Below are 57,671 nucleotides of genomic sequence, written 5' to 3' on the forward strand. Positions count from 1 at the left end.
AGCCGATCCTGATCGAGAACTTCAGCGGCGACGCGGTGCAGATCCAGTCCGGCCTGCTGCAGGTCGTCCCGCGCAGCGTGATCGTGCTGCCGGTGCTGTTCGAGGACCAGATCAAGGCGGTCATCGAACTGGCCTCGCTCGGCGACTTCAGCACCTCGCAGAAGGCGCTGCTCGAGCAGCTGTCCGGCAGCATCGGCATCGTGCTCAACACGATCGAATCGACGATGCGCACCGAGCGCCTGCTGGCCCAGTCGCAGCAGCTCGCCGGCGAGCTGCAGGCGCAGCAGAACGAGCTGCAGCAGACCAACGAGGAGATCGCGCTGAAGGCGTCGCTGCTGGCGGCGCAGAAGGCCGAGGTCGAGCAGAAGAACCTGCAGATCGAACACGCGCGGCGGGCGCTCGAGGAGAAGGCGGCCGAGCTGGCGCAGACCTCGCGCTACAAGTCCGAGTTCCTCGCCAACATGTCGCACGAGCTGCGTACGCCGCTCAACTCGATCCTGATCCTCGGCCAGCAGCTGGCCGAGAACCCGGACGAGAACCTGACCAACCGCCAGGTCGAGTACGCGCACACGATCCATGCCGCCGGCACCGACCTGCTGCACCTGATCAGCGACATCCTCGACCTGTCGAAGATCGAGTCCGGCACGGTCACCGTCGACATCGAGAAGATCGCGTTCTCGCACCTGCGCGAAAACCTCGAGCGCGGCTTCCGCCACGAGGCCGAGCGTCGCAACCTCGATTTCCGCATCGACATCGCGCCGGAACTCGGTCGCGAGCTGTCGACCGACCCCAAGCGCCTGCAGCAGATCCTCAAGAACCTGCTGTCGAACGCGTTCAAGTTCACCGAGCGCGGCAGCGTGCACCTGCGCGCGGCCGTCGCCGAGGGCGGCTGGGCGCCGGACCACCCGGTGCTGTCGCGCGCGCCGCGCGTGGTCGGCATCGAAGTCACCGACACCGGCATCGGCATCTCGCCGGAGAAGCAGAAGCTGGTCTTCGAAGCCTTCCAGCAGGCCGACGCCGGCACGTCGCGCAAGTACGGCGGCACCGGTTTGGGCCTTGCGATCAGCCGCGAAATCGCCGGCCTGCTCGGCGGCGAGCTGAAGCTGCACAGCGCCGAAGGCGAGGGCAGCACGTTCACGCTGTACCTGCCGCTGGAGTACGTCGGCGGCGTCGACGGCCGCGTCAACGACCAGCGCGCGGCGCCGAAGAGCGAGCCGCCGGCCGCGCTGCACGCGCCGATGCAGGCCGGTGCGCTGGAGGAAGTGCCGGACGACCGCTACGTGCTGTCGTCCGAGATGCCGACTCTGCTGGTGGTCGAGGACGACCCGCACTTCGCCTCGGTGATGCGCGACCTGGCGCGCTCGCGCGGCTTCCAGGTGCTCGTCGCCAACCGCGGCGCGGAGGCGCTGCGGCTGGTGCGCGAGTACCGGCCGACCGCGATCACGCTCGACATCTTCCTGCCCGACATGCTCGGCTGGACGGTGCTGGCGCGGCTGAAGCAGGACGCATCGACCCGCCACATCCCGGTGCAGATCCTCACCGTCGAGGAGGGCCGCCACCACAGCATGGAGCGCGGCGCGTTCGCCTACCTCGCCAAGCCCGGCTCGTCGGAAACAATCAGCGAGGCGCTGCAGCGGATCAAGGATTACGCGACGCCGCGGGTCAAGAAGCTGCTGGTGGTCGAGGACGACGCCAACGAGCGCATGTCGATCGTCGAGCTGCTGCGCCACGACGACGTCGAGATCGACACCGTCGAAACGGGCAAGGAGGCGATCGCCGCCCTCAATGCCGGGACGTACGACTGCGCGGTGCTCGACTTGCGCCTGCCGGACATGACCGGCTTCGAGCTGCTCGACCGGATCCACGACGAGCCCGGCCTCAAGGACGTGCCGATCGTGGTGTTCACCGGCAAGGACCTCAGCGCCGACGAGGACGAGCGCCTGCGCAGGGTCGCCAAGAGCGTCGTGCTCAAGGGCGTCGAGTCGCCCGAGCGCCTGCTCGACGAGACGGCGCTGTTCCTGCACCGCGTGATCGGCGACCTGCCGCCTGGCAAGCAGAAGATGGTGCGGAACCTGCACGAGTCCGACGATGCGCTGAAGGGCAAGCGGGTGCTGGTCGTCGACGACGACGTGCGCAACATCTTCGCGCTGTCGAGCGTGCTCGAGCGCCACGGCATGGACGTGCTGACCGCCAGCAACGGCCAGGAGGCCATCGACCGCGTCACCGACGACGCCGGCATCGACCTGGTGCTGATGGACATCATGATGCCGGGCATGGACGGCTACGACACGATGCGCGCGATCCGCGCCAATCCGGAGCGCCGCATGCTGCCGATGATCGCGCTGACCGCGAAGGCGATGAAGGGCGACCGCGAGCGCTGCCTGGAAGCCGGCGCGTCCGACTACGTGGCCAAGCCCGTCGTCACCGACCAGCTGTTGGGAGTGCTTCGGCAATGGCTTCAGCGCTGACCAGCGAGCCCGGCCCCGTGCCGGGCACCTGCCCGGTCAAGATCCTGCTGGTCGACGATCAGCCGAGCCGGCTGCTGACCTACCGGACCATCCTCGAGCCGTTGGGCGAGGAGCTGGTGGAAGCGCACTCGGGCGTGGACGCGCTCAAGCGGCTGATGGAAAGCGAGTTCGCGGTGATCCTGCTCGACGTCAACATGCCGGGCATGGACGGGTTCGAGACCGCGACCATGATCCACCAGCACCCGCGGTTCGAGAACACGCCGATCATCTTCGTGTCGGCGGTCAACGTCAGCGACTTCGACCGCCTGCGCGGCTACAAGCTCGGCGCGGTCGACTACATCATGGTGCCGGTGATCCCCGAGATCATGCGCACCAAGGTCGCGGTGCTGGCCGAGCTGTACCGCAAGCGGCGCGAACTGCAGGCGATCAACGCCGGGCTGTCGGCCGAGAACCAGGCGCTGCAGCTGGAGAAGGCGCGCGAGCTCGAGGCGCTGAACCAGTCGCTGATCGAGGCCAATGCCGAGCTGGCCGCGCGCAACCGCGAACTGATCGAGGAGAACCGCGAGCGCACCCGCGCCGAGCAGCGCCTGCGCATCGCCGACCAGCGCAAGGACGAGTTCCTCGCCACGCTGGCGCACGAGCTGCGCAACCCGCTGGCGCCGCTGCAGAACGCGCTGCAGGTGCGGCGGCTTTCGCTGTCGGGCGAAGAGGACCCGCTGCAGGCCCTGATGGAGCGCCAGTTGGCGCTGCTGGTGCGCATGATCGACGACCTGCTCGACGTGGCCCGCATCAGCCGCGGCAAGCTCGAGCTGCGGCCCGCGCCGACGCTGCTGCAGGACATCATCGCCGCCGCGGTCGACACCGCCACGCCTCTGATAGAGGCCCGCCAGCACCGGCTGTCGGTGACGATACCGGACCAGCCGGTCCGGCTGATCGCCGACGCCGTGCGGCTCGGCCAGGTGGTGTCGAACCTGCTGAACAACGCCGCGAAGTATTCCGATCCCGGCGGCCGCATCGAGCTGGACGCGAGCGTCGCCGGCAGCGAGCTGCACATCACCGTGCGCGACGAAGGCATCGGCCTGGCGGCCGACCAGCTCGAGGCGGTGTTCGAACTCTTCCACCAGGTCGACACCGCGATCGAGCGCTCGCACGGCGGCCTCGGCATCGGCCTGACGCTGGTCCAGCGGCTGAGCGAGATGCACGAGGGCCGCGTCGAAGTGCTCAGCGAGGGCCCCGGCCGCGGCTGCACGTTCCGCGTGGTCGTGCCGTGCCGCGACCCCGACGACCCGCGGGCCGAGGGCGCGCTGCTGTGCGGTCCCGCGGCGGCCGCGCTGGGCGTCGACGTCGAGGCGCCGGCGGGGCAGGCCGTCGAGACCGTGCCGGAGACGCGGCGCCACAGAGTGCTGGTCGTCGACGACAACCGCGATGCCGCCGACACGCTGGCGATGATGATCCGCCTGCTCGGCAACGACGTGCACGCGCTGTACGACCCGGGCGCTGTCGAAGCCGAGGTGCTCGAGTGGCAGCCGTCGCTGATCTTCCTCGACGTCGGCATGCCCGGACGCAGCGGCTACGACGTCGCGCGCGCGCTGCGCGCGATGCCTGGCGGCGACGCACTGCGCATCGTCGCCGTCACCGGCTGGGGCCAGGTCGAGGACCGTGCGCGCACGCGTGAGGCCGGTTTCGACGAACACCTGGTCAAGCCGCCGGCGCCGGACGTGATCCGCCGGCTGTGCCAGCAGGACGTGGCCGCATGAGCGCCCAGCGCGACACGCTGTGGCTGGAGCGGCTGGCCCACGACCTGCGCGGCCCGCTGTCGCCGATCAAATCCGCGGTGTTCCTGCTGCGACGGCCGGACGTCGGCGCGGTCGAGCGCGGCGAACTGCTCGACATGGTCGATCGCCAGTCGGACCGGTTGCTGGACATGGTCGCCGAGCTCAGCGCGTGGGTGCGCTGCCAGCAGGGCGCGATCGTCAAGCGCCGCGACCGCATCGAACTGGCGCTGGCGATCGAGGGCTGCATCGCCAGCCTGCCGCCGGCGCGCCCGGCGCGCGCGGAGTTCGACCCTGCCGCGCTCGACGCCTGCGTCGACGGCGACGTGCTCCGGCTCGGCGACGTCCTGCGCACGATGCTGCTGGTCGGGTCTGCGCCGTCCGGCGGCGAGGCCGTACTGGCGGTGGCGTGCGACGGGACGGACCACGTGCGGGTCGAGCGCCGCGTGCCGACCGATTCGCTGCACGTCGACGACGTCGCGGCGCTGTTCGACAGCGTCGACCCGGCGCCGGCCGACGAAGGCCTGGGCCTGCGGCCGCTGATCGCCAAGGCGATCGCCGCGGCCCTCGGCGGCGAGCTCTCCGCGGCCGCGGACGGGGCCGGCCTCGCGCGGCTGACGCTGCGCTTGCCGCTGTCTCCCGCCGCCTGACCCGCGGCCACGGTCCGCGCCGGCGGGCGCGGCGGTGCTGACGAGGACGTCGGCGCCGGCGCGCCGCAAAGCGTCGCTACTGCTGGCCCCATTTGCCGCTGCGGCGCATCACGCCCCAGTTGTGCTTGCGCCCGGTGATCCACTGCCACAGGCCGCGGCACCGCCACAGCGTGTTGAGCTGGCGGTAGCCGAAGTTCTCCAGCACCGCCATGGCGAACAGCAGCAGCATGTCGCGCTTGCGCGAGTAGACGCGGAACGACATCGCCTCCAGCAGCAGGCCGTTGACCGACAGCAGGATGCCCATGCCGATCGCGACCAGCAGGAACACGCACAGCGCGGTGTACGAGATCAGGCCGAGCATCGATCCTACGATCATGAAGACGTAGCCGAACAGTTCGATCAGCGGCCCCAGCCATTCGAACAGCGCCATGAACGGCCACGCGACCAGCCCCGCGGCGCCGGCGCGCGGGCTCATCGCCAGGCGGGTGTGGCGCACCAGGCTTTCGGACAGGCCGCGCTGCCAGCGGCTGCGCTGCCGGCCCAGCGTGCCCAGGTCCTCGGGCGCCTCGGTCCAGCAGATCGGGTCGGGCACATAGCGGATCCGGTACGGAATGCGCCGCTCGCGGTGGTGGCGGTGCAGGCGCACGACCAGCTCCATGTCCTCGCCGACGGTGTCGGTGCTGTAGCCGCCGACCGCCATCACGCGGTCGCGGTTGAACAGGCCGAACGCGCCGGAAATGATCAGCACCGCGTTCAGCGGCGACCAGCCCAGGCGCCCGAACAGGAACGCCCGCAGGTACTCGACGATCTGGAAGCGCGCGACCCAGTTCTGTGGCAGGCCGGCGCGCACCAGGAAGCCGCCGCGCACTTCCGAGCCGTTGGCGATGCGCACCGTGCCGCCGGCAGCGATCGTCCGGTCGTCCTCGAGGAACGGCTGGACCACGCGCAGCAGGCTGTCGCGCTGCAGGATCGAGTCGGCGTCGACGGCGCAGAACAGCGGATGGCGCGCGGCGTTGATGCCGGCGTTGAGCGCGTCGGCCTTGCCGCCGTTCTCCTTGTCGATCACCCGCAGGTTCGAGTAGCGCAGCGAGCGGTAGACGCCGCGGATCGGCTTGTGCGCGACCTGGCGACGGATCGGCTCCGGGTGCAGCTGCAGCTCGAATTCCTCCTTCAACACGTCGAGCGTGCCGTCCCTGGAGCCGTCGTTGACGACGACCACCTCGAAGTCCGGGTACTGCAGCTGCAGCATCGAGCGCACCGAGGTGCGGATCGTCGCCTCTTCGTTGTAGCCGGGCACCAGCAGCGAGATCGCCGGCTCGATGCCGAGGTAGGGCACGTCCTCGCCGAGGTCGACGCGCAGGCGCATGTAGCGGCGCAGGCTGACCATCGACAGCAGGTTGAGCACCAGGTAGCCGCCGTTGAGCGCGACGAAGTAGCCGATGAAGAACACCTGCGACCACCACAGCACCTGCGCGCTCACGCCGGGCGCTCCGCCAGGGCGCGCTGCAGCGCGTCGCGGCCGTAGCGGTCGGCGACGCGGTCGATCAGCGCGAGCATCCGGTCGCGCGTGCTGCCGGGCAGGGCCACCAGCCCGTTCGCGGCTTCCTGGCGCACCCACCAGCTGCGGTCGGCGAGCAGCCGCACCAGCACCTCGTCGTCGCCCGCGGTCGCCTGCCGCCGCAGCGCCTGCAGCGCGCACAGCCGCACGTCGGGGTCCTCATCCGACAGCGCCTGCAGCAGGCGCGGGCGGTCGTGGGGGTCGCGCAGCTCGCCCAGCGACTGCAGCGCCGCCTGGCGCTGGCGCGTGTCGCCACCGGTGTCGAGCGCGGTGCGCGACCAGCGCGCGACTTGCGCCGGATCTGCCCAGCGCACCAGCTCGGTCAGCCGGTTGCCGCCGAGGTGGCCGCTGCGGTCGAGCTCCTTCAGCAGCGGCACGGTGACCGCCTCCGGTCCGGCCTGCAGGCACAGCGTGGCGACGCGCTGCATCGTCCAGTCGGGGCGCTGTCGGGCGAGCGGGAGCAGCAGCGCCATCGCGCGGCCCGGATCGATCGCAACCAGCGCTTCGGCGGCGGCGAACGACAAGAACGGCGACGGGTCGCGCACCAGCGGCTGGATCGCGGCCCAGTGCGCGTGGTCGCCGAGGTTGCGCAGCGTGCCCAGCGCGACCAGCCGCGCGCGCACGTCGCTGCGCTGGAGCAGCGAAAGGGCGAACCGCTCGAGGCCAAACTCCAGCAGCATCCGGTTGAGCCGCGCCCGCGCGGCGCCGCGCAGCTGCCGCTGCGTCCGGTTCCACAGCAGCAGGAACCACAGCTGCTCGGCTGCGGCGGGCGCGTCGCGGCGGGCGACCGGATGGTCGGCGACGCTGGCCAGCGCGAGGCGCGGGCGCCAGACCGCGTCGAACTCGCGGCGCAGGCGCTGCTGCCGGTTCGACAGTTCCGACAGCACCAGCACCTGGAACAGCACCGCGACCGTCAGCGCGCCGAGCGCGAGGGCGACCCACACCGCGAGCGCAAGCGCCGCATTCTCCGGCGCGAACAGGTTGGCCGGGATCACGCTGCCCCTCGCCCTGCGCGAGACGACCGCGCCATCACCAGCCCCGCCACAGGCCGAGCTGCACCCAGCGGCGTTCGTACAGGTCGCCTTGGCGCAGCGCGCCGGCGCTCCACTGCAGCGCCCACGTCGGGCCGAGCTCGTGCCGGCCCTGCAGCCACAGCGCATCGACGTCGCTGGTGATCACCTCGACGCCCTGCAGGCCGGTGTCCTCGCCGGTGCTGGCGTGCACGCCGATGACGCTGCGCTCGCCGTAGTAGCGGTCCAGCGCCACGCCGTGGCCGACGAGGCGCTCCCCGTCGGCGTCGGTCAGTCCCAGCGTGTACGCGGCGCGCCAGTTGCCGAGGTACTTCTCGGCGGACAGCGCGAGCCGGTCCACGTCGGTGTCGCGGTAGGCGGTGTGGCGCACGCTGGCGCCGAGCACCCAGCCGCCGTCGAGTGCGCGCTGCAGGCGCAGGTCGCCGTAGCCGCGCGGCAGGAACTCCGCGCCTGGCGCGCCGCCGATCTCGGCCTGCAGCGTCCAGCCGTCGCCGAACGGCGCGACCAGCCCGATCTCGACGCCGGTGTCGGACAGGCCGAAGCGTCGTTCGTGGTTCAGCGCGCCGTACCAGCCCAGCGCGTCGCGCGGCACCGATGCGACGTCGACCCGGACCGCGCGCCAGTGGTCGAGGTCGCGGTCGAGCCACTCGTTGCGCGCGGACAGTCCGACGCCACGATTGATTGGGAGGCGCGCCTCGCCGTCGGGCCCCGCGCCGCTAGGCACCGTCACTGGAGCCCTCGCCCGGGGCGGTGCCGCGTCGGGCGAGGGGGACGCGTCCGCGGCGGCGCGTGCCTGCGCCAGCGCTGCGTTCAGTTCGGGGTCGTCGGGCGTGCGTTGCCGCGCGCGTTCGAGCGGGACGATCGCGTCCGCGGGCCGCCCGGCCCACAGCAGCGCCTGGCCCTGGCCGAACAGGTAGTCCGCGCTGTCGGGCTGGCGCGCGAGCAGCGCGTCGTACAGCGGCAGCGCCCGCTCGGGCTGGTCCCGCCACGCGAGCACGCGCGCCAGCAGGAAGCGCGATTCGTCGTCGTCCGGCGCGGTCGCGAGGTGCTGTTCGAGCAGCCGCTGCGCCTGCGCGTAGTCGCGCTCGGCGACCGCGGCCCGCGCCGCCTCGGGCGGCTGGGCGGCGGCGAACGTCGGCGCCAGCAGCAGCGCAAGCGCTGCGGCGAGCCGCCGGTTCAAGCGGCCCTCCGCAGCAGGCGGCGCAGGCGCGCCAGCACTTCCTCAGGCTGGAACGGCTTGGTGACGTAGTCGTCGGCGCCCAGTTCGAGCGCGCGCACGATGTCGGCCTCGCGCGCCTTCGCGGTCAGCATCAGCACCGGCACGCTTCGCCACGCGTCCACCGCGCGCATCCGCTCGACGATCTCGAGCCCGTCGTGGTACGGCAGCATGATGTCGAGCAGCACCGCGTCGGGCGGATCGCCGCGGAGCCGGTCGAGCGCCTGGCGCCCGTCGCCGGCGTGGTCGACCTGGTAGCCGTTGCGCTCGAGCAGGAAGCGCAGGATGAACGCGATGTCTTCCTCGTCCTCGACCATCAGGATGCGGGAGCCGGGCGTGCCGGTCATGGGGGACCTCCATCGGATGGCACCGGCCGCGCCGGCCAGTGCTTCAGGTAATCGGCGATCAGCGCGGCCAGTTCTCGGCCGCCGTGCCGCGACTTGACCAGCCGCTGCAGCACGATCGCGCTGTCGTGGGCCGGCGAGTCGAGCGCGGAGTAGATGATCGCCATCGTCGGCGGCTGGGTCGCCGCCAGTTCGGCCAGCAGCTCCGACCCGTCGCCATCGGGCAGCATCAGGTCGAGGATCGCCAGCCGGTGCTGGCGCAGTGCCAGCTGCTCGCGCGCTTCGGCGATGCTGCCGGCCACGTGCACGGTGATGTCGTCGTGGGCCAGCAGCTGCACCATCAGCCGCTGCTGGTCGGGATCGTCCTCGACGTGCAGCACGTCGGCGCGAACGCCGGGCGTCGGCAGGCACGCGCGCACGGCGCCGAGCAGGCGGGCGGGGTCGAGTGGCTTGCGCAGCCAGTCGACGACGCCGATCGCGCCGCCGCGCAGTGGCTCGCTGGCGTCGTCGGCCGCCTGCGCGCCGATCGCGAAGATCGGCACGTCGCGGTGGTCGGGGTGTTCGCGCAGCCAGTGCAGCAGCGCCAGCCCGCCGCCGTCGCGCTGGTCGAGCCCGAGCGCGATCGCGTCGAAGCCGCCGCCGCGGGTCTCGGAAAGCTCGGTGCGCGCGGCGTCGTCACCGATCGCGACAGTCGTGTCGAACCCCTCGGCCTGCAGCACGTCGGCCAGCCGCGCCGCGGCCAACGCATCGGAATCGACGATCAGGATGCAGGGCCGGCGTTCGCCTGCGCCGTGGCCGGGCGCGTCGCTGCTGATCGGGAAGGCGACGTGGAAGCGCGTGCCGTGGTCGATCTCGGTGTCGAAGCCGATCGTGCCGCGCATCTGCTCGACCAGCGAGCGCGTGATCGCGAGCCCGAGGCCGGTGCCGCCGCGGCGGCGCACGTCGGACGAATCGGCCTGTGCGAAGCGCTCGAACACCCGCGCGCGGAACGCCTCGGGAATGCCGGAGCCGTGGTCCTCAACGCTTGCCTCGATCCGGCTGCCGAGCACGCGCGTCGACACGGTCACGGTGCCGTCGGGCGGTGAGTGCTTGATCGCATTGGACAGCAGGTTGGCCATCACCTGGGCAAAGCGGTCGGCATCGACCTCGATGCGCGCATCCGGCCCGTCGCGCAGCGCCAGCCGCACGCCGAAATCCTGCGCATACGGCCCGTTCTGCTCGATGGCCTGGGCGAGCAGGGCGCGCAGCGAGAGGGTCTGCAGCTGCAGCGGCAACCGTCCGGACTCGAGCTTCTCGATATCGAGGATGTCGTTGATCAGCCGCACCAGCCGCTCGCTGTTGTTGGTGGCCACTTCGACCAGCGGGCGCGACTCCTCGGGCAGCGGGCCGGCCAAGCCCATCGACAGCATCCCCAGCGCCCCGCGGATGGCGGTCAGCGGCGTGCGCAGCTCGTGGCTGACGGTCGAGATGAACTCGCCCTTCATGCGCTCGATCTGCCGCCGCTCGGACACGTCGACGGCCACCGTCAGCACCTGCAGGTCGCCGTCGGACGAGCGCAGCGGGCGCTTGAGCAGCTGCAGCCAGCGCTCGCGGCCGGTGGCGTCGACAATGTTGATCTGGTTGCGGCGCAGCTCCGGCAGGTGCTGCAGCAGCACGGTGTCGCCTTCGAGCAGCGGCGACAGCAGGTCGCCGTCGGGCAGTTCCGACGAGCGCAGGCCCTCGATCTGGTCCGGCCGCAGGCCAAGCACGTCGGCGAACGCGACGTTGCACAGCTGGAAGCGGCCGGCGGGGTCGCGCACGAAGATCAGGTTCTCGTCGGCGTCGACGACGTTGCGCAGGAACGCACGCTGGTCGCGCAGGCGCTGACGGGTCCGGTTCGCCTCGGTCACGTCGCGGACCATCGCCAGGTGGCTGTCGTCGTCGGTGCGCGCCAGCCGCACTTCGTACTCGCGGCCGTTCGGGTCCTGCCAGTCGAAGCCCTGCACGGCCAGGTCCGCGGTCTGCGCGACCCGCTTGCGCATGCTCTCGAACAGGCCGGACGGCAGCGAGGTGATCGAATCGGTGCCGCCCGACAGCGGCAGCAGCTCGCCGCGACGGGACAGCTCGTACAGCGAATCCGGCACCGCCCGAAGCAGCGCCGACTGCCGGGCCTCGCCGGCCTGCGCGCGTTCGGCCAGCCGCTTGCGCTCGCGCAGGTTGCGGTTGATCGCGATCAGCGTCCACGCCAGCAGCAGGGCGATGATCACCGCGCCGCTGACCGCCTGCACGCGCCCGCGCTCGACCTGCTCCTGCACGCGCGCGCGCTGCATGGCCAGCTGGGCAAGTTCCTCGTTCCTCAGCTCGTCGAGCTGGCTGCGCAGAGCTTCCATCGCACGCATGCCGCCGACCAGGTCGAGCGAGCGCGCCGAGCCGCCGCCGGCGCGGTCGCGGCGGGAAATATTGGTCGCCGCGATGCCGATGCGGCGCTCGATGTTGCGGTCGAGCTCGGCGAGCCATTCCGTGCGTGGCGGCTCGCGCTGGGCAAGCAGTGCGCCGAGCGCGCGCCGGTTGTCGACGACGGTGCGTCGACCGGACTCGTACGGCGCGAGGAAGCGCCGGTCGCCGGTCAGCAGGTAGCCGCGGGATCCGGTCTCGACGTCCTGCACCGACGAGAGCGTGCTTTCGATCGCGGTGATCAGCTCGAGGCTGCGGACCACGCCTTCGTTCGACGTGAGCAGCGCCTCCTGCGTGCGCTTGCCCTGCCACGCCAGCGCCCCGACCAGGGCGAGCGCGAGGGCGAATCCGACGTTGTGCAGCGGGGTGCCGGTCGATGGGCGCAAACGAAATCCTTCTCTCGCACTGAACGGGCAACGCGGCGATGCCGCCAGCATTGCCGCGTTTCAGGACGGACGCGATAGGCAATTTTCCCCACAGTATGCGAGGGGCCGGGTGATGACGGGCCCGGAGGCCCGTGCGCACGTCGCGGAAGCGCGACGCGGTCACGCATTCAGTTACGCAGCGCCCCCGCCCCCGGAGGCGAACAGCGGTGCCTGTGCATCGTCGACGTCGGCCGCGACCAGGCCGCCGAGGCCGACGCCGACGAGCCGGTAGCGCGTGCGCGCAGGCAGCTCGACCCGGCTGCGCAGGCGGCAGGCGACATCGGCCAGCTCCTCGGCGCTGGCCGGCGGCCGCGCCGGCGTCAGGCTGCGCGTCAGGATGCGGAAGTCGCTGGTCTTGAGCTTCAGCACGACGGTGCGCGCCAGCCGGCCCGGCTCGCGCCGGTAGCCGGCCCACGTCTTGTCGGCGAGCCGGCGGATGTGCGGCTCGAGCGCGTCGAGCGGCAGGTCGTGTTCGAACGTGTCCTCGGCCGACACCTGCAGGCTCGGGCGCTCGGGCTGCACCGGGTGGTCGTCGAGGCCGTGCGACAGCTCGTGCAGCCGCCGTCCCCATCGACCGAAGCGCTGCTCGAGCTCGCGCTGTCCGTGTGCGCGCAGCTCGCCCACCGTGGCGATGCCGAGCTCGGCGAGTTTGGCCTCCATCACCTTGCCGACGCCCGGCAGGCGGCCGACCGGCAGCGGCAGCAGGAACGCGTCGACCTGATGCGGCCGGATCACGAACTGGCCGTCGGGCTTGCGCCAGTCCGACGCGATCTTGGCCAGGAACTTGTTCGGCGCGATGCCGGCCGACGCGGTCAGCTGCAGCTCGTCGCGGATCGCGTCGCGGATCGCCTCGGCGGTCGCCGTCGCGCTGGGCAGGTCGGTCTTCGTCGTGGTGACGTCGAGGTAGGCCTCGTCCAGCGACAGCGGCTCGATCAGGTCGGTGTGGCGGGCGAAGATCTCGCGCACGCGCCGCGACACGGCCTTGTAGCGCATGAAATCGGGCGGCACGAATACCGCCTCGGGGCACAGGCGCTCGGCGCGCACCGCCGGCATGGCCGAGCGCACGCCGAACACGCGGGCCTCGTAGCTGGCCGCGCACACGACCGAGCGCGCGCCGCGCCAGGCCACGACGACCGGTCGGCCGCGCAGCGACGGGTCGTCGCGCTGCTCGACCGACGCGTAGAACGCATCCATGTCGACGTGCAGGATCTTGCGCGGGGCAGGGGACACGGCGGGCGCGGGCAGGGCCGCAGGCGGCGGCGTTAGTTAAAATACTAACGCGTGTGCGCCGCGGCGGCCATGCGCCCGTCGCGAGGCCGGGGCCGGCGCGTCACGGCGGCGGCGCGCATCCCCCGTCGCGGCGGCGGCCGGCGCTCTCGCTGCGCCGCGCTCCCGGACTATGCTCGCGCTCGCATCGACCCGATGCGTCTGGGGAGTCCGCCATGGTCACGACGTCGTCCGTCCGCCCGGCCTGGTTTCCGGTCGTGGCCTCGCTATTGCTGCTGTGGAACCTGTTCGGCATCGCGATGTTCTTCCTGCAGTACACGATGACGCCCGAGGCGCTGGCCAGGCTGCCCGAAGACCAGCGCACGCTGTTCGAGGCGATGCCGGGGTGGCTGTGGGTCGTGTACGCGGCTGCGGTCGTGTCCGGCGCGCTCGGCGCGCTGATGCTGCTGCTGCGCAAGCGCGCGGCCGTGCCGCTGTTCTGGGTGTCGCTGCTCGCGGTGCTGGTCCAGTTCGGCTACACGCTGCTGCCCGGTCGCGCGGTCGAGGTGCTCGGGCCGGCGCAGGCGCTGCCGATGCCGCTGACGATCATCGCCGTCGCCGCGCTGCAGGTCTGGGTGGCACGCCGGGCGCTGGCGCGCGGCTGGATCGCATAGGGCGGGCCCCGGCGCGCCATCGGCGCGCCGGTCGTCTGCAGGCACTCACCGACAAGGCGGGCTGCGTCCCGCCTAAACGATGCCGGTCGCGTAGAAGAGGCCGATCACGAAGAAGACCGCCGCGGTCTTGATCAGCGTGATCGCGAAGATGTCGCGGTAGGCCTGCCGGTGGGTCAGGCCGGTCACGGCCAGCAGGGTGATCACCGCGCCGTTGTGCGGCAGGGTGTCCATGCCGCCCGACGCCATCGACGCGACCCGGTGCAGCACCTCCATCGGAATGCCGGCGGCGTTGGCGTTGGCGATGAACGTCTCGGCCATCGCCGCCAGCGCGATGCTCATGCCGCCAGAGGCCGACCCGGTGATGCCGGCCAGCGCGGTGACGGTGACCGCCTCGTTGACCAGCGGGTTCGGAATCGCGCCAAGCGCGTTGGCGACGACGAGGAATCCGGGCAGGGCGGCGATCACCGCGCCGAAGCCGTACTCCGATGCGGTGTTCATCGCCGCCAGCAGCGCGCCGCCGATCGCCGACTTCGTCCCTTCGGCGAAGCCGGTGAAGACCGGCTTCCACGCGAACGCGAGCACGGCGACGATGCCGACCAGCAGCGCGCCCTGCACGGCCCAGATCGCGGCGACCTTCGCCACTTCCTGCACGACCGGCGCGGCGCTGCCGATCACGGCCGGGTCGAAGCTGTGCGACTCGCCGTACACCCGTGGAATCCACGCGGTGAACAGCTTGTTGGTGACGCCGACCAGCACCAGCGGCGCGATCGCGACCAGCGGATGGGCGAGCCTGCCGCCGGTGAACGGCGCCGGCTCGTTGACCAGGTTGTCGCCGTAGCCCTCGCCGGCGGCGACCGCCTTGCGGCGGCGCGACTCGAGGTACAGCAGCCCGAGCGTCAGGATGAAGACGCCGCCGAGCGTGCCGAGCCACGGCGCCGCCCAGGTGTCGGTGCCGAAGAACGACGCCGGGATGATGTTCTGGATCTGCGGCGTGCCGGGCAGCGCGTCCATCGTGAAGGTGAACGCCCCCAGCGCGATCGTGCCCGGGATCAGGCGCTTGGGGATGTCGCTCTGGCGGAACAGCTCGGCGGCGAACGGGTACACCGCGAACACCACGACGAACAGCGACACGCCGCCGTAGGTCAGGACCGCGCACACCGCGACGATCGACAGCATCGCGCGGCTGGCGCCGAACAGGCGGATCGTCGCCATCACGATCGCCTTCGAGAAGCCGGACAGCTCGATGACCTTGCCGAACACCGCGCCGAGCAGGAACACCGGGAAGTACAGCTTCAGGAAGCCGACCATCTTGTCCATGAACAGCCCGGTGAACATCGGCGCGACCAGCGTCGCGTCGGTCAGCAGCACCGCGCCGAGCGCGGCCACGGGCGCGAACAGGATCACGCTGTAGCCGCGGTAGGCCACGAACATCAGGAAGCACAGCGCGGCCAGCACGATCACGAACGCCATCGACACGATCCCCAGTTGCCGGTGCGCCCGGCGTGCCGGACGGACGCCCGGTGGCCGTGGAGTCTCCGCACCGCCGGGAGCGGGCGGCATTGTCCGAAGGTACATCTGCCCGCGCACACGGCGCCTACCTAGGCTGTGCCGCATGACGGGGGGTCCCGTCCGCCACATTCGCATGCAGCACACACCTGGGGAGAACGTCGTGGCAGGTCGCACCAACAACACCCGCAAGCATCTGAGCATCGCCATCGCGGCGGCCCTTGCCGCGCCCTGCGTCCTGCTGGCGCCGGCCGCTTGGGCGCAGGACGCCGCCCCCGCCGCGACGTCCACGCAGGATGCGACCGACGCCAACCGCGCCACCACGCTCGGCACCGTGACCGTGACGGCGCGCAAGCGCGAGGAAACGCTGCAGGAGGTGCCGGTCGCGGTGACCGCGTTCAGTGCGGACGCGCTGGATCGGCTCGCCGTCGACGACCTGTCCGACCTCGACGCGCAGGTGCCGAACCTGACGATCTACGCCGCGCGAGGCTCGTCGAGCACGATCACCGCTTACATTCGCGGCGTCGGCCAGTCGGACCCGCTGTGGGGCGTCGACCCGGGCGTCGGCATCTACATGGACGACGTCTACATCGCCCGCCCGCAGGGCGCGCTGCTGGACGTGTTCGACGTCGAGCGCGTCGAGGTGCTGCGCGGCCCGCAGGGCACGCTGTACGGCAAGAACACCATCGGCGGCGCGATCAAGTACATCTCGCGCGGCCTGCCGACCGCGTTCGACGGCTTCGCCTCGGTCACGGTCGGCAACTACAACCAGCTCGACGTGCGCGCCGCGGTCGGCGGCCCGATCGGCGGCAGCGAGGCCCTGCGCGCGCGCCTGGCGGTGGCCAGCCTCAACCGTGACGGCTTCGGCCAGAACGTCGCCACCGGCCAGGAGGTCAGCGACAAGGAGATCCTCGCGCTGCGCGGCCAGGTCGGCGCCTACGTGTCCGACGACCTCAACATCCAGTTCGCGTTCGACTGGATGGACGACCAGTCCGGCGTGCGCGGCGCCAAGATGCTCGGGCCGAACCGCTTCGCCCCCACGCAGGCCCCGCTGGATTCGCGCTACGACGTGCGCAACGGCATGCCGAACGTCAACGACACCACGCTCAAGGGCGCGTCGGCGGCGGTCAACTGGGCGGCCAGCGAGGACTGGGCGTTCAAGTACGTGCTGGCCAAGCGCGAGTCCGACACCGAGACCAACATCGACTTCGACACGCTGCAGAACAAGATCGCCGACGTGAAGGCGTTCTACCGCGACCAGCAGGTCAGCCACGAACTGCAGGCCAACTACGACGCCGGCGGCCGCGCCCGCGGCGTGATGGGCATCTACGCCTTCGACGGCGAGGCCGGCGGCCAGGTGCTCAACAACTTCTTCAACCTGCTGTTCGGCGACACCCAGGGCACGGTCTACACCGAGTCGGTCGCCCTCTACGCCGACTGGACGTTCGACCTGACCGAGCAGCTCTCGCTCGACGTCGGGGCACGCTACACCGACGAGGACAAGCGCGCCGACGTGTTCAACCAGGGCTACCGCGACGCCAGCTTCACGGTGCCGACCGGCGTCATCGCCGCCGACTTCGACAAGACCATCAACTTCAAGAACACCTCGCCGAAGGTGTCGCTGAACTACCAGGTCACTCCGGACATCATGGTCTACGGCGTGGCGTCGCGCGGCTTCAAGTCCGGCGGCTACAACATCCGCGCGCAGGCCACCGCGGTGCCGCGCTCGGCCGAGCCGTTCGACGACGAGGTCGTCGACAGCTTCGAGGTCGGCACCAAGATGGGTTTCCTCGACCAGACGCTGTTCCTCAACCTCGCCGCGTTCCACAACAAGTACGAGGACATCCAGCTGTCGGTGTTCACGTCCTACGACAGCAACGGCGACGGCACCAACGATGCCTTCTTCGGCGACTTCACCAACGCCGGTGCGGGCACGGTCAACGGCATCGAGGTCGAGTACCAGTGGCTGCCGACGCCGAACTGGCTGGTGTCCGGCAACCTGGCCTACCTGGATGCGAAGTACGACGAGTTCATCTACCGCGGCGAGAACATCGCCGACGAGCAGGCCTTCACCAATGCCCCGGAGTTCTCCGGGGCGCTGAACCTGGAGTACCGCACCGACCTGGCCAGCGGCGGCAACCTGTCGGCGCGGGTCGGCTACAGCTACCAGGACGACGTGGTCGCCACGACCGAGATCGTCCGCACCGGCGCGCTGCCGATCACGCAGGAGGGCTACGGCCTGGTCAACGCCGGCGTGACCTGGAAGAGCGGCGGTCCGTGGACGGTGACCCTGCAGGGCACCAACCTCGCCGACGAGGAGTACCGGACCACCGGCTACAACCTCAACGCCGCGCTAGGCGTGCTGACCGGCTTCTACGGCCCGCCGCGCCAGTACTCGGTGCAGGTGCGCTACGACTTCTGATCGCTCCCCGAAGGCGATCAAAGCGGACGGCGGGCTTCGGCCCGCCGTTCTGTTTCCGGCGGGTGGCGCCACCCGTCGATGCGGCGCCCGAGTGGCCTCCCGCGCCACTCGTTTGCGTTACCAACGCAAAGGGCGGTCATCACGCGAGCCCTGCAGGCGCATCGGTAGGGGGCTGGGCGCGCATGTACGAACCGCTGTTCCGGGGGCTGCTGTTCCCACTGTACGAAGGACTGCTGCGACGCCGCCGGACCCTGGCGCACCTGCGCGAGTACGAACGCACCCAGTGGCTGCCGCGTGAGCAGGTCGATGCACTGCAGTGGCAGCGACTGTCGCGGCTGGTCGCCTACTGCTGGAACGAGGTGCCGTACTACCGCCGGCGCTGGGGCGCGGCGGGAGTCGGCTCGCCTGCCGACATCCGCGGCGTCGACGACTACGCGCGCCTGCCGGTGCTGACCAAGCAGGACGTGCGCGACCACTTCGACGACCTGCTCGCGCGCCCGGCGCGCGGATCGATGCTGTTCAAGACCACCGGCGGCTCCACCGGCGAGCCGCTGCGGATCGGCTACACCCGCGAGAACTACGAGCGGCGCAACGCGGTCATGCACCGCGGCTACGCGTGGGCCGGCGCGCCGCTGGGCCGCCGGGCGCTGCACCTGTGGGGCGAGCCCCCCGGCGTCGGCATCAAGGCTCGGCTGCAGCACGCGGCCTTCAACCGGCGCGTCCTCGATGTGTTCCGGATGCGCGACGACAACCTCGTCGCCTACGCCGATGCGATCGACGCGCACCGCCCGCGCGTGATCGTGGCCTATGTCGCCTCCGCGGTGCGGCTGGCGCAGTGGCTGATCGCCAGCGGGCGGCGGGTGCACGTGCCCGACGCGGTGCTGTGCGCGGCCGAGCCGCTGCGATCGCACCAGCGCGCGCTGATCGAGGAGGCGTTCGGCTGCCCGGTGTTCAACACCTACGGCTGCCGCGAGTTCGCCCTGATCGCCTCCGAGTGCGAGCGCCGGCAGGGCCTGCACGTCAATGCCGACCACCTGCGCGTAGAACTCGGCGACCCCGCGACGCCCGCCGGCGAGGCCGGTCCGCGCGAGGTGCTGGTCACCGACCTGTTCAATTACGGCATGCCGCTGATGCGCTACGCCAACGGCGACCTCGCCACGGCCAGCGCCAGCGACGCGGCCTGCCCGTGCGGGCGCGGGCTGCCGGTGCTGGCCTCGGTCGACGGCCGGCGCATGGACGCGCTGCGCACGCCGGAGGGCCACTACGTGGGCGAGTACCTCGAGTACCTGATGTTCACCACGCCGGGCGTGCGCCGGTTCCAGGCGGTGCAGGAGCGGATCGACCGGATCGACGTCGCCGTCGTCGGCAGCGAGGAACTCGCCGACGACGCCCTCGACCAGGTCCGGCGGCGGATGGTCGACGCGTTCGGGAGCAGCGTCGAGCTTGCGTTCGCGCGCACCGGGGAGCTGCCGCTGACGCCGACCGGCAAGCTTCGCGTGGCGGTGTCGAAGCTGGCGCACTGCGTGTGGATGACGCTGCTGCACGCGGTCGAGGCAGTGCGCGGGCTCGGGCTGGAGGCCGCGGTCGCGTTGGCCTGACGCCGGGCGCGCCGTCGGCACGCGCCCGGCGGACCCGAGCGCGCACCGCGCGCGATATTCTCGACGCCGACATGGCCCCTCCGATCCAGCCCCACTTTTCCGACCGGTCCGCGCCCGCCGCCGCGGTCGCGCCCGCGCCCGTGCCGCGATGCTGAGCTTCACCGCGGTCGCGCTGGCGAGCGTCGGCTGGCTCGCGCTGCTGTTCGGCGCGGCCCTGTACGCCGAGCGGCGACCGGCGCTTTTTGCCCGACACTGGCGGCACGTCTACGCGCTGTCGCTGGCGGTGCACTGCACCTCGTGGACGTTCTACGGGACGGTCACGCAGGCCGCGCGGTACGGGTGGCCGCTGCCGCCGACGTTCCTCGGCGCGATCGCGTTCTACGCGCTGGCGATGGGGTTCATGGTCCGGCTGGTGCGGCTGGCGCGCGAGACCAACGCGACCTCGCTGGCCGACCTGATCGCCACGCGCCTGGGCAAGGACGCTTGGCTGGCGGCGACGGTGACCCTGGTCGCGGCGCTCGGCCTGATCCCGTACATCGCGCTGCAGCTCAAGGCCGTGGCGATGAGCTTCGGCATGCTGACGACCGCCGCGCCGGACGCCGCCGCCCTGCCGGCGTGGCGCGACAGCGCGCTGTACGTGGCGCTGGCGATGGCGCTCTTCGCGATGCTGTTTGGCACCCGGCGCGCCAGCGCGGCCGAGCACAACCGCGGCCTGGTGCTGGCGATGGCGTTCGAGTCGGTGTTCAAGCTGGCGGCGATGCTCGCGCTCGGCGCGTTCGTCTGGTTCGGGCTCGGCGATCTGCCGGAGGTGCCGGCGGCGCCGGCACCGGCGGGGCCCAGCGGGTTCGTGCCGCTGGTGCTGCTCGGCGCGTTCGCGATGTTCGTGCTGCCGCACCAGTTCCACGTGGCCGTGGTCGAGTGCCGCGATCCGGCCGACGTGCGCACCGCGCGCTGGCAGTTCCCGCTGTACCTGGTGCTGATCGCGCTGCCGGTGCTGCCCCTGGCGCACGCCGGCGCGGCGCTGCTCGGCGCCGAGGTGCCGTCCGACCTGTACGTGCTCGCGCTGCCGCTGTCGCAGGGGCAGTCGGGGCTGGCGCTGTTCGCGTTTCTCGGCGGGCTGAGCGCGGCGACCGGCATGGTGGTCGTCAGCACGCTGACGCTGAGCCTGATGATCGGCAACCACTGGTTCGCGCCCGGCCTGCTGCGCGGCGCGTGGTCGCGCGACGACGGCAGCGACCTGCGCGGCCGCGTGCTGGCGCTGCGCCGCGCCGGCATCGTCGTGATCATGCTGCTGGCGTGGGCGTACAGCCGGCTGGTCGCCGGCAGCGATGCGCTGGCCGACGTCGGCGCGGTGTCGTTCTCGGCGCTGGCCACGCTGGTGCCGGCGCTGGCGTTCGCGGTGTGGCGCCCGCAGACGCCGCCGCGCGCGGCGATCGCCGGCGTGCTGCTCGGCTTCGCGGCGTGGGCGTGGGTGCTGCTGGTGCCGACCGTGCTCGCGGTGCGCGGCGCCTCGCCCGAGTGGCTCGCCGCCGGCCCGTTCGGCGTCGGCGCGCTGTCGCCGGACGGGCTGTTCGGGCTGACCGGTTGGAGCCGGCTCGGCCGCGCTGTCGGCGCCAGCCTGTTCGCCGGCACGGTCGCGATCGTGCTGGTGTCGGCGTGGCGCCGCGAGTCGCCGCGCGACGCGCGCCGCGGCCTCGACGCGCGCACGCTGCGCAACGCCGGCCTGCGCTTCCTGCCGCGCGAGCGCGTCGCGCAGATGCTCGCCGAGGCGCCGGCGACGGGCCCGGTGCCCGGCGTGGTCGAGGCGCGGATCGAGCGCGAACTCGCCGCGGTGCTCGGTTCGGCGTCGGCGCGCGTGCTGCTCGATGCCGCGCGCCGCGAGGCTGGGCACCTCGACACGGTCGCGGCGATCGTCGGCGAGGCCTCGGCCGACCTGCGCTTCAACCAGCGCGTGCTCGAGGCCGCGCTGCAGAACATGAGCCAGGGCATCAGCGTGGTCGACGCCGAGCTGCGGCTGGTCGCGTGGAACCGCCGCTATGTCGAGCTGTTCGGCTTCCCGCCGGAGATGCTGCAGGTCGGCCGCCCGATCGCCGACCTCGCGCGCTGGGCGATGCAGCGGCTGCCGATGGGCGGCGACATCGAGCGCGGCCTCGACCGCCGGCTGGCGTACATGCGCGCCGGCACGCCGCACCTGTCCGAGCGCGTGCTGCCCGACGGCAGCATCGTGGAGATCCGCGGCAACCCGATGCCTGGGGGCGGCTTCGTCGCGACCTTCACCGACGTCACTGCGTTCCGCCGCGCCGAGGCCGGGCTCATCCAGGCCAACGAGACGCTTGAGCTGCGCGTGGTCGAGCGCACCGTCGACCTCGAAGTCGCCAAGCGCGAGGCCGAGCGCGCGAACGAGGCCAAGAGCCGCTTCCTCGCTGCGATCGGCCACGACCTGATGCAGCCGCTGCACGCCGCGCAGCTGTTCACCGACGCGCTGGCCCAGGACGTGGACGCGCCGGGCCAGCGGCAGACGCTGGCGCAGGTGCGCGGCGCGCTCGATTCGACCAACGACCTGCTGACCGGCCTGCTCGACATGTCACGGCTCGAGGCCGGCGGGCTGGTACCGCAGCCGCGCGAGTTCCCGCTGGCGGAGGTGCTCGACCCGCTGGCGTCGGAGTTCGGCGCGATCGCCGCCGCGCGCGGCCTGCGATTCCGCTACGTGCCGACGCGCGCTTGGACGCGCAGTGACCCGCAGCTGCTGCGCCGCGTGCTGCAGAACTTCCTCGCCAACGCCGTGCGCTACACGCCCGCCGGCAGCGTGCTGCTCGGTGCACGTCGGGCCGGGGGGCGGCTGAGGGTGGCCGTGTGCGACACCGGTCCTGGCATCGCGCCGGACCAGCAGGCGCTGATCTTCGAGGAGTTCCGACGCGGCGACGACGCGCCCGGGCAGGGGCTGGGGCTGGGCCTGTCGATCGCCGACCGCATCGCCCAGCTGCTGCACACGCCGCTGTCGCTGCGCAGCGCGGCCGGGCGGGGCACGACGTTTGCGGTCGAGGTGCCGCTGCTCCGGCGCGACCGCGTGAACGAGGGCGGCGCGATGCCCGAGCGGCGCGGCGTGGCCGGCACCCGCGTGCTGGTGGTCGACAACGATCCGCTGGCGCTCGCCGCGCTGGCGAGCCTGCTGCAGCGCTGGGGCTGCGAGGTCGACACCGCCGGCGACGGCGACGGCGCACGCGCCTGCCTGCAGCGTGCCGACGCGGACCTGTGGCTGTTCGACTACCACCTCGACCACGGCGACACCGGCGTCGCGCTGGCCGAGCGGCTCGCGGCCGCGTTCGGACCGCGGCCGACGCTGGTCCTCAGCGCCGACGGCGGCGCCGCGGTGCGCCGCGCGGTGCACGAGGCCGGGCTGTCGCTGATCGGCAAGCCGCTGAAGCCGCTGGCGCTCAAATCGGTGTTGGACCGGCTGCTGGCCTCGCGCACATTGGGGTGAGCGTCTGCGGCGCGCCGGCGACGCCAGGCCGCAGCCGCCCCCTCCGCGGGGGGAGGGGGCGGAGTCGCACGATCAGTCGAGCGGGCGCAGCGCGCGGGCGTGGATGTACTCCGCCACCGCGGCGCCCTGGTCCAGTCCGGCCTTGCAGCCTTCGTAGAAGTGAATGCCCGCGTACACGCGCGAACGCGCGAGCTCGCCGGCCGCCGCGGTCAGCGACCCGAAGTGGCGCGTGATCGGCTTGGCCGGCAGCTCGTTCAGCGGCGCCGGCAGCGGGATCGCCGGTGCGTTGACGGTGCGGGTGAAGCCGGCGCTGTTGGTGCCCAGCGCCAGCCGCAGCGCGGTGGTCGCCCCGCCGCCGGCGGAGGTCGAGTTGCACGGGTAGTCCGGGTACGGCGGCGTGGTCAGGAAGGGCCGCCAGGTCGGATCGCTGTCGGTGTCCGGGTTGCCGTCGTCGGCCCAGCGGATCGCGGTCACCGGTCGCCAGAACGCGTAGTAGTACTTGCTCTCGGCGTTGTTGAGCGTTGCGTCGGCGATCGACACGGTCATCAGCGCCAGCGCGCGCGCGTGCTCCCAGCGGTCGAGGTCGAACCCGCCGAAGATCAGCCGGGCGTTCGCGTTCCAGTCGACGCCGCCGCTGGCCCAGAAGCGCGCGATGTCGCTCTGCTGCGAATCGGGATTGGCCCCGCGCTTCAGCGCGTCGCCGATCTGCTTCACCTGGTTGTACTCGCTGGCGTACTGCGCGCTGGTCAGGTCGAAGATCACGCCGGGGTTGACGCGGAACTGGCTGGAGCTTTCGACCACGAACGGCCTGACGTTTTTCCAGTTGCTGAACTGCGGTACGCCCGGGGCGATCGGGTTCGGCGTGGCCACGTAGATTCCGGCACCGGGTTCGGCCGAGTAGCCGGGTGTGTGCGGGAACAGCGAGCCGTCGTCGGCACGCGCGGCCAGCATCGCCGCCGCGGCGGCGGCGCCCGCCGCGATGCCCTGCGTTTCGGCAACGCCATCGGGTACCGCGGCGAGCGTGTTGGCGTAGGCGGTGTTGATGTTGTTGATGGCGGTGGTCTTGGCGGCGCTGTCGGGCAGCAGCGCGAGCAGCCCGAGGAGCGTGTCGCGCGCGGCGGTCGCGATCGCGGCATCCGCCGACGCACCGGCCGGCGCGGCCGGCACGACGTTGTAGGTTTCGTAGCGCGGATCGATCGAGTTCAGCGCGTCGTGGACGGCGAGCTGCACCGCCGCCGCGGCGAGGAACTGGTTGTACGGCCCGCCGAATCGCGGTGCGACCGTCGGGCCCATCGCCACGGCGTTCCAGTCGGTCACCGTGTCGGCGGCCGCGGCGGTGGGCAGCGTCAGCAGCAGGGCCGAAGCGAGCAGCGTGGCGTTCAGTCGAAAGCGCGACCCGCGCGCGGACGGAGTGGAATGGAGCGGCATGTCGTACTCCTTCAGATGGGTGGTCGGCGGCGCGCGTAGGCAACCCCGGCTCCCCCTGCCGGCACGCGGGTGGCGCGCAATCGCGGCACCGCACTGGGACTCACGCGCGGCTGCCCCGTCGACGGCCATGCGGCGCGGCGGGCGGCGGGGGATGGGCATGGCCGGTGGCCGCGACCCGGTGCGTTTTTCCGCGATCGCGCGCGGTGGCGCACGCGCGGCGTCGAACGTGGCCGCGCGCGACGCGGGCGGTCACGGCATCGAACGAGCTGCGGCGGGGGCGGTGTCGCGACGCGGCGCCGCCGGAGGCCGCCGTGTGTGCGCGCCTGGAGGGCGTCAGTCGATCTGCCGCGCAGGGTCGGTCAGCTCGAGCTCGCGCAGCACCACGCTGGCCTGCGTCCGGTTGCGCACGCCGAGGCGTTCGAAGATCGCCGACAGGTGCGCCTTGACGGTGCGCTCCTGCACGTCGAGGCGGTCGGCGATCTGCTTGTTCAACAGCCCCTGCGCGACCAGCGTGAGCACGCGGAACTGCTGCGGCGAAAGACTGGCCAGCCGCGCGGCGAGGTCGGCATCGGCGCTGGAGCTCTGCGTGCGCGCGACCGCGGCGCGCAGCATCGCCGGCAGCCACTGCTCGCACGCGAGCACCGCGCGGATCGCGTCGCGCAGTTCGTCCAGGCCGGCGCTCTTGGGCAGGTAGCCGGCCGCGCCGTGGTCGAGCGCGCGGCGCACCACGCGCGGGTCGTCGTTCGCCGACACCACCACCACGGCCACGCCCGGATGCTGCGCACGGATCGCCGCGAGGCCCGCCAGGCCGTGGTTTCCGGGCATGTGCAGGTCGAGCAGGACCAGGTCGATGCCCGGCTCGGCGTCGAGCGCGGCGAGCACCCCGTCGAGGCGGTCGGCCTCGCGGATCTGGGTGTCGGCGACCGCATCGGCGGCGGCCTGCCGCAGCGCGGCGCGGAACAGCGGGTGGTCGTCGGCGATCAGCAGCACGGGCATGCGTGCAGCCTAGCAAGCCCGGTCAAGCGCAGCGGCGCGCTGGTACCAAAGTACAGTGGGGCCGCGCGGGACGCTTGCTAGGCTGCGGGAATGAACCGATCGCTCGCCGCCGCTGCCACCGTCGTCCTGTTGACTGCCTGCGCGGGGCTGCCGCGCGCCGACCGGCCGGCCTCGATGGACGTATCCGCCCAACGCGTCACCGAGCACCGCGGCGACGACGACCTGCTGACCGCCGGCCTCGGCATCGCCGGCCTGCGCCAGCCGATCGCGCCGGCGTTCGCCATCGCCGACGCACCGACCGCGGCCGAGCTGCGCCGCCGCGCGGTCTGGACCAACTGGCGCGGCATCGCCGACCTCGTGCCCGGCGGTGGCTTCGGCGACTGGTACGGCAGTGTGGCCGCCGTGCCCGGGCGCGAGTTCAGCGCCTACGCCCGGGTGCCGGGTGCGACGCAACCCCATCGGGTGATGGTCCAGGTGCCCGACGGCTTCGATGCGGCCCGGCGCTGCGTCGTCGTGACGGCGTCGTCGGGCTCGCGCGGCGTCTACGGCGCGATCTCGGTCGCCGGCGCCTGGGGCCTGCCGAAGGGCTGCGCAGTCGCCTACACCGACAAGGGCGCCGGCACCGACTATTTCGACCTCGATGCGGGGCAGGGCGTCGCGGCCGACGGCACCGTGACGGGCGCGGCCGACGTCGCGTTGGCGTTCGCCCCCGACGCGCCGACCGGCCCGGCCGGGGTGCGCGGCGTCGCGTTCAAGCACGCCCACTCGGGCGACAACCCCGAAGCGGACTGGGGCCGGCACGTGCGCCAGGCCGCCGACTACGCGCTGCAGGTGCTCAACGAGGCGCGCCCGGGCGACGCCCCGTTCACCCACGCCAACACGCGGATCATCGCGGTCGGCATCTCCAACGGCGGCGGCGCGGTCCTGCGCGCGGCAGAGGCGGGCGAGGGCTGGCTCGACGCCGTCGTCGCCGGCGAGCCGAACGTGTATGCCGATTCGCCCGGCGGTCGCACGCTGTACGACGTCACCACCGACGCGGCGCTGCTGATGCCGTGCGCGCTGCTGCACCTGCAGGGGCTGCCGCAGCCGCCGGTCACCGCGCAGGCCGCGCCCGGCTGGACCCGGCGCTGCGCGTCGCTGGCTGCCGACGGCGTGATCGCCGGCGCGGACACCGCCGCCCAGGCGCGCTCGGCGTACGACGCGCTCCGCGCGGGCGGCTGGACGGACGACGCGCTGCGCGCCGGCGCGCTGTCGGTCGGCTTCGACCTGTGGCGCGCGGTGGCGGCCACCTATGCGTCCGCCTACGCGCGCACCGGCGTCGGCGCGCACCCGTGCGGGTTCGGCTTCGCAATGCTTGGCGCCGACGGCGCGCCGCGCGTCGCGACGGCCGCGGAGCGCGCGGCGTGGTGGGCCGACGGCAGCGGCATCCCGCCCGGCAACGGCATCGGACTGGTCGACCCGCACCTGGCCGGCGCCGATCCGACCTACCCGGGCCTGCGCTGCCTGCGCGCGCTCGCCACCGGGCGCGACGGCAGGGCCGCGCGCGTCCAGCAGGGCATCGCCGGCACGCGCGCGTCGGCGCCGTCGAGCGGCGTGCCGGTGGTGGTGATCCACGGGCTCGACGACGGCCTCGTGCCGGCCGCGTTCACCAGCGCCCCGTACGTGGCGATGGCGAAGGCCGCCGGGCGCGATGTCCGCCACTGGCAGGTCCGCCGCGCGCAGCATTTCGATGCGTTCCTCGCGCTGCCCGACTACCGCAGCCGCTATGTGCCGCTGCTGCCGTACGTGTTCGCCGCGCTCGATCGGGTGCAGGCGCACCTCGATGGCGGCGCGCCGCTGCCGGCCGACGCGCTGATCGAACCGACGCCGCGGCCGATGGGCACAGCGCTCGACGCCGCCAGCCTCGCGCTGCCCTCGAACTGACCCGGCAACGTCGCCGACGGACCGCTGCGTTCGGCGCAGCGGACGGCCGGGGCGATCGGCACACGCGATACTGTGCGGCCCCGCGATGGAGCCGCCGATGCGCCTGCCTGCCCGCCGACTGCTGCCGTGCCTGATCGCCGCCACCGTGGCGACCCCGGCGGTGGCGCAGCAGCCCGATGCGCGCCCGGCCGGTGCCGATGCCACCGAGCTCGACCGCGTGCGCGTCGTCGGCGCCAGCCGCGCGCTGTCGTCGTTCCCCGGCGCGGTCGACATCGTGTCCGGCGAGCAGCTGCGCGACGGCCGGCGCGCGCTCGACCTGGCCGAGGCGCTGCCGCGCGTGCCCGGCATCACCGTGCTCGACCGCCGCAACTACGCGCAGGACCTTCAGCTGCAGAGCCGCGGCTTCGGAGCGCGCTCGACGTTCGGCATCCGCGGCCTGCGGCTGATCGTCGACGGCATCCCCGCCAGCGCCAGCGACGGCCAGGGCCAGGCGGCGACGTTCGCGCTCGACACGCTCGACCGCATCGAGGTGCTGCGCGGGCCGCTGGCGCTGTCGTACGGCAACGCGGCCGGCGGCGTGGTCGCCGGCTACACCGAGCTGGGCGACACGCCCGGCGGCGACGTCGGCGCCTGGTTCGGCAGCGACGCCACGCGCCGCGCGTCGCTGCGCCACGACGGCGTCGCCGGCGATTGGCGCTGGCGGCTCGGCGCGAGCACGTTCGCGACCGGCGGCGCGCGGCCGCACAGCGCCGCCGAGCGCCACACCGCCGGGCTGGTCGCGCAGTGGGCCCGCGACGAGCGCACGCGCGTGCGCGTGACCGCGCAGTGGCTGGACCAGCCGTACACCCAGGACCCGCTCGGCCTGTCGCGCGACGCGCTGCGCGCTTACGACGCGGGCACGGGCCCGGGCACCGACCCGGTCGCGGTCCAGTTCAACACCCGCAAGCGCATCGGCAACCGCCAGCTCGGCCTGCGCTGGGAGTCGGACTACGCCCCCGGCCGCAGCGCCTGGGTCAACGGCTACGGCGTCGCACGCGACGTGGTGCAGTTCCTGGCGATTCCGCCGGGCGCGCAGAGCCCGGCGTCGAGCGCCGGCGGCGTCATCGACCTCGGGCGCGAGCAGCTCGGCGTCGACGCCGGCCACCGCTGGACCTTCGAGCGCGGCGCGCTCGCGCTCGGCGTCGAGGTCGGGCGCCTCGACGAGGACCGCCGCGGCTACGAGAACTTCGTCGGCAGCGCGCTCGGTGTGCGCGGCCGGCTGCGCCGCGACGAGGCCAACCGCGTCGACCAGCGCGAGGCCTACGCCGTCGGCGAGTGGGCGCCGGCGCCGGACTGGTCGCTCCTCGCAGGGCTGCGCCACGCGCGGCTCGACTTCGAATCGCGCGATGCGTTCCCCGCCAACGGCGACGACAGCGGCGCGCTGCGCTTCTCGCGCACCGCCGGCTCGCTCGGCGTCGCCCGCGCGTTCGGCCGCGGCGAGACCTTCGCCAGCGTCGGCCGCGGCTTCGAGACGCCGACGATCACCGAGCTGGCCTATCGGCCGGACGGGCAGGGTGGTTTCAACCGCGACCTGCAGCCGGCGCGCATCCGCTCGGGCGAGGTCGGCTGGCGCTGGCGCGGCGACGGCGTGCGCCTCAGCGCGGCGCTGTACCGCATCGACGGCGATGGCGAGATCGTGCCGGCCGACAGCCGCGGCGGTCGCGCCAGCTTCACCAACGCCGGCGACACCCGGCGCGACGGCGTCGAGCTCGGCCTCGAAGGCGACCTGCCACGGGGCCTGGGCTACGTGCTGGCGGCCAACGCGGTGCGTGCGCGCTTCTCTGCGCCGTTCGCGTACACGGTCTTCGCCGGCGGCGCGGTGGTCACGCGCACCGTCGATGCCGGCAACCGGATCCCCGGCGTCCCGCGCGCCGACGGGTATGCCGAGCTCAACTGGCGCAGCGCCGACGCCGCGTGGTCGAGCGCGATCGAAGCGCGTTTCAGCGCCGGCCTGCCGGTCGACGACCGCAACAGCGACGAAGCCGCCGGCCACGCGCGCTTCAACCTGCGCGTCGCGTGGGCGGCGGACGCCGACGCCGGGCTGCACGCGTTCGCGCGCGTCGACAACCTGTTCGACCGCCGCCACGTCGGCTCGGTGATCGTCAACGAGGGCAACGCGCGCTTCTTCGAGCCGGCGGATCGGCGCAGCTTCACGGTGGGCGTCGGCTGGCGCTACTGACCGGCGCGCCACGACCGGAAGCGCGGGTCGACTTGCTGCCGTCACGCTGCGTTTGGCACGCTGTCGGCCGACGCGGCAGACGCCTGCAGGGAGTTCCGGATGAAGCGCCACTTCTCGATGCTGCGTGACTTCCACCTGGCCGACTGGTTCACGCTCGCCAACGCGTTCTGCGGCACCGGGGCGATCTTCGCGGCGATGCGCTTCCTGCAGGACGGCGGCGCGTCGGATAAGGGCGTCAACGACCTGCTGATCGGCATGGCGCTGATCCCGCTGGCATTCGTGTTCGATGCCGTCGACGGGCGCGTGGCGCGCTGGCGCAAGTCGGCCTCGACGCTCGGCCGCGAACTCGACTCGCTCGCCGACGTGATCTCGTTCGGCGTCGCCCCGGCGGCGCTGGCCTACGCCTGCGGCCTGCAGGGCGGCTGGGACTGGATCGTGCTGAGCTACTTCGTCGGCTGCGGCGTGAGCCGGCTGGCGCGCTACAACGTCACCGCCGAGCAGCTCTCCGGCGACGAGGGCAAGGTCAAGTACTTCGAAGGCACGCCGATCCCGACCAGCCTGGCGTTGGTGATCGTGCTGGCGGTGGCGGCGTCGCAGGGCGCGATCGGCGAGAACGTCTGGTTCGGAATGGTCCAGCTCGGGCCGTGGCAGTTCCACCCGCTGGTGCTGATGTTCGCGATTTCCGGCTCGCTGATGATCAGCAAGACGCTGCACATCCCGAAGCCCTGAGCGGCGCCGCGCGCGGCGGCCCGCAACACGCGCGCGCTATGATCGCTTCCAACCTCTGGAGGCGACGATGGCGAACGACGCAGGCGCGGATTTCGAGACCCTGGCGCGGCAGTACTGGAGCGCGTGGGGCGATGCGTTGCGCAGCGGCGCGGGCGTGACGCCGAAGCAGCCGGGCTGGAACGAGGCGCTGGACTGGTGGTCGCAGCTCGCACGCGGCGCGACCAGCGGCGGCGGCTTCAATCCCTCCGGCTTCAATTCGTCGGGATTCAACCCCTCGGGATTCAACCCGTCCGGCTTCAATCCGTCTGCCTTCACTGCGCCGGGCTTCGGCGGCGCCGCGTTCGGCGCGGGCGGCCTTCCCGGCATGGGCGGCATGGGCTTTCCCGGCATGAACCCCGCGGGCGATGCCGTCGACCGCTTCAACACCCAGGCGCGCGAGTGGTACGGCCGCATGCAGCAGGTGGCCGCCCAGTTCGCGGGCCAGAACGCGAATCCCGCCGACATCACCGCCGCGTGGAAGCAGGCGCTGGGGCAGGGCGCCGCTAACCCGTTCGCCACGCTCTTTTCGTCGATGCAGGGCCCAGGCCAGCACGGCGTCGAGCAGTGGGCGGCGCAGGTCGGGCCGATGCTCGAGTCGATGCAGAAGGACGCGCACGCGTGGCTGCGGCTGCCGCAGTTCGGCTTCGCCCGCGAGCACCAGGAGCGCTGGCAGCAGCTCGCCGATGCGCAGCTGGCGATGCAGGAAACCATGCAGGCGCACAACGCGCTGATGGGCGAAGCCAGCCAGCGGGCGTTCGAGGTGTTCGAACAGAAGTTGGCCGCGCGCAGCGAACTGGGCAAGCAGCTCGAGAGCGCGCGGGCGCTGTTCGACCTGTGGATCGACGCGGCCGAGGAGGCCTACGCCGAGATCGCGCTGTCGCCGCGGTTCCGCGACTCGTACGGCGCGATGGTCAACGCGCAGATGCGCCTGCGCGCCGCCGTGCAGCGCGAGGTCGAGCAGTCGACCGGCCTGCTCGGCATGCCCACGCGCACCGAGATCGACGCCGCGCACCGCAAGATCGTCCAGCTCGAGCGCGAACTGCGCCGTTTGAAGGACGCGCTGCACGGCGACGCGCGCGCCGCGTCGCAGGCGCACGCGGAGGCCGCCGCGCCGACCCCGCGCAGCCGCACGTCCGCCCCGAAGCGCAGGCCCGCGGCCGCCGCCGCGGCGCCCGCACCGAGTGCGGCGACGCCGAAGTCGCCCGCCAAACCGGCCACCGGGCGCGCCACGGCCAAGCGCGCCGCCGGCCGTTCGGCGAGCCAGACCCGCAAGGCACCCACCGGCAAGCCAGCGGCAGGAAAGGCCACGGCAGGCAAGGCTTCGCCCGGCAAAGCGACGCCGGGCAAGGCACCGGCGACCCCGCCGTCCGCGGCCAAGAGTACGGCCGCGAAGAAGGCGGCTGCCCGACGCATTCCGACCTCGCGCGCTGCCGCCACTCGCACCGGTTCCCCGCGCCCGACCGCGAAGCCCGCCGCCAAGCGCGCCGTCGCCGCGCGCACGGCCGCCAAGCCGACGGTGGTGCGCGCGCCTACGCGACGCCCCGCCGCCAGGTCGCCGTTCGCATCGCTGATGCCGCAGGCGCCGCAGCCGCTGCCGGGCAAGCCCGGCAAGCCGGCCAAGCGCAGCAAGCAGGGAGGCCGCTGACATGACCGCCTACGGATTCGACGGGCCGCTCGCGATGACGCCCGAAAGCCTGGCCAACGAGGCGATGACCACGCAGGGCAAGCTGCGCGCCGCGCTGGACACGCTGCACCGCGTCGAGGACGTGCACTACGGAGCCACCGCGCGCGAGGAAGTCTGGCGGGACGGCAAGGTCGTGCTGTACCGCTTCCGCGGCGCGCGCGCGCCGACCGCCAAGGTGCCGCTGCTGATCAGCTACGCGCTGGTCAACCGCCCGTACATGGTTGACCTGCAGGCCGACAAGTCGATCGTCAAGGGCCTGCTCGAGCGCGGCGAGGACGTCTACGTCATCGACTGGGGCTACCCCGACCGCTCCGACCGTTACCTGGAACTCGAGGACTACATCCAGCGCTTCATCGGCGGCGCGGTCGACCACCTGCGGCGCGAGTACCGCATGGACGCCGTCAACCTGCTCGGCATCTGCCAGGGCGGTGCGTTCGCGCTGTGCTTCGCGGCGCTGAACCCGCGCAAGGTGCGCAACCTGATCACGATGGTCACGCCGGTGGATTTCCACACCGACGACAACATGCTGGCCAACTGGACCCGCGGACTCGACATCGACCTGTTCGTCGACACGCTCGGCAACGTGCCGGCCGACCTGATGAACATGTGCTACCTGACGCTGAAGCCGTGGCGGCTGTTCGTGCAGAAGTACGTCGGACTGGTCGACATCCTCGACGACAAGCAGGCCGTCGAGGACTTCCTGCGGATGGAGAAGTGGATCTTCGACTCGCCCGACCAGGCCGGCGAGGCGTTCCGCCAGTTCATCAAGCAGTTCTACCAGGCCAACGGCTTCGTCAACGGCGGCATCGACATCGGCGGCCGCCCGGTCGACCTGCTGCACGTCGACATGCCGGTGCTGAACATCTACGCCGAACAGGACCACCTGGTGCCGCCGTCGGCGTCGAAGCCGCTCGGCGGTCTGGTCGGCACCGACGACTACAGCGAGCTGTCGTTCCGCGGCGGCCACATCGGCATCTACGTGTCGAGCCGCGCCCAGCGCGAGGTGCCGCAGGCGATCCACGACTGGCTGGCGCAGCGGTCGCGGTGATCTCGCGGTGCATCGCGCCCGCGACGGTCATGGCGACGCACGACCGCTGACGTTGCGGCAGGCGCTGGCGGCGCTGGTGCTCGCGCTGTCCGTCGCTGCGGCGCCGGCTGCGCCGCCCCCGGATGCGCAGCGCGAGATCGACGGCCTGATCGCCGCGCTGGGCCACTCGGGCTGCCAGTTCCAGCGCAACGGCCGCTGGTACCCGGCGAGCGACGCGCAGGCGCACCTGCGGCGCAAGTACGACTGGCTGCGCAAGCGCGACCTGGTCGACAGCGCCGAGCAGTTCATCGTCCGCGCCGGCACCGGGAGCAGCATCAGCGGCCAGGCCTACCAGGTGCGCTGCGCGGGGCGCGCGGCGGAGCCCTCGGCGGCGTGGCTGCGGGCGCGGCTGGCCGCGCTGCGCGCGGCGCCTGCCGACGATCGCTGACGCCGGCTAGACTCGGCAGGGTCGACGATGGCGCCGCACGCACGACGCGTGCCGGGACCGTCGCGACAGCGTCCACGGCCCGATTCGCCAGTCCCGACCCGCAAGGAACGAGCCCATGACCGACCCGCGTCCCTTCACCCGCTCGCGCCACGACCGCATGGTCGCCGGCGTGCTCGGCGGCATCGCCCGCCGCTTCGGCTGGAACTCCACGCTGCTGCGCGCGCTGTTCGTGATCGTGTCGATCGCGTCCGTCGCGTTCCCCGGGATCATCGTGTACCTGATCCTGTGGCTGCTGATGCCCGAAGAGGGCAGCTGACGCCGATGCAGCCCGGGCCGCTCGCACGCGGCGTGCTGCACGTCCTCGGCGCGGCGTGGACGCTGCCCAACACGGTCGCCGGGCTGCTGGTCGGCGCGGCCGGCCTGCCGTTCGGCGCGCACGTGCACTGGCGCGCGCGCGAGCGCTCGCTGGTGTTCCACCGCTGGCCGTGGGGGCCGGGCGGGGCGCTGACGCTGGGCAACGTCATCGTCCACACCGGCGACACGCTCGACTCGCCGTGCGTGACCTACGCGCACCGCGCCGGCCACGGCGACGAGCCGGCGATCCAGCTGGCCGACCACGAGCGCGCGCACGTCTACCAGTACATGGTGCTCGGGCCGCTCTTCCTGCCGGTGTACCTGCTGTGCGGCGGCGTGAGCGTGCGCAACCCGTTCGAGCGCGCGGCTGACCGCTACGCCCAGACCGGCCGCGGCTGGTGGCCCGGGCGCTGAACACGCAGGCCAGCGCCTGAATGCGCGCGTCGCACGAGCGCTTCACGAAAGTTTGATGCGCGGCTAACGCGCACGCTGCGATCCTGCACCCGTCGGAGAACAACCAGAGACGAAAGTCACTGGAATCGCTCTGGCTCTGGAAGGCCCGGCCGCCCGAGGATCAACCCTCGAAGACCTGGGCCTTCCTCATTTGGGGAATCCGGAACCGGCCGCACTGCGCCGCACGCCTCAGCGCCCCGATGGCAGCCGCGCGAAAGTTTCGCCTTCGAACACGCCGTTCGGCCCGTAGCGACGCTCGGCGAACGTAATCGCGCCGCCCTCGACCAGCACGACCGAACTGCAGCGCGTGCCGTAGCGCTTGCCGAGCACGAACGGCGGCGACAGCCAGCGCTCGAGTTCGATCCCGACGCCGGTGTTCGGCAGCGACGCGTCGGGCGCCGGCGTGGTGTCGGCCAGCGCGGCGAACAGCGGCGCGATCGCGTCGGCATCGGCCACCGGTTCGCGCGACTCGGAATCCTCGAGCCACGCGCGCAGCGCCTGCGTCGCGTGGCCGCTCTTCGGCCACGGCGCGTCGAACTCGCCGTTCGACATCGCGTGCACGCCGGGCGCGACCGTGTGCCGCTGGAACGCCGGGTGGTTGCCGGCGAACTGCAGCGCGTCGCCGTCCCACAGCAGCAGGTTGAAGCGGCCGTACTCGGGCGCGTCCGCGCCGAGCGTGTCGATCGCGTCGCGTGCCGTTTGCGTCCCGGCCACGAACCCGCGCACCAGCGCACCGCGCGAGCGCGGGCGGCCGTCGTCCGGCGCCCCGGTGCGCACATTGGTCACCGCGGCGATCCGCCCTTGCGTCGACACCATCAGCCAGCCGCCGCCGGCCTGCAGGTCGCGTCCGCCGTAGACGTGCGGCTGTCCCGGCGCGAAGCCGGCCGGCGCCGTCGGGCGCGCATGGAACTCGTCGCGGTTGGCAATCAGCGCCAGCCGGTAGCGCGGGTGGGACTGCCAGGCGATCGCGATCAGGCACATGCGGCGATCATCCCACGCGCGTCCGCCCGCCCGCGGCGCCGCTGGCGCAACGCTGCGGCGCGGCGAGGGCGAAGTCGCTCAGCGCAGGGTGAACAGCGCGTTGATCTCGGCGGCAAAGGGCCTCGACAGCCGGTTGAACGTCGCCCCGGTCGGGTGCATCTCGTCGAACCAGTCGCGCGCCAGCGGTACTTCCTCGCGCAGGTCGACGTAGCGGAACGCGCGACGGAAGCGCGCGTCGCCGGCCAGCGGATCGAGCACGCGCTCGACGAAGCCGTCGATCAGCCGTCGCGCGAACGCGCGCTGGTCGTCGACGTCGGGCAGGGCGCGCGCCATCTGCGGGCCGATCCACGGCCCGGCGTTGCGCTTCATCAGCGCGGCCACGCCGAGGTTTGCGACGGTCAGGTCGGCCGGCACGCCGAGCTTCACCGGGTACGCATACGTGTGGGCGACGATCGGCGTGCGCGGGTGCAGCTGGACCATCTTCGACAGCGCGCGCTCGTACGCGGCGAACACCTCGGCGTAGCGCCCGGTCTGCACCACCGTCTCGAACGCCTGGTCGACGCTCATCGCGCGGCGGTTGGCGAACGTGCGCGCCAGGAACCGGTCGACGAAGTCGTTGCCGCCGGCGCTGAGCAGCGCGATGTCGAAGTCGAAGCCGCCGTACCACTGCATGATGTCGCGCAGCGCACTGCCGCTGAACATCTGCGTGGCCAGGTCGCCGCTCTCCTCGGCGCGGAAGAACAGCCCGCCCGCGCCGACGATCGGCACGCCGCGTTCCTCGTTCTGCGGCGACGGGAACACCAGCCAGTCGAGCAGGTTCATGCTCAACGGCGTCGAGAACCACGAATCGCCTTCGCAGAACACCACCGGCGTGCGCTTGCGCAGCGGCCGGTTGCGGCTCAAGGCCCGGTGGATCGCGCGGAACTCGCCGCGCCGCGTGGTCTGGACGGATTGGCCGCTGGGCATGGCAGGTCCCTCTGTCGGCGGGTGCGCCGCGCGCATCCCGGGTCCACTGGAGCCAACGCGGCGACGCCGGGGCAGCGGTCAGCGCGGCTGCGACCGGTGGCCGCTCTACCGCTTGGCGCCGGAGGCCTTGCGCGCTTTGCCCGCGCTGGCGTTGAGCGCCGCCGCCGCCCGGACCAGCGCCTTGAACGCGTCGGCATCGATCGCGTCGCCCTCGTGCAGGTCGATCGCGCGGCGGGCGTTGCCGTCGAGGCTGGCGTTGAACAGGCCCCGCGGGTCGTCCAGCGACGCGCCCTTCATGAAGGTCAGCTTGATCTTGTCCTTGTAGGACTCGCCGGTGCACACGATGCCGCCGTGCGACCACACCGGCGTGCCCATCCACTTCCACTCCTCGATGACGTCCGGCACGGCCGCGTGGATCAGCGCGCGCACACGCGCCAGCGTTTCACCGCGCCAGCCGCCGAGCTCGGCGATGCGCCGGTCGATCAGCGCCGCGGCCGCCGGGCCCGCGTCCGCGGGCGAGGGGGTTGTCGACTTCATCCGTGCGTCCTCCGTGACGGGCCCAGCGCCCGCATCGCAGGATCGTACGGCCGGTCCGCGGCGGCCACGAGGGCCAATCGCCGCGGGCATGGCGCAGGACGCGTGGCGGCCGTCGGGGCCATTGCCGCCCCGGTCGCCCCCCCCGTTGCGCCGCGGGCTCAGCCGCCGCCGAGCAGCGACGCGGTCGCCGCGGCGATGACGATCAGCAGGAGCGCGGCCGCGCCGCCGAACGCCGCGCCGAACGTGCGGCCCTTGTGCACCGCACTGACCTGCAGCCGCGAGATGTCCTCGCGTGCGATGCGGGTGTCGGCGCCGACCAGCGCGTCGGGCGTGACCTGGGTGACGACGAACTTCTCGACGCGTCCGTCCTTCGTGACCACTTCGACCGTGTCCCCGGCGGCGACCTTGCCGTCGAGCGACGACCAGTCGCTGTGTTCGACCGACTGCATCGTGCGGCAGCCGGACAGCAGCATGAACATCGTCAGGACGACGACCGTGATGGCGCGCATGGCATTCCCCTGGTGCCGGCCGCAGTGGCCGGTAGTGCCGTGGACTTCGATCGCGCCGCGGCTCCCCAGCCGACGGCGCGCTGCGCGCGATGGCGCGCCTGCGACTTATAGCCTTCGGCGATGGGCGTGTCGATGCACGGGCCGGACGGGCGTGATGAATCGCCGGCACGCGCGGCGTGCGCGCTTCGTCGCGGAGGTTCGTCGTGGCGCGACTGAGGTCGACGGCCGCATCGGGATGCCGTCGTGTCCGACAGCAAACCCGCGGAGCCGCTCGATTGCCCGCCCGGCACCCGTGGGGCGGTGGCGCGGTGCGATGCGTTCTGGCGAACGCGCGCGTCGGCGTTGGCGAGCAGCGCGCCGCCCGCGCGCAAGCCACCGGCCCAGGTGCGCCGCGCATCCGGACGCGTTCGGGCGGGGCGTCCGGTGCGATAGGGCGAGCCCAGCGGCACCCGCGTGCGAGCGCGCAGCCGGGTGCGCGCAGGCGCGCCGGCATCCGCGCGCGAGCGTGTCGCCGGGGTCGCGCGAACGCCGGGAGCGTCCTCGACGCGGCGCCGGCGGGGTGCGACGCGCAGGCGGATGGGGTCGCACGGGCCGCGCGATGGGGTCCGCCGGCCGCGCCTCTGCTTGCGCGCGAGTACCCGCGGGTGGGCGGGGAGGCATCGCGGCGGGGTCGGGCGAGTGCGCGGGAGGGTCCGGCGAGCGCCTCGGGCATCGCGCGTGTGCACCGCGGCGGGGTCGGGCGAGCGCAGCGCCGGGGTCGCGCGGGCGCCGCGCAGCTCGCGGCAGGGGCGCGCACGCTCGCGGCAGGGCACGCAGGCGCTCGCCAAGGGGCGGGCGAAGTGCGTGCGCGGACAAACACAGGCTCGCGAGCGTGGGCGCGGGCGCTCGTGCTCCGGCGACGGCGGGAAGCCCTCGGGTTCGGCTCGCTTGCTGGTTTCGCCGCACATGCGGGCGCCATCGATCCGCCGCGCCGGCGCGCCGCGACTTCGCGACGGGGCGCGCGGTGGAGGCGCTGCGGCACGGTGACTTGTTGCAGGCGTTGCCCGGCCTCGGGTGTGGAACGCTGCGGGTTCGACGAGCCCGTCGAACGGAGATCCGCGATGCCAGGGAACGACCGCCGTAGCGCCCTCGCCGCCGGCAGGCGCGTCGTGATCGCCGTGCTGATGCTCGCCACGTTCTCCGCGGCCGGCCGCCCCGTGGCAACCGGCCTGCAGCCGCGCATCGCGCAGGCGCTCGCCGCCGAGGGGATCACCGGCGCGGTGTGGGGGCTCGACGACGGCAGCTCGACGACGTTCGGCGCCGCCGGGCTGGCCGCAGCGGGCCGGCCGATGACGCCCGATGCGCGCGTGCACGTCGGCTCGATCGCCAAGGCCGTGCTTGCCACCGGCGTGCTGCGGCTGGCGACCGAAGGCCGGCTCGACCTCGACGCGCGGGTCGACGCCGTCGTGCCCGGCGTCGCGTTCGACAACCCGTGGCACGCCACGCACCCGGTGCGAGTGCGCCACCTGCTCGACCACACCGCCGGCCTCGACGACATGCGCCTGTCGCAGCTTTTCAGCCTGCAGGCGCGCGCGGACCTACCGCTCGCCGAGGCGCTCGCAGTCGGCCGCCCGCTGCGCGTGCGCAGCCGCCCCGGCAGCCGCTTCTCGTATTCGAACACCGGCTACGCGCTGCTCGGCCAGCTCATCGAGGTGGTGACTGGGCAGCGCTACGAGCGCTACCTCGAGCACGCACTGCTGGCTCCGCTATGCGCGACAGCACGTTCGCGTACACCACGCAGGTCGGCGCCGCGGCCGACCCGCGGCTGGCGATGGGCCACTTCGAAGGCGGCAAGGCGCATGCGGCGGTGCCGATCGGCGTGCGCCCGGCCGCGCAGTTCACCACCACGGCCGCCGACATGCTGCGCTTCGCGCGCTTCGTCGTCGGCGACGGGCGCATCGACGGCGCCACGTTCATCGAGCCCGCGCTGATGCGCGCGCGGGCGCGGCCGGCGGGCACCGAAGCGGTGCGCGCCGGGCTGCCGGTCGGCTACGCGCTCGGGCTCGGGCTGCGCGACCGCGACGGCGCGGTCGGCGTCTGCCACGGCGGCGACACCGTCGGCTTCCGCGCGACGGTCTGCGCGTTCCCCGCGCACGGCCGCGCCTTCTTCATCGCGTTCAACGCCGACGTGGAAGGCGCGGACTACGCGCGCATCCGCGCCCTGCTGGTCGACGCGCTCGGCGTGGCGACGCCGGCCCCTGCGGCAGCCGCCGTGCCCGCGGCCGATCTCGACGCGTGGAATAGCCTCTACGTGCCGGCGCCGAACCGGTTCGAATCGTTCGCCTACCTCGACCGCCTGTTCGGCGTGCGCCGGGTCGAATGGCGCGACGGCGCGCTGCAGGTGCGCCCACTGCAGGGCGCGCCCCTGCGGCTTGAGCCTGCTGGCGGCCGGCGGTTCCGCCAGGCCGGGCGCGTGCTGCCGTCGCACGCGCTGCTCGTGGGCGACGACGGCACGCGCGTGCTGGTCGACGACAACCAGACGCTCGCGCGCACGGGCCTGTCGCCGCTCGCGGTGCTATGGGCGAGCCTCGCCGCCGGCGTGCTCGGCGTGGCCTACGTGCTGCTGGTCGGCGCGTGGCGCCTGCTGCGCCGCCGTCCGTGGCGCAGCGACGCGCTGCGCGTGCCGTGGATCGGCGCGGTCGCACTGCTGGCGCCGCTGCCGCTGTTCCTGCGCCAGCCGTTCCTGCAGTTCGGCGACCTCACCGCCGCGAGCGCGACGCTGGCGGTGGTCACCGCGGCGTTGCCGGCCGCGATGCTGGTCGGGCTAGCCCGCACGCGGCAGGCACCGGGCGGTCGCCAGCGAACCGCCGACGCCATCGCGCTGCTGGCGGTGCTGCAGTGGTGCGCGGTCCTGGCCGCGTGGGGGCTGCTCCCGCTGCTGACGTGGGCGCTGTGAAGCCGGCGCGCTGATCGGCGCAGGTCCTCCGCCCGCACGGCGGGCGGCGCTGTCGATCCCACGCTGACGGGCGCGGCAGCCTCGTCGACCACGGGCTGCTCGCCGGTAAGGCGAACGCGGGTGCGCTTGGCTTACCCGGGCTACGTCACTGGCGCAGTGGTGCCGTTCTGGTCGCGCTGGGGCGGCTCCCGGCGCGAAAGCGGGCGATGTGAGGCGAAGAGGCGAGGCGTTCGCCGCGCTGCGGCCTCCACTTGCCACGCTGCCGCGTCCATCCATCACCGGCACCGGACCGGCGTGCGGGACACCCACTCATGATCGATCCCACGCAATTCCGCGCATGGGAGCACGTCATGAATCACCGCAACATTCTGCTGTCTGCCCTCGCCACGGTCGTGGCGCTCGCCAGTGTCCTGCCGTGCGGCGCCAGGGCCTCCGACGACGCACCCGCCGCGGTGCTGGAGCACAACAAGTCGGTCGCCCGCCAGGTGTACGAGGAGGGCCTCAACCAGGGTCGATTCGACGTGCCCTACACCGCCGACTTCGTCGGCCACGGCGGGACGCGGACGTTCACCCATGCCGAGGGCATGGCGGAAGCGAAGGGCTGGCGGGCGGCGTTCCCGGACCTGAACATGCAGGTCGACAAGCTGCTCGCCGAGGGCGACCTGGTGGCGGTGCGCTGGACGGCGCGGGGGACCAACACCGGCAGTGGCAACGGCATCCCCGTCACGGGTCGCGCCGTGGAGATCACCGGCACCACGCTGTTTCGCATGGCCGAGGGGCGCATCGCCGAGGAGTGGACCTGCGCCAACTCGCTCGGACTGATGAGGCAGCTGGGTATGCTGCCGACCTCGGCTGCGGCACCCGCGGCCGGAGGCGCCGCGAACAGCGGATCTCGCTGAGGGACCGGAATGACGGAAGGCGTTGGCCCATCGAGGAAGCCCCTGGTCGAGTACCGGGGGCTTGCCGTGGTGGCGGCATGGGCGCTGGTCGCGATGCTGCTGGCGGCGCAGGCGTGGTTCGCCGCAAACGAGCGCGGCGAACCGTTGGCCTGGGCTCGCGCCAGCGTGATCTGGCTGTCGTGGGCGGCAACCTGGGTTGCGCTCACCCCGATTGCCCTGCAGCTGGCGGTGCGGTTTCCGCTGGAGCGGCCGCGGCTTCTGCTCGCGCTGGGGGTCCATGCCATTGCTGCCCCGGCGTGCGCCGCGGCCAGTCTCGCCCTGTTTGCCGTCGCCGCGCCCCTGGTCGGCGCCGCCCATTCCGAGCCCACCTGGCTGGCGACGTTCGAGCGATTGCTGGGAACGACGTTCCTGCTGAACCTGCCGGTGTACTGGCTCATCGTCGGTGCGGCACAGCTTGAGCGATTGGTTCGGACGGCTCGCGAAAAGGATCGCCGGCAGTTGCTGCTCGAAGCGCAACTCGCCGACGCCCGGCTGCAGAGCCTGCGCAGCCAGTTGCAGCCGCACTTCCTGTTCAATGCGCTGAACACCATCTCGGTGCTGATGCGCGAGGACGTCGATTCTGCGGATCGGGTACTGCTTCAGCTCAGTGCGCTGCTGCGGCGCTCGCTGGAAGGCAGCGACGCGTACGAGGTGCCGCTGCGCGAGGAGCTGGGGTTCCTGGAGCGCTATCTCGAGATCGAACGGGCGCGTTTTGGCGGGCGCCTGAGCTACGAGGTGCGGGTCCCGGACGAACTGATGGAGGCCCGGGTGCCCAACCTGATCCTCCAGCCGCTGGTGGAGAACGCGTTGCGCCACGGGCTCGCCGCGCGTGCCAGCCCTGGCCGGATCGAGATCCGGGCCGAGCGCCACGGCGAGGAGCTGAAGCTGTCGGTGCGCGATGATGGGCGCGGCTTTCCAGCTGGGATGATCGAGCGCGTTGGCCTGTCCAATACGCGGGCGCGGCTGGCGCTCATGCACGGCGACAGCCACCTGTTCGAGCTGCGCCATGCCCCGGACGGCGGCGCCATTGCCGAAATCACGATCCCCTTGCGGACCCGACCATGACCATCCGCGCCCTGATCGTTGACGATGAGCCGATCGCCCGGCGCGGGATCATGCGGCTGCTCGCGCTGGAGGACGACGTCACCGTCATCGAAGAGTGCGGCGATGGCGCAAGTGCGGTCGCCGCGATCACCACTCTTGCGCCGGACCTCGTGTTCCTGGACGTGCAGATGCCTGAGCTCGACGGCTTCGCCGTCGTCGAGGCGGTCGGCGCGAATCGAATGCCGGCGGTGGTGTTCGTCACCGCGTTTGACCACCATGCCGTGCGGGCGTTCGAGTCGCAGGCGCTCGACTATGTGCTCAAGCCGATCGATCCGGAGCGCTTCCGCCGCACGCTGCAGCGTGCGCGTGCGCACCTCGCCCATCCCGACGACGATTTCGTGCGCCGCGTGGCCTTGGCGTTGGGCACCATCGAGCGAGGGGAGGTGCGCAGGTACCCGCGTCGCCTCGCGATTCGTTCCGATGGCCGGGTCAGGCTGCTCGACATCGACGACGTCGAACTGATCGTCGCCGCCGGAAACCACGTGGAAGTCCGCTCGGGCGAGAAACGGCACCTGCTGCGGGAGACCATGGCCAGCCTCGAGGCTCGCCTGGACCCCGAACGGTTCGTTCGCGTATCGCGCGCCGCGATCGTCAGCATCGGCCACGTCCGCGAAGTGCAGTCGCTGTTCAACGGCGACTTCGTCGTGATCCTGAAGGACGGCTCGCAGGTCAACGGCAGTCGGCGCTACCGGGCCGCGCTGGAACGACTGCTGGCCTAGCCGACCAGGCGACCGCGTGGCGGGTGGATCCTGCCGGAAAGGAAGCCCATTCAGCGCACGAGTGCAGGTGCGCGCCGGAGGCGATTGGATGCGCCGCGGACGCGTGGGTCCTTCGATTCGCCGGGGCCGAGCCGCGACCGGGATCAGACGACGTAGCGCGTGCCCCGATGCGCGCCGCGTGCAAGGCGCGGCCAGAGATCGCGCTCTGGCAAGACAGGGAGGGACATCATCAGTGCATCAGCCTGTGCGTCGCGCCGCACTCGGCGCGCAGCACGCGGGCGCGCCTCAGGGGCGCGCCGGTCGTTCGCGTCGCCCGTCGTCATCGCCTCCCGAATTCGCACGACCCTGCGCGAATTCCGGGAAGGTTTCCGCCAGCGACGCTTCGTCCGGCAGGATGTAGAACACGCCGCCGCGCTCGAACGTCGGACGCATGATCCGCTCGTAAAAGTCGGGCGCGACGTTGATGCAGCCATGGGTGACGCGGTTGTCGTCAGGCGACGGCGACGCAAGGCGTTCGGGGCGTCGCTCGGCCGGCACGCCGGTGGCGGTCGGATGGATGGAGACAGCCGACTCGTAGTCCACCCACAACACGCGGCCCGCATCGGTCGAGGGGCCGTAACCGCCGACGAAACGACCGGCGGGCGTGGTGCGGTCGCGGCCGGGAATCTCGCGCAGCGCCAGCCCGGCGACGCCGGGTGCCGTGTGATCGCCGACGGCCGAGCCGAACAGCCCGGGTGCGGCGCCGCGAAGCCGGCCGTCGCCGCCGAACACCAGGATCTGTGCGGCGGCCTTGTCCATGATCGCGAACGGATAGCCTTCGCTGTCGCGGTTTGCGACCACCCAGCCGGCGAGATCGATCACCGTGGCGGAGACTTCCTGGCCCGGCGGAAGCTGGTCGACCGCGGCCCTCGGTTGCGCTGAAGGCTCGTCGGCGCTGGCAACGCCGGCGCTCGCCAACGCCAGCGCCAACACCAGCGCGCTGGATGCGGCGCGGATCGTGGAGTGCATGCAGGTGCGGATGGGACGATTCCTCGAAGCGATGATCGAGTGGGGAGCGGAGGGTGGAGACCGGTGGCCCGCAAAGGCCACCGGCCCTGCCTGACGCTTGGTTACACGTGGGGCAGGCGCAATCAGCCGCGCGGCACGCGACGCGGAGACGACTCGAGCTGCTGGACGCGGCCCTCGATCGAATCCAGTCGCTGGTTGGCCCGCTGCGCGGACTGATTGGCGGACTCGGCGCTCTGTGCCGCGCTCTGCACCTTCGTGTCGAGCTGATCGAGGCGCGAGTTGATCGTGGCGAACTCGTCGTCGTAGGTGGCACAGCTGGCAAGGCCCATGGTGGCAACCAGTGCCACGCCGAGGGTACGGACGATCTTCAGATGCTGATTGTTGGGAAACATGGCAATGCTCCTTCGTCGGGGGAATCGGCAATATAGCGGCCTTTTCGCGGGGGGCAGGAACCCCCCTTTCAGCTAACGTTCCAATACGTACAAGGACTGTGAAGAGGTGCTCACTACGAGTGGGACCGCAGAAGATGATCGCTGCGAGGTGTGTACAGCGCGTATGCGCGTGTCGGTCCGATTTGCTGCGCCTCGATCGTAGACCGCTCGATTGCAGTGCTTCGTCAAGCGAGATCGCGCCTCGAACGGATCACTTCTCGTCCGCTGCGGATGCCCCGCCGACGAACGGCAATGAGGGCCATCGCGTCGATTCTCTGCGCCGACGGTGGACGCTTTTCGTCACGGCAATGCCTTCCCGCCGCGGTGTGTCGCGTGCGGGTCGAAGGACGCTTAACTGGTCCCCCGCTGGCATGGAATCGATGCGGCGCGCGCGTGTGGAAATCGATGCGTCCGCGGCGCGCAGCAGCGAAGGCGGCGGCCGAAGGAGAGGCCAGGGACACACGAAAAAGCCCGCGATCTCGCGGGCCTTCGGTCTTGCGTGGTGCCGGAAGTGGGACTCGAACGTGCATCTAAAGTCGCTGTTTTTGCCGATCTAGCAAAGGCGGCCGTAGTTCTTGCCCCAAAATTTGCCCCCCGCCAGGCCGGGCTTGGTCCGGTGCGCGACCGGGTTCCAGGTTGCTGGAAATCCCGCGTAGGTGCCCGGCCATTTCGGCAGCTCCCGTCCGTACTCCGCTCGCCTCTTGCGTCCAAAGCGGTGCGGTAGGCTAGGACCAATGGCTGGCTAGCTCGCAGTAGGCGAAATGAAAGAACAGGACGTATTTACATCCGGCGCAGACGGGTTGATCCCACAAGGGGACGCTGCGCGTCAAGCCATAGATTCCCTTCGAGGCTACGCATACCAGGTCACAGCGGCCGCACTAGCCTGGCTCGATATTGAAGCGACATCGAAGATCTTCCTTGAAGTTGCGGAGGACTATGCCGTCGTCGCAAAAGACGCCATAAGCGCCGTCCAGGTCAAAGATACGCAAGCATCGGGAAAAGTAACGCTAAACACGGATAGCGTACGCGAAGCGATTCTGAGCTTTGTCACGCTGACGGCCTTGAACCCTGGGGTCGACGTGCATCTGAGGTACTTCACGACCTCGGAAATCGGGACAGAGAAGGCACTGCAGGACCGCCCTGGTGGCAATCCGGGGCTCGTGTATTGGCGAAGCGCAGCGAAAGGGGCGGACGTAAAGCCACTTCGCGAAATACTGGATAGCGACAAGTTTGCGAAGGAAGTACGTGATTTTGTCAGCTCCAGAAGCGACGACGAGCTCCGTCGGGACCTGTTTCGCAAGATCCATTGGGAGTGTGGAAAGCCGGATTTGCCTTCACTACGGAAGGAGTTCCGAGAACGTCTAGTCGTTGTTGGCCGCGACACCTTTGGTATTCCAGCACCGGATGCGTTGCGGATCTCAAACCTGCTCGTTCACCAGGTCCTGGAGAAGAGCATTAGTCAGGTGCCTGCCGATCGGGTTCTCACCCGCGCGGACCTTGTTGCCTTCATAGACAATGCATCTCGAGTGTCAGTCCCGATAGCCGTGATGGACGTGTTTGCCAAAGCCTCGTCAGGGCTGTTGGCTCAGATGCTTGGTGGTTCCGGTGCCGGGCTGCCTGTTGCTCTTGGACTCCCGACTTGGCTGGTCGACGGATCTGACTTGCCCGAGAGCAAACGGGCAGTGCCGAGGCCCGAAATTGAAAAGGGTATTGAAGATCGATTGCGCATCTTTGGTGCCTGTTTCGTAGCTGGCGCGAGCGGGGTGGGGAAATCGTCGGTGTCGCGGGCGGTTGCCGAAAGAGTCGGCGAGAACTATTTCGTTGTCGATTTCCGAGGTGCCAGCACGGAGGAAACGCGTAGCCGTCTGGATGTCTTGCTGTCGCGTCTGGGCGGCATACATGCGCCGGTTCTAATCCTCGAGGACCTGAATCAGTTCAACGACCCCAGTCTCGCAGCCTTGTCGGGGCGTCTGTTCGGGGCATTGAACCGGCGCGATATCACAGTGATTGTGACGTCCTACACCGCGCCCACACCTAAGGCGCTTTCGAACGTCGGCCAGGATCCCGGATGCGCTATTGATTGTCCTTACTTCTCTGAAGAAGAGTCGGCGAGATTGGTGGAACTGCATGGCGGTGATGCAAATCTCTGGGGAAAGCTCGCTCATGTGAGCGGCGCGTTCGGTCATCCGCAACTAGTGCATGCATTCATCGCGGGTATGGCTGCACGTGGCTGGCCTCGATCGGAGATCTCGGCCATCGTCAGCGCTGGACTATCCACCGGGGACATAGCGGCCGAGCGGGAGGCCGCGCGCCGCTCACTCATTTCGGTACTCCCAGAGGGTGCCAGAAGTCTGCTCTACCGACTGAGCTTAACGATAGGGACGTTCAACCGTGGTGCTGCACTAAGCATTGCCTCCGCACCGCCGCCGATTCTGCAAGCTGGCGAAGCTTTGGACTCCTTGATCGGGCCTTGGATCGAAACAATGGGACGAGACAGCTATCGCGTCTCGCCATTGGCTGGTCAATCCGGAAGGGAGATGCTGGTTCCTGATGAGCAGCAGGCGATCCACGGCAAAATCGCATCGCAGCTCATGTCTGGGAGGACAGTCGACGCCGGCGACATCGATAAGATCATCTTGCACGCAGTTCTCGGAAAGAACGAGGCGGTTCTGGTTTCGCTTACATCGAAGCTCCTGACCTCAGGCGATAAGTTGATCAGTTTCCTGGCGGAAAACCTCGCGCTTTTGAGAATGTTCGATACAGATAAGCTTATCTACCCGGAGAATGTTTACATATCATCGATGCTGCGGTTGGTTCAATTCAAAGTGCTTGCCGCGGGACAAGAGAAAGGCGAAATTGCAGAGTGTGTTCGCGCCCTGTTGAGGGAGTCAGGGCAGCTAGTCGGCGGTGAAGCTCGCGATATGTTCCAGATGCTGAGTCTCGGGAAGATCCTCGGGACGATGGGGATTGCCAACTATCTCGACAACTGGGTCGAGCTCCTTTTCAAGTTCCATGCCATTGCGAACAGCAATGAGTTCTCGAAGAAGTTGCTCTCAAACTTGGAGACGAAGCCTGGAATGGGTGGCAGCACTGTAGGGCTGCTGTTCGCCATCGGTGGGTCAAATCTGACCAGTGTGGCAAAGCTCGAGCAAGTGTTTGCGCAGTTGGATAAGCTCGAGCCTGAGCAGCGAGCAATGCTCTTGCAACCGATCGAAGAGCACGCTTCCGATTTTTCCGTTCTGGTCAACAGTCCATGGGTGGCCGAGCAGGACAATGGGCTGAACGCGCTCGATGCCGCCGAGCGCTACCGGCGCATGGCGGAACAAACCTTCAGTTGGGGATATCGGCCCATGACAATCCAGTGTTGGATTGCGCGCGCCGTAATGTTGGATGAGTATGCCAATGACTTCGAGGGGGCGCTGAAGGTTCTTGATGACGCGGTGGCAGAGAACGGCGAAGACGTGCTTATCTCCAGGGCGCGCGCGAAGGTCTACTGGAGGGCGCAAGATCACGAGCGCGCACTCTCCATACTTCGAGGAATTGCGGATGAGGTTGGAAAGAGCAATAGCATTGAACGAGCATTCGCGTTGCGTGAAGCCGCGATAAGCGCGGCAAACTGCAATGATTGGGGGCAGGCAGAGGAATGGTTTCTTGAGGCCAAGACCTCCGCATCAAAGGCAAAGATGCCAGACATGCAGGCGATGTCCGTTGGTCTTGGTGCGGATGCAGCCGTTGCAGCATTCAAGATTGGACAGGTCGAGCGGTGTCTGAGGGGCTTGGCCGAAGGGCTGATTGCACTTGGCCGAATCAGGCCGGAATCCTCACTTAGATGCGCCCACTGCCATCATCTCTTGCGGCATACGGCGCTTTGGCTGCAGTCCCGCATGGAGGGCAGGGTGGTGGTGCTTGGCGGTGAGCCAATCTCGATGCGGCCAGGTATTTGCAGCAATCCGGAGCCGGTAAAGGAGATAGCGGATCGACCATTGGGATCGATCGATATCGCTTGGTACATGCTTGCAGAGGCCGAGCTGATGAGTCGAAAGGCTGTCGGGATTCTGGACGGTCTCTATGATCGACTCAGCGACGGGCCAATTCCGATGTTGGAGATCAGTCTTCGCTCGAAGCGGCTCGGGCTAGATATTGAAGACATGAACCCGTCCGGCTTCGTGAGCCATCTGCTCGGTCATATCGAAGGGATGGCGTATCTCTCAGATCATGCAGAGGAAGTCAGGCGGGACTTTGACGTTCTGAATCCGGCGCGAATGGCAATACCGAAAATTGCCTTGAGCGATGTTTCTCAGAAGTATGGCCATGTCGCTGACGATGCCGTCTTCGCCTATGCCATTTCTTGCGCATGCAGGCAGGCGCCGGAGGCCCTGTTGGAGTTATCTGCAGCGCTCGATTCGAGCTTCGGCGCAGGGGTTATTGGTGGAGCCATTTTTTCACGTGCCAGTTCGGGCAGTGAAAGGTTGCCTCCCGCATCGTTTGAAGATGTTCTTATTGATAATGTTATGGAGTCTCGCGGCGGTGTTCATGCAACTCCGAGAGAGTATTGCTTGGCGGGCGTACGCTTCCTGCAACAGGCACAGAGATCGAGCTTCAGGGCAAGCCTTGTACCAATTATTGCCGCGTGGCAACGAAGCACATGGACGAGGATCGTTGAGTCGGAAGCGTTCCGGTTAAGCCGACCGCAGCGGACCGTTCCGGCGATTGAGCGCGCACTTTCATTAGCTGCGAACAATGAAGGCTTTCTTTGCACGCTCATTCTTGCAGCCGCCGATGCTGCTGATGTCCCGCTTCCGCGAGAGGTGCGGATAGGTTTCGAGGGGTTGGCGAGTCGAGAGGGGGCGAGCAGCGACTGATGGCAATGCGCGTGATGCGAGCGACCGCTTCCTACCAAGAGCGGACCTCGGGAGTGGGTCGTATCGGTCGGGGCCGGCCCGCATGCCACGGGTTGGCAATTTGGTGAATCAGCGGGGCTCGCCTTTGGATCGAACTGCGAATATTTCGTTCCGGTCCGGGGTCGCCGATGATTCTTTTGCGAAATCAGCAGTTTCGGACACAGCCAAAACAGGGGAATGATTGTGGCTCTGCCTTCACAGAAGTTGCGAGATCGTGCCAGTGCCGCGCTTCAGCTGGTCCGTGAGACAAAGCCGGTCCTGGGCCACTTGAACATCAAGATTGACGAGCGATCAGCTACGGCCTGCCCGCTGGTCTTAGCAGCGATGGATGTAGCCGAGGCGATCTATACACTGCTGAGCACGCATCCAGAGGAATATTGGGTGGCTGCGTTGATCATGCAGCGTACCCAGATGGAGTACGTCTTGCGCTCGGCGTTCTTTGCCAAAGCTGCTAGTCACAAGGAACTGATGAGTTTCCGGAAGAACGGGAAGATGCCAAATCGCGGGAAGCGACCGATCTACATCGCAGACGTGGCCGCGGAGGCAAGTCACCATCTTGGCTGGGACAAGGCCAAGTTGCTCAAGACGGTCAAGAATCACCAAAGGGATTTATCTGGCGTCGTACATGGCGGAAAAGAGGTTCTGGCCATCTACACGATGCACGACACGTGGGGGGATCTCACGATCGAGTGGGATGAGTTGAACCATCACGTGGATAACATCATGGTGTTCGTGCAGCTTGCCTTGAGCGTAGCTATGGTTCTCTCACCATTGGATGCAGAGGCAATGGATAAGGCTGTGAGGCCAATATATGAGAAGGCGCATGCGTATTTTGGTGATAGCGCGCCTGTAGAAGTCTAGCCACCTACGGCACTAGGACTATGGCGGCGATCGTTCTCGACAAGTGTTTTCTGCAGGCAGCTTCGTGGCAGGCGATATGCGGACTTGCCAAGCGCCACGACCTTCTCATTACCGGAAGCCTGTTCCATGAGCTTCTAACAGGCAATCAAGAAGCCAGGCGCAAAGTCTTCGCTAAGCTCCCCCGGCAGGACAATCCCGTTCTCCTTCTCGACAATGTTTCATCGCTTTTGGCCCACGAAGGCAACACGCACACACCAGCGGGGGACGTTAGCAGTCACACGCTAAAGCTTGCCTTTAGGTTTAATCCACGCTTGAAGGAGAATGGATACGAATTGCCGCCAGGCGTACTTGAGGCGGTTGCAGAAAACGAAGCGCGTACCCGCCGCTTGGTGGAATCGTATGTTGCTCGCACAAATGCGGTTGTGGACATGTTTCACCCAGTGACGACGGGCTCTGACAAGGGCCGGCTTGTCGCCTTGGCAGAGATTGAGAAAGAGATCTCTGACCCTAAGAGCGTACTGACCTTCTATAGGTCGCTGGGTGACCCCAAGCTTCCACCCGCTGATCTCTTAACGCCAGACTGGGCGACCTTCAGGTTTTACCAAACAAGTCTGTTGTTCTCTCTGCACACAGTTCACAGGCATCGAGGTCCGGTTCCTGTGCCGCAATCGGCAAGGGGGTTTCAGCGCCTAGAGCATGATGTTCACGATCACATGGTCCTGTGTACAGGCATTCTGGCTGGCGGATTGGCGACGAATGAGAGAAAGCTTAAGGATTGGTGTGCTCTGCTCAATCCGGGAGCCCTGGTGGTTTCAAGCTAGCAATTCATTCAAGCCGAAGTCGCTTCAGGCGTTGAAGAGGCGATCAGCTCTGACCGGAAGGTGCCCCTGAGGACAGGCGGAGTTACAGGCCCCCATCGTCGAACTAAACATAAAACTGAGTCTTGCATCCCATGCACAATGCGTCCTTGGCGGTGTCGGGGACGCCGCATGCGCCGGGGGTCACGGAAGGACCCGCCGCTTCACGGCGGGTCACGCACGAATCCGTTTGCGCACGGTCGATCTAGAAGGGGCCGTCATCTACCGAAGGCGGCAATCCATTTCCCGAAGGTCGCGAAGGTTGCAAGCGACTTTGTGTGCCACCTTCGCCACCTTCGCTTGTGAACAGTCGCCAAGCCCAGCCGCCGTCCATGCCTTGCTTCACTGCCACGGCACCAATTTTTCGTTTCGCGCGGTGCATGACGTCTTTCGAGAACCCCGCGCTCCCGGCCTCGGCGAAGATTCCCTTGGCCGGGCGCGGCCCGTAGCGCAACAACTCGCGCAGAAAGCCTGCGGCATCCCCAGTAGCATCGTCTTCTTGTTGCTCAGCGCCAGCCAGGAGCTCGCGGGCTGACCCCTCGAGTGCAGAGCCCCAGATCACCGATGACGCCATGACTCCCGGGAAATCAGGCAGCTCCCCTTGGCTCAAGTCGTAGATGAAGCCGCCGCCGTCCGGGCCAATATTGGACTTGGCGCGGGCAAGGAATCGCCTTGCCGGTTCCCCATTGTCTGCCTCCCCCTTGGCCGTAACGAGGACGAGGCGAGCCAACGCGCCGAATGCCAGTGATCCGGTAATGCGCTCGACCGGCTCACGCCCCGCCGTGCCCTTGGTGAAGTGCGTGATTCCAAGCAGTGCGCAGCGGTGTTCTCTCGCAAGATCAACCAGGGGCTGAAGCCCGCGGCGCACCTCTGCGTTCTTGTGTGAGTCGCCGGACACAGCAGACACAATGGGGTCAACCACAAGCAGACGTACGTCGGACAGTTCGGCCAGGGCCGTCCGAAGGGCGCCAACATCCTGCGACGGGTTGAACGGGCGGTGTTCGAGACCATCCCGTACTCCTTGCACAAAATGGACGCGCTGCATGTCCGCCCCTGCAGCCCGCAAGCGCGGGGCCAGCGTGTCGGCCGGGTCATCTTCGCCCGACCAAACAATAACAGTCCCAAGGTCAGCCCGTTTTCCGTCCGGCCATTCCCCGCCGGTCGTGATGGAGGCTGCGAGCGCCAGGGCAATGGTTGTTTTTCCCGTACCCGGCTGCCCGCCGAGGATGTGCAGCTTGCCAGCGGCCAGCCACCCCTCCCAAAGCCAGTCGACGGCTTCGGGCATGACGGCGTCGCCCCGCAGCAGTTCTGCACGCGGCAAGTCATCGTCCGTTGAGGAATCCAAACGCTGCCACGCCCGTTGTTCCAGGGTAAGCGCGGTCATGCTGCCGGCCTCCAGAAACGGGGCTCCGTCAATACAGACGTCGCACCATCGATGCGCTCAACTGCTACGGACAGACGCGTATCGTCTGCCTTGCTCAGCAGTTGCCAATTTGCGAGTTGCCGGGCGGCAATCAACACTACCGTGGCTTCCAACGCCAATGTTGACAGCGCGCTCGACCAAGCAGCTTCACAGACTACATGCCGCGCGCGACGGCGCTCCTCCGATGTCTGAGGCCAATGGCGCGGCGGTTGGAGGTTCGCCCAGTTCAGGCCAACTGCTGCCAGCACGGCACTCGCATCATTACAGCCAAAGCAATGCACCAAAACGCGGCCGTCCGCCTGGCAGACGCTGACCTTGCGCGATGCACCACCGCAGGCCGGACAACGGGCACGCCAGCCAGTCCCCGACTTTTGGACGCCTTCAAGCCTTTGCAGCAAAGGGGCGGCACTGGCATCGGTGGCATGGTAGGAGGCGTTCATGCGGCCCCCTGCAGCAGTTCGGCCACCGCTTCCTCGAAGGTGAGTCCATACAGCCGACTATGGAAGTCCACCATTCCGCCGCTTCCACAGCTAGGGCTCCCGTGGCAATGCCACCACGGCCGCTCCCATTTGAGGTTTACGCGGAACGCTGCACCGAGGTCACGATGGAAAGGGCATTGCCCTTGCGCCCAGCCAGCGGCATTGGGCTTGCGAAGGCCAATGACACGCTGGCCGAAATAGCTTTGGGGCTCAGGAAGCATGTACTCCCAGCCGGGCGGCAGTTGGGGCCGTTCGAGTTTAGGACGGCCGCTCACGGCGACACCTCATCAATCAAAGCGTGGATATCTTCGGCACGCCATGCAGTCGCCCGCTCAGCAATTTTGACGGGCTTGGGATAGCGGCCGGTGCGGACACCAGCCCACCAGGTAGAGCGGGACACCGGGAAGAGGGAGAGGACCTGCGGCAGCCGAAGGAAGCCCGTTGCGGGCAGGTACACGTTGTTGGCGTGTTTCAAGGTTCTGCGTCCTTAGCCGCACCGGAGTGGGCGACTTCGGACATCAAACTATGTGCCCGCGCGGACCGCGGCTTCCTAAACCTTCGGTTTGTTTTTAGGACGGCGGAGCGCGTCCAACATAGCCTTGTTGTCGGGTGTCAACGCCTTCTCCCAGTCCGCGTCTGGATTTCCTCCCAACGCCTTCATTCGCGTGCGGTACTCGCCGACTGCCTTCTCGACGGTTTGTGGGGATACGTTGAACTTCCTTCCAACGACGGAATATGCCCCCTCCTGTTTGGCCGAATCCCTTACGGGGTGCCCCAGCTCACGCAGCAGCATCACCTCAAAGTGCATGAGGCGTGCATTGCTGTCCGTTTTCTTCGCGCCTCGATGTTTGTGATCGGGAACTCCGAAAGCTTCACCCAAGGTATTGCAATCAAGATCGAGGAAGCGCTGCCAGCTTTTGGTCACCAAAGTCGATGCCCAGGCGGGGCATACTTCACCTCGCATGATGCATTGCATTGCAACCTCAAAAGCAATGGTTTCTGGAGATTCAATGTCGTATGGAAAGAGCTGATATTGCTGATTAAGGATGCGGCGAGCCTTTATCGCCTTCTTCATCATTTCGGCTTCGGACGCATCGCTTGCCATAATCATGCGCTCCGGCGGTTGATGGAAACCACGTTCTCGATGCTCGCTCGCAGTACATCCAGATAATCGGCCCACTTCTGTACGGCATTTCGTCGCTCATCCAAGAACTGAGTGCGGTCATAGGCTTTCTGGATTTCGTCTTTCTTAGCGTGCGCCAGCTGTGCTTCCAGCACATCCGCAGGAAGGTTAAGGCGTTCCCGCGCTACGGTTCGAAACATGCCTCGGAAACCATGCGTGGAGTGCTTTCCTTGAAAACCCAGCCGGCGCAGGGCTGAGCTCAAGGCGTCACGGTGCAAGTGCGGAGTGGTTTGCCTAGCCAGTGGTGGGAACACGTAGCGCGCGCCGTCTGTGTAGGCAAGCATCCCGCGCAGGGTTTCCACGGCCTGCGATGACAGCGGGACGATATGTGCATGCCGCGTTTTCATCTTTTCACCCGGAATCGACCATTCCGCACCATCGAGGTCAACTTCACTCCATTCCATCGTCACCACGTTGCCGGGGCGCTGGGCGGTCAACATCGCCAACCTCAATGCTCCGCGCGTGACGGGAATCGGGTAGCTCTCAACCGCCGCCGCCACCTTGCGCACGTCGGCCAGGTCGACAGCAGCAGGGATATGCCCCTTCGTAGCCTTGGGCAATGCGCCATTCAAATCCAGCAAGCGGCCCTCATCGCGCAGGCCCTCGCGGATTGCATAGCGGACGATGTTCACCAGGTAGCCGCGCGCCTTGGCTGCTAGGGATGGCGGGATGTCGGTCAGTGCGTCTGCGGCCTGTTTTGTGGTCAGCGTGGTAATCGACTGGCGGCAGAGGGCGGGGCCCAGATAGGTCTCGACCACGTAGGCCGCTTTGCGATGTGTTTCGACTGCCCAACTAGGCTGCATTCGTTCAAGCCATGCTGCGGCCACCTTCGGAAAGGGTGCTCCGGCCTCACGCTTGGCTGCTTCCTGCCGATCGGCCTTTGCTGCAGCTGGGTCCACGCCTCGACGAAGCAGCGCGCGGGCCTTCTCAGTCTGTTCTCGGGCTTCAGGAATGCCCACTTCCGGCCAAGGGCCAAATGAGAGGCGGTTCTCTCGGCCATCGGGGCGGGTGTACTTCAGATACCAACGGCGGGACAGACCGGTCTTGGTCTCCTTGGTCTCCACGTAGAGACCGCCGCCGTCAAACAGCTTTCCGGGCTTCGCGTGTTTGATTGCTAGCGCTGTCAGCTTTGCCGTTCTACCCGCCATTGCCGCGCCCCTCCAGTTCAATGCCAGGGGGCAAGCTGCAGCGAGGGGGCAGGTTGCTTGCCCCCAAATCGGGCACAAGTCCGATGCATGCCCCATTTGCCCCAGTATTTGCCCCTTCCGTGATCTGGATTCTAGCGGACGACTCTGGACGTTACAGCAACAAAAAACCCCGCTTTCGCGGGGTTTTGATGCGTCGCTCGGACTTCCCTGGACTTCCTGAAATCCTACGTTGGTGCCGGAAGTGGGACTCGAACCCACACGCTTTTAAGGGCGGCGGATTTTGAGTCCGCTGCGTCTACCGATTCCGCCATTCCGGCGCGGACGCGAAGTATAGCCGGGGCGGGAGGCGCGGTCAGTGCCGCGCTCCGCGTGCGAGGGGTTGTCGCTACAGCAGTCCGCCGTGGCGCGCGGTTGCGGCGGCGAGGACCAGGATCACGGCGATGCCCACCATCTGCAGGCGCAGCTGGCTGCGCGTGCGGGCGATCTCGCCGGCATCGGGCGCGAACCCGGGGTTGTCGCGCAGCGCGCGCGACCAGCGGCCGAAGCGCAGGGTCGGTGCGATCGACAGGAGGCCGACCAGCACGAACACGCCAAGCTTGGCGTGGAACCAGGGATTGGCCTGGTAGAAGTCGTAGCCCTTGATGCCGTAGGCGATGCGCAGGCCGCCGGCCACCAGGACCAGCACCGCGCTGAGGCCGTACCCCGCGTCGAGGCGGCGCAGGCGGGCGATGGTGGCGGCGTCGACCGGGCCGCGCAGCAGCACCGACTCGGCGACGAGCATCGCGGTCAGCGCGAAGAACAGGACGTGGTGCAGCGAGGCCAGCAACCAGTCGATCAGCATCGGGCGTCCTTTCGCGTGCGGGTGTCAGCGGGTGGGGCGGGGCAGCCTACTGGTCGACGCACAGCGTCTTGGCGCGACGGGCGTACCACTCGCCGTCCTGCGGCTCGAACATCGAGCAGCCTTCCATCGGCGCCTTGTAGATGTGCAGCGACACGGCGACCGTGTCGGCGCTGGTGTTGCGGATGGTGTGGTACTCGTGCGGCGGGATCAGGCTGCCGGCGCTGCCGGGGCCGGCCTGCATGCCACCGGCGGCACGGAAGCGCACGCGCTCGCCGTCGGACTCGAGCAGCTCGTACTGGGTGATCTCCAGCTCGCCGTCCCACACGCCCTCGACGCACCACAGCCCGCAATGGTCGTGCACCGGCGTGCCCTGGCCTGGGCCCCACGTCATCGCGACGACGCTGTAGCCCAGTTCCGGGCTGCGGTAGATCTCGCGACGGGCGTAGTGGTCGTCGATCGGGTCGTGCACGCAGGAGGGCAACTGCACGTCCCGGTCGCGGATCATCCGGCACAGGGTGTTGCGCAGCGCTGCGGTGACCGCGTGCTCGTCGCCGCTGACGACCGCGGCGTCCAGCGCGGCGACCAGCTTGTCATGGCCCGGGAAATCCATGTCGGGGAGGGCGACGGCAGCGCATTGGTTGGTCATGAAACCAATTGTAGGCCCGGCCCCGGGCGCGTGCACTTAATGCGCGCGGACGCGGTGGAGTGCGGCGTCGGATTGGCGACGGCCGGCGCAGTTTGGGGCGATCGGGCCGCCGAAGGCTTCGTGCGGCCGTAAGGCCGCGATGGATTCGCGCGGATGCGGGCGAGGGGTGGATGACAACCAAGGGGACAGTTGCCGAGCCGCAGTCCATTGGCGACGGCGGCGGAGCAGTGGTGGACCGGAGTCCCGCCCTACAGGTCGGCGAGGAAGCCGGCGACCGCGGGCCCGAATCGGCCGATGTCGACGAGGAAGGCGTCGTGACCCTGCGGCGATTCCAACGGCACGAAGCGCGCGTCGGTACCGCCGGCGGCCAGGCCGTCGGCGATCTCCTGCTGCTGCTGGAGCGGGAACAGGATGTCGGTGTGCACGCCGATCGCCATGGCCCGATCGAGCCGGATCGAGGCCAGCGCGCGGCGGGTGTCGGCGTCGCTGTGCGCGCGGCCGTCGCCGCAGCACTCGCCGGCGTCGAACCAGTCCATCGAGCGGCTCAGATACAGGTAGCAGTTGGGGTCGAAGCGGCGCACGAAGCGGCGCGCGTGGCCTTCGAGGTAGCTCTCGACCTCGAACTCGAGCCCGAACGGGTCCTCGTCGGCGCGGTCGGAGTCCAGCCGCACGCGGCCGAAGCGGCCGTCCCACTCCAGCGCCGAGCGGTAGGTGATGACGCCGAGCTTGCGCGCCATGCGCATGCCGGACTCGGGGTAGCGGTCGTCGTCGTAGTCGCCGTTGTTCCAGTTCGGGTCGAGGCGGATCGCCTCGCGCTGCAGCGAGCGGATCGCGATCGAGAACGGCAGCGCGCGCGCGGCGCCGGAAATGTTGATATGCGTGCGCGCCAGCCCGGGGTGGCGGATCAGCAGGGCGAGGGCGACCATGCCGCCCATCGAGTTACCGATCACGCAGGCGAGCCGCTCGATGCCGAGCGCGCGCACCACGTGGACCGCGGCGTCGGCGCCGTCCTCGACCGACAGTTCCGGGTAGGTCAGCCGGTACAGCGCGCCTGTGTCGGGGTTGACCGAGGCCGGACCGGTCGAACCCTTGCAACTGCCGAGCGAGTTGGCGCAGACGAC

The 57,671-nt window shown here is 69.7% G+C and carries 46 protein-coding genes and 1 tRNA gene (2 of these 47 running past the window's edge); 22 read left to right on the forward strand and 25 right to left on the reverse strand.

Annotated features, from left to right (window positions below; all coding sequences use genetic code 11):
• The 3 genes in view from D3A60_RS07195 to D3A60_RS07205 are tightly spaced (each overlapping or abutting the next) and all read left to right on the forward strand, a layout consistent with a single transcriptional unit that may run on beyond the window.
• Positions 1-2,468 carry the 3' end of a HAMP domain-containing protein gene (locus tag D3A60_RS07195; RefSeq protein WP_196778683.1) on the forward strand. The gene continues 3,001 nt to the left of window position 1, outside the view, so 2,468 of the gene's 5,469 nt are visible here — the last part of the coding sequence; its start codon lies beyond the left edge, outside the window; its stop codon occupies positions 2,466-2,468.
• A complete protein-coding gene (locus D3A60_RS07200; RefSeq protein WP_119718028.1) occupies positions 2,453-4,225 on the forward strand; it encodes a response regulator in 1,773 nt (590 codons plus the stop codon). The genes D3A60_RS07195 and D3A60_RS07200 overlap by 16 nt, the downstream gene beginning before the upstream one ends.
• The gene (locus D3A60_RS07205) at positions 4,222-4,890 is read left to right on the forward strand and encodes a sensor histidine kinase (protein WP_119718029.1); all 669 of its coding nucleotides are present in this window, start codon (positions 4,222-4,224) and stop codon (positions 4,888-4,890) included. The genes D3A60_RS07200 and D3A60_RS07205 overlap by 4 nt, the downstream gene beginning before the upstream one ends.
• A 76-nt stretch (positions 4,891-4,966) precedes the next feature.
• On the opposite strand, the gene D3A60_RS07210 is transcribed toward D3A60_RS07205, so the two are convergent.
• The 6 genes from D3A60_RS07210 to dinB all read right to left on the reverse strand — a co-directional run bounded on the left by D3A60_RS07210 (position 4,967) and on the right by dinB (position 13,127).
• Positions 4,967-6,370, reverse strand: a complete 1,404-nt coding sequence (locus tag D3A60_RS07210) for a glycosyltransferase family 2 protein (RefSeq protein ID WP_119718030.1) — start codon at positions 6,368-6,370, stop codon at positions 4,967-4,969.
• A complete protein-coding gene (locus D3A60_RS07215; RefSeq protein WP_196778684.1) occupies positions 6,367-7,443 on the reverse strand; it encodes a HEAT repeat domain-containing protein in 1,077 nt (358 codons plus the stop codon). The genes D3A60_RS07210 and D3A60_RS07215 overlap by 4 nt, the downstream gene beginning before the upstream one ends.
• A gap of 34 nt (positions 7,444-7,477) precedes the next feature.
• Positions 7,478-8,659 carry a YaiO family outer membrane beta-barrel protein gene (locus D3A60_RS07220; protein ID WP_119718031.1) on the reverse strand — a complete coding sequence of 394 codons (1,182 nt, stop codon included), beginning with the start codon at positions 8,657-8,659 and terminating at the stop codon, positions 7,478-7,480.
• Positions 8,656-9,042 carry a response regulator transcription factor gene (locus tag D3A60_RS07225; RefSeq protein WP_119718032.1) on the reverse strand — a complete coding sequence of 129 codons (387 nt, stop codon included), beginning with the start codon at positions 9,040-9,042 and terminating at the stop codon, positions 8,656-8,658. Before D3A60_RS07225 ends, D3A60_RS07220 begins: the two co-directional genes overlap by 4 nt.
• Positions 9,039-11,858 (reverse strand): ATP-binding protein, encoded by a 2,820-nt coding sequence (locus D3A60_RS07230; protein WP_196778685.1) that lies wholly within the window; start codon positions 11,856-11,858, stop codon positions 9,039-9,041. Before D3A60_RS07230 ends, D3A60_RS07225 begins: the two co-directional genes overlap by 4 nt.
• A 171-nt stretch (positions 11,859-12,029) precedes the next feature.
• On the reverse strand, positions 12,030-13,127 hold the full coding sequence (gene dinB / locus D3A60_RS07235; protein WP_119718034.1) for a DNA polymerase IV: 1,098 nt from the start codon (positions 13,125-13,127) through the stop codon (positions 12,030-12,032).
• A 212-nt stretch (positions 13,128-13,339) separates the two neighbouring features.
• On the opposite strand from dinB, the gene D3A60_RS07240 reads away from it, so the two are divergent.
• The gene (locus tag D3A60_RS07240; protein WP_119718035.1) at positions 13,340-13,777 is read left to right on the forward strand and encodes a hypothetical protein; all 438 of its coding nucleotides are present in this window, start codon (positions 13,340-13,342) and stop codon (positions 13,775-13,777) included.
• A 72-nt stretch (positions 13,778-13,849) separates the two neighbouring features.
• Here the strand turns inward: D3A60_RS07240 and D3A60_RS07245 are convergent, their stop codons facing one another.
• Entirely contained in the window at positions 13,850-15,247 is a 1,398-nt protein-coding gene (locus D3A60_RS07245) for a GntP family permease (RefSeq protein WP_119718036.1), read from the reverse strand.
• Positions 15,248-15,479: 232 nt separating this feature from the next.
• On the opposite strand from D3A60_RS07245, the gene D3A60_RS07250 reads away from it, so the two are divergent.
• From D3A60_RS07250 to D3A60_RS07260, 3 genes are all read left to right on the forward strand, one after another.
• Positions 15,480-17,705: a TonB-dependent receptor gene (locus D3A60_RS07250; protein WP_407062775.1), complete on the forward strand. Its 2,226-nt coding sequence runs from the start codon at positions 15,480-15,482 to the stop codon at positions 17,703-17,705.
• Between the two features lie 182 nt (positions 17,706-17,887).
• Positions 17,888-19,303, forward strand: coding sequence for a phenylacetate--CoA ligase family protein (locus D3A60_RS07255; RefSeq protein WP_196778686.1), 1,416 nt, complete (start codon positions 17,888-17,890; stop codon positions 19,301-19,303).
• Between the two features lie 148 nt (positions 19,304-19,451).
• Positions 19,452-22,784, forward strand: coding sequence for a hybrid sensor histidine kinase/response regulator (locus tag D3A60_RS07260; RefSeq protein ID WP_119718038.1), 3,333 nt, complete (start codon positions 19,452-19,454; stop codon positions 22,782-22,784).
• A 72-nt stretch (positions 22,785-22,856) separates the two neighbouring features.
• Here D3A60_RS07260 and D3A60_RS07265 read toward each other — a convergent pair whose 3' ends face one another.
• Both D3A60_RS07265 and D3A60_RS07270 read right to left on the reverse strand, forming a co-directional pair.
• Positions 22,857-24,212, reverse strand: coding sequence for a vanadium-dependent haloperoxidase (locus tag D3A60_RS07265; protein WP_157981423.1), 1,356 nt, complete (start codon positions 24,210-24,212; stop codon positions 22,857-22,859).
• A 333-nt stretch (positions 24,213-24,545) separates the two neighbouring features.
• A complete protein-coding gene (locus D3A60_RS07270) occupies positions 24,546-25,208 on the reverse strand; it encodes a response regulator transcription factor (protein ID WP_119718040.1) in 663 nt (220 codons plus the stop codon).
• A 90-nt stretch (positions 25,209-25,298) separates the two neighbouring features.
• On the opposite strand from D3A60_RS07270, the gene D3A60_RS07275 reads away from it, so the two are divergent.
• The 8 genes from D3A60_RS07275 (at position 25,299) to D3A60_RS07310 (ending at position 34,044) form a co-directional block, all read left to right on the forward strand.
• Positions 25,299-27,131, forward strand: coding sequence for a D-(-)-3-hydroxybutyrate oligomer hydrolase (locus D3A60_RS07275; protein WP_231120434.1), 1,833 nt, complete (start codon positions 25,299-25,301; stop codon positions 27,129-27,131).
• A 97-nt stretch (positions 27,132-27,228) separates the two neighbouring features.
• The gene (locus D3A60_RS07280; protein WP_196778687.1) at positions 27,229-29,349 is read left to right on the forward strand and encodes a TonB-dependent receptor family protein; all 2,121 of its coding nucleotides are present in this window, start codon (positions 27,229-27,231) and stop codon (positions 29,347-29,349) included.
• 99 nt (positions 29,350-29,448) lie between these two features.
• The gene (locus D3A60_RS07285; protein ID WP_119718042.1) at positions 29,449-30,078 is read left to right on the forward strand and encodes a CDP-alcohol phosphatidyltransferase family protein; all 630 of its coding nucleotides are present in this window, start codon (positions 29,449-29,451) and stop codon (positions 30,076-30,078) included.
• A 67-nt stretch (positions 30,079-30,145) separates the two neighbouring features.
• The gene (gene phaE, locus D3A60_RS07290) at positions 30,146-31,762 is read left to right on the forward strand and encodes a class III poly(R)-hydroxyalkanoic acid synthase subunit PhaE (RefSeq protein ID WP_119718043.1); all 1,617 of its coding nucleotides are present in this window, start codon (positions 30,146-30,148) and stop codon (positions 31,760-31,762) included.
• A 1-nt stretch (position 31,763) separates the two neighbouring features.
• A complete protein-coding gene (locus tag D3A60_RS07295; protein ID WP_269203662.1) occupies positions 31,764-32,849 on the forward strand; it encodes a class III poly(R)-hydroxyalkanoic acid synthase subunit PhaC in 1,086 nt (361 codons plus the stop codon).
• Between the two features lie 7 nt (positions 32,850-32,856).
• On the forward strand, positions 32,857-33,276 hold the full coding sequence (locus D3A60_RS07300) for a DUF5329 family protein (protein WP_407062762.1): 420 nt from the start codon (positions 32,857-32,859) through the stop codon (positions 33,274-33,276).
• A 115-nt stretch (positions 33,277-33,391) separates the two neighbouring features.
• A complete protein-coding gene (locus D3A60_RS07305) occupies positions 33,392-33,592 on the forward strand; it encodes a PspC domain-containing protein (RefSeq protein WP_119718045.1) in 201 nt (66 codons plus the stop codon).
• 5 nt (positions 33,593-33,597) lie between these two features.
• Positions 33,598-34,044, forward strand: coding sequence for a hypothetical protein (locus D3A60_RS07310; protein ID WP_119718046.1), 447 nt, complete (start codon positions 33,598-33,600; stop codon positions 34,042-34,044).
• Positions 34,045-34,272: 228 nt separating this feature from the next.
• Here the strand turns inward: D3A60_RS07310 and D3A60_RS07315 are convergent, their stop codons facing one another.
• The 4 genes from D3A60_RS07315 to D3A60_RS07330 all read right to left on the reverse strand — a co-directional run bounded on the left by D3A60_RS07315 (position 34,273) and on the right by D3A60_RS07330 (position 37,076).
• Positions 34,273-35,064, reverse strand: coding sequence for an NRDE family protein (locus D3A60_RS07315; RefSeq protein WP_119718047.1), 792 nt, complete (start codon positions 35,062-35,064; stop codon positions 34,273-34,275).
• Positions 35,065-35,142: 78 nt separating this feature from the next.
• Positions 35,143-36,030: a hypothetical protein gene (locus D3A60_RS07320; RefSeq protein ID WP_119718048.1), complete on the reverse strand. Its 888-nt coding sequence runs from the start codon at positions 36,028-36,030 to the stop codon at positions 35,143-35,145.
• Positions 36,031-36,135: 105 nt separating this feature from the next.
• Complete coding sequence (locus D3A60_RS07325; RefSeq protein WP_119718049.1) at positions 36,136-36,567, reverse strand: DUF1801 domain-containing protein; 432 nt, start codon at positions 36,565-36,567, stop codon at positions 36,136-36,138.
• Positions 36,568-36,725: 158 nt separating this feature from the next.
• A complete protein-coding gene (locus D3A60_RS07330) occupies positions 36,726-37,076 on the reverse strand; it encodes a hypothetical protein (RefSeq protein ID WP_119718050.1) in 351 nt (116 codons plus the stop codon).
• Positions 37,077-38,176: 1,100 nt separating this feature from the next.
• Between D3A60_RS07330 and D3A60_RS14785 the strand changes: the two genes are divergently transcribed.
• The 4 genes from D3A60_RS14785 (at position 38,177) to D3A60_RS07350 (ending at position 42,772) form a co-directional block, all read left to right on the forward strand.
• Positions 38,177-39,046 carry a serine hydrolase domain-containing protein gene (locus tag D3A60_RS14785; protein ID WP_119718051.1) on the forward strand — a complete coding sequence of 290 codons (870 nt, stop codon included), beginning with the start codon at positions 38,177-38,179 and terminating at the stop codon, positions 39,044-39,046.
• 1,276 nt (positions 39,047-40,322) lie between these two features.
• The gene (locus tag D3A60_RS07340) at positions 40,323-40,910 is read left to right on the forward strand and encodes an ester cyclase (protein ID WP_119718052.1); all 588 of its coding nucleotides are present in this window, start codon (positions 40,323-40,325) and stop codon (positions 40,908-40,910) included.
• Positions 40,911-40,919: 9 nt separating this feature from the next.
• Positions 40,920-42,014 carry a sensor histidine kinase gene (locus D3A60_RS07345; RefSeq protein ID WP_119718053.1) on the forward strand — a complete coding sequence of 365 codons (1,095 nt, stop codon included), beginning with the start codon at positions 40,920-40,922 and terminating at the stop codon, positions 42,012-42,014.
• Positions 42,011-42,772 carry a LytR/AlgR family response regulator transcription factor gene (locus D3A60_RS07350; RefSeq protein WP_119718054.1) on the forward strand — a complete coding sequence of 254 codons (762 nt, stop codon included), beginning with the start codon at positions 42,011-42,013 and terminating at the stop codon, positions 42,770-42,772. Before D3A60_RS07345 ends, D3A60_RS07350 begins: the two co-directional genes overlap by 4 nt.
• A 285-nt stretch (positions 42,773-43,057) precedes the next feature.
• Here D3A60_RS07350 and D3A60_RS07355 read toward each other — a convergent pair whose 3' ends face one another.
• On the reverse strand, positions 43,058-43,741 hold the full coding sequence (locus tag D3A60_RS07355) for a L,D-transpeptidase (RefSeq protein ID WP_119719023.1): 684 nt from the start codon (positions 43,739-43,741) through the stop codon (positions 43,058-43,060).
• A 161-nt stretch (positions 43,742-43,902) separates the two neighbouring features.
• Positions 43,903-44,172, reverse strand: coding sequence for a hypothetical protein (locus D3A60_RS07360; RefSeq protein WP_119718055.1), 270 nt, complete (start codon positions 44,170-44,172; stop codon positions 43,903-43,905).
• An 800-nt stretch (positions 44,173-44,972) separates the two neighbouring features.
• On the opposite strand from D3A60_RS07360, the gene D3A60_RS07365 reads away from it, so the two are divergent.
• The 3 genes from D3A60_RS07365 (at position 44,973) to D3A60_RS14490 (ending at position 50,794) form a co-directional block, all read left to right on the forward strand.
• On the forward strand, positions 44,973-49,073 hold the full coding sequence (locus D3A60_RS07365; RefSeq protein WP_119718056.1) for a tetratricopeptide repeat protein: 4,101 nt from the start codon (positions 44,973-44,975) through the stop codon (positions 49,071-49,073).
• 306 nt (positions 49,074-49,379) lie between these two features.
• Positions 49,380-49,973, forward strand: a complete 594-nt coding sequence (locus D3A60_RS07370) for a hypothetical protein (RefSeq protein WP_157981424.1) — start codon at positions 49,380-49,382, stop codon at positions 49,971-49,973.
• Positions 49,974-49,993: 20 nt separating this feature from the next.
• Positions 49,994-50,794: a hypothetical protein gene (locus tag D3A60_RS14490; RefSeq protein WP_157981425.1), complete on the forward strand. Its 801-nt coding sequence runs from the start codon at positions 49,994-49,996 to the stop codon at positions 50,792-50,794.
• A 241-nt stretch (positions 50,795-51,035) separates the two neighbouring features.
• Here the strand turns inward: D3A60_RS14490 and D3A60_RS07375 are convergent, their stop codons facing one another.
• The 10 genes from D3A60_RS07375 to metX form a co-directional block, all read right to left on the reverse strand.
• Positions 51,036-52,214 (reverse strand): AAA family ATPase, encoded by a 1,179-nt coding sequence (locus D3A60_RS07375; protein ID WP_119718058.1) that lies wholly within the window; start codon positions 52,212-52,214, stop codon positions 51,036-51,038.
• The gene (locus D3A60_RS14495) at positions 52,211-52,693 is read right to left on the reverse strand and encodes a DNA primase (protein WP_157981426.1); all 483 of its coding nucleotides are present in this window, start codon (positions 52,691-52,693) and stop codon (positions 52,211-52,213) included. The genes D3A60_RS07375 and D3A60_RS14495 overlap by 4 nt, the downstream gene beginning before the upstream one ends.
• A complete protein-coding gene (locus D3A60_RS14815) occupies positions 52,690-52,953 on the reverse strand; it encodes a CHC2 zinc finger domain-containing protein (RefSeq protein ID WP_119718059.1) in 264 nt (87 codons plus the stop codon). The genes D3A60_RS14495 and D3A60_RS14815 overlap by 4 nt, the downstream gene beginning before the upstream one ends.
• Before the next feature lie 50 nt (positions 52,954-53,003).
• Positions 53,004-53,207, reverse strand: a complete 204-nt coding sequence (locus D3A60_RS07385; protein WP_119718060.1) for a helix-turn-helix transcriptional regulator — start codon at positions 53,205-53,207, stop codon at positions 53,004-53,006.
• Positions 53,208-53,282: 75 nt separating this feature from the next.
• The gene (locus D3A60_RS14500) at positions 53,283-53,843 is read right to left on the reverse strand and encodes a hypothetical protein (RefSeq protein ID WP_157981428.1); all 561 of its coding nucleotides are present in this window, start codon (positions 53,841-53,843) and stop codon (positions 53,283-53,285) included.
• Positions 53,840-55,063: a tyrosine-type recombinase/integrase gene (locus D3A60_RS07390; protein ID WP_119718061.1), complete on the reverse strand. Its 1,224-nt coding sequence runs from the start codon at positions 55,061-55,063 to the stop codon at positions 53,840-53,842. Before D3A60_RS07390 ends, D3A60_RS14500 begins: the two co-directional genes overlap by 4 nt.
• Positions 55,064-55,293: 230 nt before the next feature.
• Positions 55,294-55,380: transfer RNA gene (locus D3A60_RS07395), tRNA-Leu, on the reverse strand.
• 68 nt (positions 55,381-55,448) lie between these two features.
• Entirely contained in the window at positions 55,449-55,904 is a 456-nt protein-coding gene (locus tag D3A60_RS07400; protein ID WP_119718062.1) for a DUF2214 family protein, read from the reverse strand.
• A 46-nt stretch (positions 55,905-55,950) separates the two neighbouring features.
• The gene (locus tag D3A60_RS07405; protein ID WP_231120436.1) at positions 55,951-56,550 is read right to left on the reverse strand and encodes a cysteine dioxygenase family protein; all 600 of its coding nucleotides are present in this window, start codon (positions 56,548-56,550) and stop codon (positions 55,951-55,953) included.
• Between the two features lie 248 nt (positions 56,551-56,798).
• On the reverse strand, positions 56,799-57,671 hold the 3' portion of the coding sequence (metX, locus tag D3A60_RS07410) for a homoserine O-acetyltransferase MetX (RefSeq protein ID WP_119718064.1). Its footprint extends 261 nt past the window's final position; 873 of the gene's 1,134 nt are visible here — the last part of the coding sequence; the start codon falls outside the window, past its right edge; it ends in the stop codon at positions 56,799-56,801.

The organism is Cognatilysobacter tabacisoli, assembly GCF_003586305.1.
In the GTDB taxonomy this organism is placed as follows: Bacteria; Pseudomonadota; Gammaproteobacteria; order Xanthomonadales; family Xanthomonadaceae; genus Cognatilysobacter_A; species Cognatilysobacter_A tabacisoli.

Coding starts and splice junctions, on each gene's coding strand:
- D3A60_RS07270 (WP_119718040.1), bottom strand. CDS start 25,208: ATGCCCGTGCTGCTGATCGCCGACGACCACCCGCTGTTCCGCGCCGCG.
- D3A60_RS07280 (WP_196778687.1), top strand. CDS start 27,229: ATGCGCCTGCCTGCCCGCCGACTGCTGCCGTGCCTGATCGCCGCCACC.
- D3A60_RS07375 (WP_119718058.1), bottom strand. CDS start 52,214: ATGACCGCGCTTACCCTGGAACAACGGGCGTGGCAGCGTTTGGATTCC.
- D3A60_RS07260 (WP_119718038.1), top strand. CDS start 19,452: ATGCTGAGCTTCACCGCGGTCGCGCTGGCGAGCGTCGGCTGGCTCGCG.
- D3A60_RS07225 (WP_119718032.1), bottom strand. CDS start 9,042: ATGACCGGCACGCCCGGCTCCCGCATCCTGATGGTCGAGGACGAGGAA.
- D3A60_RS07400 (WP_119718062.1), bottom strand. CDS start 55,904: ATGCTGATCGACTGGTTGCTGGCCTCGCTGCACCACGTCCTGTTCTTC.
- D3A60_RS07350 (WP_119718054.1), top strand. CDS start 42,011: ATGACCATCCGCGCCCTGATCGTTGACGATGAGCCGATCGCCCGGCGC.
- D3A60_RS14500 (WP_157981428.1), bottom strand. CDS start 53,843: ATGATTATGGCAAGCGATGCGTCCGAAGCCGAAATGATGAAGAAGGCG.
- D3A60_RS07330 (WP_119718050.1), bottom strand. CDS start 37,076: ATGCGCGCCATCACGGTCGTCGTCCTGACGATGTTCATGCTGCTGTCC.
- D3A60_RS07365 (WP_119718056.1), top strand. CDS start 44,973: ATGAAAGAACAGGACGTATTTACATCCGGCGCAGACGGGTTGATCCCA.
- D3A60_RS07360 (WP_119718055.1), bottom strand. CDS start 44,172: ATGTTTCCCAACAATCAGCATCTGAAGATCGTCCGTACCCTCGGCGTG.
- D3A60_RS07325 (WP_119718049.1), bottom strand. CDS start 36,567: ATGAAGTCGACAACCCCCTCGCCCGCGGACGCGGGCCCGGCGGCCGCG.
- D3A60_RS07345 (WP_119718053.1), top strand. CDS start 40,920: ATGACGGAAGGCGTTGGCCCATCGAGGAAGCCCCTGGTCGAGTACCGG.
- D3A60_RS07200 (WP_119718028.1), top strand. CDS start 2,453: ATGGCTTCAGCGCTGACCAGCGAGCCCGGCCCCGTGCCGGGCACCTGC.
- D3A60_RS07295 (WP_269203662.1), top strand. CDS start 31,764: ATGACCGCCTACGGATTCGACGGGCCGCTCGCGATGACGCCCGAAAGC.
- D3A60_RS07320 (WP_119718048.1), bottom strand. CDS start 36,030: ATGCCCAGCGGCCAATCCGTCCAGACCACGCGGCGCGGCGAGTTCCGC.
- D3A60_RS07390 (WP_119718061.1), bottom strand. CDS start 55,063: ATGGCGGGTAGAACGGCAAAGCTGACAGCGCTAGCAATCAAACACGCG.
- D3A60_RS14495 (WP_157981426.1), bottom strand. CDS start 52,693: ATGAACGCCTCCTACCATGCCACCGATGCCAGTGCCGCCCCTTTGCTG.
- D3A60_RS07255 (WP_196778686.1), top strand. CDS start 17,888: ATGTACGAACCGCTGTTCCGGGGGCTGCTGTTCCCACTGTACGAAGGA.
- D3A60_RS07315 (WP_119718047.1), bottom strand. CDS start 35,064: ATGTGCCTGATCGCGATCGCCTGGCAGTCCCACCCGCGCTACCGGCTG.
- D3A60_RS14785 (WP_119718051.1), top strand. CDS start 38,177: ATGCCAGGGAACGACCGCCGTAGCGCCCTCGCCGCCGGCAGGCGCGTC.
- D3A60_RS07245 (WP_119718036.1), bottom strand. CDS start 15,247: ATGGCGTTCGTGATCGTGCTGGCCGCGCTGTGCTTCCTGATGTTCGTG.
- D3A60_RS07240 (WP_119718035.1), top strand. CDS start 13,340: ATGGTCACGACGTCGTCCGTCCGCCCGGCCTGGTTTCCGGTCGTGGCC.
- D3A60_RS07285 (WP_119718042.1), top strand. CDS start 29,449: ATGAAGCGCCACTTCTCGATGCTGCGTGACTTCCACCTGGCCGACTGG.
- D3A60_RS07310 (WP_119718046.1), top strand. CDS start 33,598: ATGCAGCCCGGGCCGCTCGCACGCGGCGTGCTGCACGTCCTCGGCGCG.
- D3A60_RS07405 (WP_231120436.1), bottom strand. CDS start 56,550: ATGACCAACCAATGCGCTGCCGTCGCCCTCCCCGACATGGATTTCCCG.
- phaE (WP_119718043.1), top strand. CDS start 30,146: ATGGCGAACGACGCAGGCGCGGATTTCGAGACCCTGGCGCGGCAGTAC.
- D3A60_RS07205 (WP_119718029.1), top strand. CDS start 4,222: ATGAGCGCCCAGCGCGACACGCTGTGGCTGGAGCGGCTGGCCCACGAC.
- D3A60_RS14490 (WP_157981425.1), top strand. CDS start 49,994: ATGGCGGCGATCGTTCTCGACAAGTGTTTTCTGCAGGCAGCTTCGTGG.
- D3A60_RS07340 (WP_119718052.1), top strand. CDS start 40,323: ATGATCGATCCCACGCAATTCCGCGCATGGGAGCACGTCATGAATCAC.
- D3A60_RS14815 (WP_119718059.1), bottom strand. CDS start 52,953: ATGCTTCCTGAGCCCCAAAGCTATTTCGGCCAGCGTGTCATTGGCCTT.
- D3A60_RS07265 (WP_157981423.1), bottom strand. CDS start 24,212: ATGCCGCTCCATTCCACTCCGTCCGCGCGCGGGTCGCGCTTTCGACTG.
- D3A60_RS07305 (WP_119718045.1), top strand. CDS start 33,392: ATGACCGACCCGCGTCCCTTCACCCGCTCGCGCCACGACCGCATGGTC.
- D3A60_RS07275 (WP_231120434.1), top strand. CDS start 25,299: ATGAACCGATCGCTCGCCGCCGCTGCCACCGTCGTCCTGTTGACTGCC.